This is a genomic window from Phytobacter sp. V91 (assembly GCF_965644225.1).
Lineage (GTDB): Bacteria > Pseudomonadota > Gammaproteobacteria > Enterobacterales > Enterobacteriaceae > CBFFRJ01.
The window spans coordinates 1-57,671 of sequence record NZ_CBFFRJ010000007.1; the positions used below are offsets into that span (position 1 = coordinate 1).

General features: G+C 53.0%; 54 protein-coding genes and 1 pseudogene (1 of these 55 running past the window's edge). 23 read left to right on the forward strand and 32 right to left on the reverse strand.

Annotated elements, in window-relative coordinates:
- Positions 1-145 (forward strand): annotated as a pseudogene (locus tag ACSZO4_RS02450) (IS4 family transposase); the annotation flags it as partial.
- Between the two features lie 53 nt (positions 146-198).
- On the opposite strand, the gene amtB reads toward ACSZO4_RS02450, so the two are convergent.
- The 5 genes from amtB to ACSZO4_RS02475 all read right to left on the reverse strand — a co-directional run bounded on the left by amtB (position 199) and on the right by ACSZO4_RS02475 (position 6,151).
- Positions 199-1,485, reverse strand: coding sequence for an ammonium transporter AmtB (gene amtB / locus ACSZO4_RS02455; protein WP_437887244.1), 1,287 nt, complete (start codon positions 1,483-1,485; stop codon positions 199-201).
- A 33-nt stretch (positions 1,486-1,518) separates the two neighbouring features.
- Positions 1,519-1,857, reverse strand: coding sequence for a P-II family nitrogen regulator (glnK, locus tag ACSZO4_RS02460; RefSeq protein WP_002891893.1), 339 nt, complete (start codon positions 1,855-1,857; stop codon positions 1,519-1,521).
- A gap of 255 nt (positions 1,858-2,112) precedes the next feature.
- Positions 2,113-3,891 carry a SmdB family multidrug efflux ABC transporter permease/ATP-binding protein gene (locus ACSZO4_RS02465; protein ID WP_437887245.1) on the reverse strand — a complete coding sequence of 593 codons (1,779 nt, stop codon included), beginning with the start codon at positions 3,889-3,891 and terminating at the stop codon, positions 2,113-2,115.
- On the reverse strand, positions 3,884-5,647 hold the full coding sequence (locus tag ACSZO4_RS02470; protein WP_437887246.1) for a SmdA family multidrug ABC transporter permease/ATP-binding protein: 1,764 nt from the start codon (positions 5,645-5,647) through the stop codon (positions 3,884-3,886). The genes ACSZO4_RS02465 and ACSZO4_RS02470 overlap by 8 nt, the downstream gene beginning before the upstream one ends.
- 45 nt (positions 5,648-5,692) lie before the next feature.
- On the reverse strand, positions 5,693-6,151 hold the full coding sequence (locus tag ACSZO4_RS02475) for an Lrp/AsnC family transcriptional regulator (RefSeq protein WP_437887247.1): 459 nt from the start codon (positions 6,149-6,151) through the stop codon (positions 5,693-5,695).
- A 115-nt stretch (positions 6,152-6,266) separates the two neighbouring features.
- Between ACSZO4_RS02475 and ACSZO4_RS02480 the strand changes: the two genes are divergently transcribed.
- Complete coding sequence (locus tag ACSZO4_RS02480) at positions 6,267-7,313, forward strand: PLP-dependent cysteine synthase family protein (protein ID WP_437887248.1); 1,047 nt, start codon at positions 6,267-6,269, stop codon at positions 7,311-7,313.
- 46 nt (positions 7,314-7,359) lie between these two features.
- Here ACSZO4_RS02480 and cof read toward each other — a convergent pair whose 3' ends face one another.
- Complete coding sequence (gene cof, locus ACSZO4_RS02485; RefSeq protein ID WP_437887249.1) at positions 7,360-8,178, reverse strand: HMP-PP phosphatase; 819 nt, start codon at positions 8,176-8,178, stop codon at positions 7,360-7,362.
- A 173-nt stretch (positions 8,179-8,351) separates the two neighbouring features.
- Here cof and ACSZO4_RS02490 point away from each other — a divergent pair, with 173 nt between their 5' ends.
- Complete coding sequence (locus tag ACSZO4_RS02490) at positions 8,352-10,052, forward strand: SgrR family transcriptional regulator (RefSeq protein ID WP_437887250.1); 1,701 nt, start codon at positions 8,352-8,354, stop codon at positions 10,050-10,052.
- Between the two features lie 65 nt (positions 10,053-10,117).
- Positions 10,118-10,813, forward strand: a complete 696-nt coding sequence (gene queC / locus ACSZO4_RS02495; protein WP_437887251.1) for a 7-cyano-7-deazaguanine synthase QueC — start codon at positions 10,118-10,120, stop codon at positions 10,811-10,813.
- Positions 10,814-10,876: 63 nt separating this feature from the next.
- Here the strand turns inward: queC and ACSZO4_RS02500 are convergent, their stop codons facing one another.
- From ACSZO4_RS02500 to bolA, 9 genes are all read right to left on the reverse strand, one after another.
- Positions 10,877-11,284, reverse strand: coding sequence for a YbgC/FadM family acyl-CoA thioesterase (locus ACSZO4_RS02500; protein ID WP_437887252.1), 408 nt, complete (start codon positions 11,282-11,284; stop codon positions 10,877-10,879).
- Between the two features lie 96 nt (positions 11,285-11,380).
- On the reverse strand, positions 11,381-11,761 hold the full coding sequence (locus ACSZO4_RS02505; RefSeq protein ID WP_437887307.1) for a helix-hairpin-helix domain-containing protein: 381 nt from the start codon (positions 11,759-11,761) through the stop codon (positions 11,381-11,383).
- Between the two features lie 143 nt (positions 11,762-11,904).
- The gene (gene ppiD / locus ACSZO4_RS02510; protein ID WP_437887253.1) at positions 11,905-13,779 is read right to left on the reverse strand and encodes a peptidylprolyl isomerase; all 1,875 of its coding nucleotides are present in this window, start codon (positions 13,777-13,779) and stop codon (positions 11,905-11,907) included.
- Between the two features lie 211 nt (positions 13,780-13,990).
- Positions 13,991-14,263, reverse strand: coding sequence for a nucleoid-associated protein HU-beta (gene hupB / locus ACSZO4_RS02515; RefSeq protein ID WP_002444653.1), 273 nt, complete (start codon positions 14,261-14,263; stop codon positions 13,991-13,993).
- A gap of 209 nt (positions 14,264-14,472) precedes the next feature.
- Complete coding sequence (gene lon, locus ACSZO4_RS02520; RefSeq protein WP_437887254.1) at positions 14,473-16,827, reverse strand: endopeptidase La; 2,355 nt, start codon at positions 16,825-16,827, stop codon at positions 14,473-14,475.
- Between the two features lie 183 nt (positions 16,828-17,010).
- A complete protein-coding gene (gene clpX, locus ACSZO4_RS02525) occupies positions 17,011-18,285 on the reverse strand; it encodes an ATP-dependent protease ATP-binding subunit ClpX (protein WP_437887255.1) in 1,275 nt (424 codons plus the stop codon).
- Positions 18,286-18,412: 127 nt separating this feature from the next.
- On the reverse strand, positions 18,413-19,036 hold the full coding sequence (gene clpP, locus ACSZO4_RS02530) for an ATP-dependent Clp endopeptidase proteolytic subunit ClpP (RefSeq protein ID WP_437887256.1): 624 nt from the start codon (positions 19,034-19,036) through the stop codon (positions 18,413-18,415).
- Between the two features lie 416 nt (positions 19,037-19,452).
- Positions 19,453-20,751, reverse strand: a complete 1,299-nt coding sequence (gene tig, locus ACSZO4_RS02535; RefSeq protein WP_437887257.1) for a trigger factor — start codon at positions 20,749-20,751, stop codon at positions 19,453-19,455.
- A 343-nt stretch (positions 20,752-21,094) separates the two neighbouring features.
- A complete protein-coding gene (gene bolA / locus ACSZO4_RS02540) occupies positions 21,095-21,412 on the reverse strand; it encodes a transcriptional regulator BolA (RefSeq protein WP_437887258.1) in 318 nt (105 codons plus the stop codon).
- A 302-nt stretch (positions 21,413-21,714) separates the two neighbouring features.
- Between bolA and ACSZO4_RS02545 the strand changes: the two genes are divergently transcribed.
- The 11 genes from ACSZO4_RS02545 to ACSZO4_RS02595 all read left to right on the forward strand — a co-directional run bounded on the left by ACSZO4_RS02545 (position 21,715) and on the right by ACSZO4_RS02595 (position 34,977).
- Positions 21,715-22,293 (forward strand): lipoprotein, encoded by a 579-nt coding sequence (locus ACSZO4_RS02545; RefSeq protein WP_437887259.1) that lies wholly within the window; start codon positions 21,715-21,717, stop codon positions 22,291-22,293.
- A 41-nt stretch (positions 22,294-22,334) separates the two neighbouring features.
- A complete protein-coding gene (gene ampG / locus ACSZO4_RS02550) occupies positions 22,335-23,810 on the forward strand; it encodes a muropeptide MFS transporter AmpG (protein ID WP_437887261.1) in 1,476 nt (491 codons plus the stop codon).
- 567 nt (positions 23,811-24,377) lie between these two features.
- Positions 24,378-25,325 carry a cytochrome o ubiquinol oxidase subunit II gene (cyoA, locus tag ACSZO4_RS02555; protein WP_437887262.1) on the forward strand — a complete coding sequence of 316 codons (948 nt, stop codon included), beginning with the start codon at positions 24,378-24,380 and terminating at the stop codon, positions 25,323-25,325.
- Between the two features lie 16 nt (positions 25,326-25,341).
- Complete coding sequence (gene cyoB, locus ACSZO4_RS02560; RefSeq protein WP_437887263.1) at positions 25,342-27,333, forward strand: cytochrome o ubiquinol oxidase subunit I; 1,992 nt, start codon at positions 25,342-25,344, stop codon at positions 27,331-27,333.
- Complete coding sequence (locus ACSZO4_RS02565; protein ID WP_437887264.1) at positions 27,323-27,940, forward strand: cytochrome o ubiquinol oxidase subunit III; 618 nt, start codon at positions 27,323-27,325, stop codon at positions 27,938-27,940. The genes cyoB and ACSZO4_RS02565 overlap by 11 nt, the downstream gene beginning before the upstream one ends.
- Positions 27,940-28,266: a cytochrome o ubiquinol oxidase subunit IV gene (locus tag ACSZO4_RS02570; RefSeq protein WP_437887265.1), complete on the forward strand. Its 327-nt coding sequence runs from the start codon at positions 27,940-27,942 to the stop codon at positions 28,264-28,266. Before ACSZO4_RS02565 ends, ACSZO4_RS02570 begins: the two co-directional genes overlap by 1 nt.
- 11 nt (positions 28,267-28,277) lie before the next feature.
- Positions 28,278-29,165 (forward strand): heme o synthase, encoded by an 888-nt coding sequence (gene cyoE, locus ACSZO4_RS02575; protein WP_437887266.1) that lies wholly within the window; start codon positions 28,278-28,280, stop codon positions 29,163-29,165.
- A gap of 466 nt (positions 29,166-29,631) precedes the next feature.
- Positions 29,632-31,053: a Na+/H+ antiporter NhaC gene (nhaC, locus tag ACSZO4_RS02580; RefSeq protein WP_437887267.1), complete on the forward strand. Its 1,422-nt coding sequence runs from the start codon at positions 29,632-29,634 to the stop codon at positions 31,051-31,053.
- Positions 31,046-32,410, forward strand: a complete 1,365-nt coding sequence (locus ACSZO4_RS02585) for an alpha-L-fucosidase (protein WP_437887268.1) — start codon at positions 31,046-31,048, stop codon at positions 32,408-32,410. The genes nhaC and ACSZO4_RS02585 overlap by 8 nt, the downstream gene beginning before the upstream one ends.
- A 55-nt stretch (positions 32,411-32,465) precedes the next feature.
- Positions 32,466-33,470: a LacI family DNA-binding transcriptional regulator gene (locus ACSZO4_RS02590; protein ID WP_437887269.1), complete on the forward strand. Its 1,005-nt coding sequence runs from the start codon at positions 32,466-32,468 to the stop codon at positions 33,468-33,470.
- Positions 33,471-33,612: 142 nt separating this feature from the next.
- Entirely contained in the window at positions 33,613-34,977 is a 1,365-nt protein-coding gene (locus ACSZO4_RS02595) for an MFS transporter (RefSeq protein ID WP_437887270.1), read from the forward strand.
- Between the two features lie 34 nt (positions 34,978-35,011).
- Here ACSZO4_RS02595 and ACSZO4_RS02600 read toward each other — a convergent pair whose 3' ends face one another.
- Positions 35,012-35,503 (reverse strand): YajQ family cyclic di-GMP-binding protein, encoded by a 492-nt coding sequence (locus tag ACSZO4_RS02600; protein WP_437887271.1) that lies wholly within the window; start codon positions 35,501-35,503, stop codon positions 35,012-35,014.
- A gap of 140 nt (positions 35,504-35,643) precedes the next feature.
- Between ACSZO4_RS02600 and panE the strand changes: the two genes are divergently transcribed.
- Positions 35,644-36,555 carry a 2-dehydropantoate 2-reductase gene (gene panE, locus ACSZO4_RS02605; protein ID WP_437887272.1) on the forward strand — a complete coding sequence of 304 codons (912 nt, stop codon included), beginning with the start codon at positions 35,644-35,646 and terminating at the stop codon, positions 36,553-36,555.
- Positions 36,518-37,111, forward strand: coding sequence for a protein deglycase YajL (yajL, locus tag ACSZO4_RS02610; RefSeq protein ID WP_437887274.1), 594 nt, complete (start codon positions 36,518-36,520; stop codon positions 37,109-37,111). The genes panE and yajL overlap by 38 nt, the downstream gene beginning before the upstream one ends.
- A 44-nt stretch (positions 37,112-37,155) precedes the next feature.
- Here the strand turns inward: yajL and thiI are convergent, their stop codons facing one another.
- Positions 37,156-38,604 carry a tRNA uracil 4-sulfurtransferase ThiI gene (gene thiI / locus ACSZO4_RS02615; protein WP_437887275.1) on the reverse strand — a complete coding sequence of 483 codons (1,449 nt, stop codon included), beginning with the start codon at positions 38,602-38,604 and terminating at the stop codon, positions 37,156-37,158.
- A gap of 205 nt (positions 38,605-38,809) precedes the next feature.
- Here thiI and xseB point away from each other — a divergent pair, with 205 nt between their 5' ends.
- From xseB to ACSZO4_RS02635, 4 genes are all read left to right on the forward strand, one after another.
- A complete protein-coding gene (gene xseB, locus ACSZO4_RS02620) occupies positions 38,810-39,052 on the forward strand; it encodes an exodeoxyribonuclease VII small subunit (RefSeq protein WP_437887276.1) in 243 nt (80 codons plus the stop codon).
- Positions 39,053-39,952, forward strand: a complete 900-nt coding sequence (ispA, locus tag ACSZO4_RS02625) for a (2E,6E)-farnesyl diphosphate synthase (RefSeq protein WP_437887277.1) — start codon at positions 39,053-39,055, stop codon at positions 39,950-39,952.
- Positions 39,953-40,039: 87 nt separating this feature from the next.
- Positions 40,040-41,902: a 1-deoxy-D-xylulose-5-phosphate synthase gene (gene dxs, locus ACSZO4_RS02630; RefSeq protein WP_437887278.1), complete on the forward strand. Its 1,863-nt coding sequence runs from the start codon at positions 40,040-40,042 to the stop codon at positions 41,900-41,902.
- A 64-nt stretch (positions 41,903-41,966) separates the two neighbouring features.
- Positions 41,967-42,941 (forward strand): aldo/keto reductase, encoded by a 975-nt coding sequence (locus tag ACSZO4_RS02635; RefSeq protein WP_437887279.1) that lies wholly within the window; start codon positions 41,967-41,969, stop codon positions 42,939-42,941.
- A gap of 50 nt (positions 42,942-42,991) precedes the next feature.
- Here the strand turns inward: ACSZO4_RS02635 and pgpA are convergent, their stop codons facing one another.
- The 6 genes from pgpA to nrdR form a co-directional block, all read right to left on the reverse strand.
- On the reverse strand, positions 42,992-43,510 hold the full coding sequence (pgpA, locus tag ACSZO4_RS02640) for a phosphatidylglycerophosphatase A (protein ID WP_437887280.1): 519 nt from the start codon (positions 43,508-43,510) through the stop codon (positions 42,992-42,994).
- Positions 43,488-44,465: a thiamine-phosphate kinase gene (thiL, locus tag ACSZO4_RS02645; RefSeq protein ID WP_437887281.1), complete on the reverse strand. Its 978-nt coding sequence runs from the start codon at positions 44,463-44,465 to the stop codon at positions 43,488-43,490. The genes pgpA and thiL overlap by 23 nt, the downstream gene beginning before the upstream one ends.
- A gap of 77 nt (positions 44,466-44,542) precedes the next feature.
- Positions 44,543-44,962, reverse strand: coding sequence for a transcription antitermination factor NusB (nusB, locus tag ACSZO4_RS02650; protein ID WP_437887282.1), 420 nt, complete (start codon positions 44,960-44,962; stop codon positions 44,543-44,545).
- A gap of 20 nt (positions 44,963-44,982) precedes the next feature.
- Positions 44,983-45,453, reverse strand: a complete 471-nt coding sequence (ribH, locus tag ACSZO4_RS02655; protein WP_220417623.1) for a 6,7-dimethyl-8-ribityllumazine synthase — start codon at positions 45,451-45,453, stop codon at positions 44,983-44,985.
- 88 nt (positions 45,454-45,541) lie between these two features.
- Positions 45,542-46,645 (reverse strand): bifunctional diaminohydroxyphosphoribosylaminopyrimidine deaminase/5-amino-6-(5-phosphoribosylamino)uracil reductase RibD, encoded by a 1,104-nt coding sequence (gene ribD / locus ACSZO4_RS02660; RefSeq protein WP_437887283.1) that lies wholly within the window; start codon positions 46,643-46,645, stop codon positions 45,542-45,544.
- 2 nt (positions 46,646-46,647) lie between these two features.
- Positions 46,648-47,097 (reverse strand): transcriptional regulator NrdR, encoded by a 450-nt coding sequence (nrdR, locus tag ACSZO4_RS02665; protein WP_437887284.1) that lies wholly within the window; start codon positions 47,095-47,097, stop codon positions 46,648-46,650.
- Positions 47,098-47,250: 153 nt separating this feature from the next.
- Between nrdR and ACSZO4_RS02670 the strand changes: the two genes are divergently transcribed.
- Both ACSZO4_RS02670 and ACSZO4_RS02675 read left to right on the forward strand, forming a co-directional pair.
- On the forward strand, positions 47,251-47,793 hold the full coding sequence (locus tag ACSZO4_RS02670) for a DUF3251 domain-containing protein (protein WP_437887285.1): 543 nt from the start codon (positions 47,251-47,253) through the stop codon (positions 47,791-47,793).
- Between the two features lie 294 nt (positions 47,794-48,087).
- Entirely contained in the window at positions 48,088-48,972 is an 885-nt protein-coding gene (locus tag ACSZO4_RS02675; RefSeq protein WP_437887286.1) for a nucleoside-specific channel-forming protein Tsx, read from the forward strand.
- A 111-nt stretch (positions 48,973-49,083) separates the two neighbouring features.
- Here the strand turns inward: ACSZO4_RS02675 and yajD are convergent, their stop codons facing one another.
- From yajD to ACSZO4_RS02720, 9 genes are all read right to left on the reverse strand, one after another.
- Positions 49,084-49,431 carry an HNH nuclease YajD gene (gene yajD, locus ACSZO4_RS02680; protein ID WP_437887287.1) on the reverse strand — a complete coding sequence of 116 codons (348 nt, stop codon included), beginning with the start codon at positions 49,429-49,431 and terminating at the stop codon, positions 49,084-49,086.
- 110 nt (positions 49,432-49,541) lie between these two features.
- Positions 49,542-50,243: a helix-turn-helix transcriptional regulator gene (locus tag ACSZO4_RS02685; RefSeq protein ID WP_437887288.1), complete on the reverse strand. Its 702-nt coding sequence runs from the start codon at positions 50,241-50,243 to the stop codon at positions 49,542-49,544.
- A 32-nt stretch (positions 50,244-50,275) separates the two neighbouring features.
- The gene (locus tag ACSZO4_RS02690; protein ID WP_437887289.1) at positions 50,276-50,641 is read right to left on the reverse strand and encodes a VOC family protein; all 366 of its coding nucleotides are present in this window, start codon (positions 50,639-50,641) and stop codon (positions 50,276-50,278) included.
- A 135-nt stretch (positions 50,642-50,776) separates the two neighbouring features.
- Entirely contained in the window at positions 50,777-51,748 is a 972-nt protein-coding gene (gene secF / locus ACSZO4_RS02695; protein ID WP_437887290.1) for a protein translocase subunit SecF, read from the reverse strand.
- Positions 51,749-51,758: 10 nt separating this feature from the next.
- On the reverse strand, positions 51,759-53,606 hold the full coding sequence (gene secD, locus ACSZO4_RS02700) for a protein translocase subunit SecD (RefSeq protein ID WP_437887291.1): 1,848 nt from the start codon (positions 53,604-53,606) through the stop codon (positions 51,759-51,761).
- 27 nt (positions 53,607-53,633) lie between these two features.
- Positions 53,634-53,966, reverse strand: a complete 333-nt coding sequence (gene yajC, locus ACSZO4_RS02705; RefSeq protein WP_437887293.1) for a preprotein translocase subunit YajC — start codon at positions 53,964-53,966, stop codon at positions 53,634-53,636.
- Between the two features lie 22 nt (positions 53,967-53,988).
- Positions 53,989-55,116 (reverse strand): tRNA guanosine(34) transglycosylase Tgt, encoded by a 1,128-nt coding sequence (tgt, locus tag ACSZO4_RS02710; protein ID WP_437887294.1) that lies wholly within the window; start codon positions 55,114-55,116, stop codon positions 53,989-53,991.
- A 193-nt stretch (positions 55,117-55,309) separates the two neighbouring features.
- Positions 55,310-56,584, reverse strand: coding sequence for an arginine deiminase (gene arcA / locus ACSZO4_RS02715; RefSeq protein ID WP_437887295.1), 1,275 nt, complete (start codon positions 56,582-56,584; stop codon positions 55,310-55,312).
- A 13-nt stretch (positions 56,585-56,597) separates the two neighbouring features.
- Positions 56,598-57,671: the 3' portion of a basic amino acid/polyamine antiporter gene (locus ACSZO4_RS02720; protein ID WP_437887296.1), read on the reverse strand. It continues 369 nt past the right edge of the window; the window shows 1,074 of its 1,443 coding nt (coding positions 370-1,443); the start codon falls outside the window, past its right edge; it ends in the stop codon at positions 56,598-56,600.

The window sequence follows — 57,671 nt, forward strand, 5'->3', positions numbered from 1 at the left end:
GACCATCCCGAAACGGCTGGAGCATCTGCGGGGGGCGCTGGAAGCTCTGTTCATAACAAAACGCCCCCGACCATCAAAGCCGAGGGCGGTTAAGATATCAAAAACCCGTTATCCGGTGAAACGCAGTGCCGCTCCGCTTAAGTGAACGGCATTATCCCGATGGGAGGCTTTTGTCGCTTTGGAGATAACTCAACTCAATCAGGCGTTGTAGGCATTTTCGCCATGGCTGTTGACGTCCAGCCCTTCGCGCTCTTGATCTTCTGGCACACGCAGACCCACGGTCATGTCAGCCAGTTTGTAACCGATAAAGGCAACGACACCCGACCACACGATGGTGAGAGCGATACTTTCGAGCTGCACCAACAGCTGGTGACCCATGGTTACGCCTTCTGCATAACCCACACCGCCCAGAGACGTTGCCGCGAAGATACCGGTCATGATGCAACCAACGATACCGCAAACACCGTGGACACCGAACACATCACATGGGTCATCCACACGCAGCCAGCGTTTCAGAGCAGTCACGCCCCACAGACCCGCCAGACCTGCAACGATACCGACGATCAGCGCACCGCCCACACCGACGTAACCACATGCCGGGGTGATACCAACCAGACCTGCAATCGCGCCAGAACATGCGCCCAGCAGAGAAGGTTTACCGCGCAGCGCCCACTCACCAAATACCCAGGAGAGGATAGCGCCCGCCGTTGCAACAACGGTGTTCACGAAAGCCAGCGCAGCGATTTCATTGGCAGCACTTGCAGAACCGGCGTTGAAACCGAACCAGCCAAAGTAGAGGATCGCAGTACCAATAAATACCATCGGCAGGTTGTGCGGTTTGAATGCTTCTTTACCGAAGCCCACACGTTTGCCAATCAGGTATGCACCCACCAGACCTGCAACAGCGGCGTTGATATGAACAACAGTACCGCCCGCAAAGTCCATAGCGCCGTGAGAAGCCAGCAGACCGCCGCCCCAGACCATGTGCGCAATCGGCACATAGGAGAGCGTCATCCACACCACGACAAAGATCAGTACCGCAGAGAAGCGGATACGTTCAGCCAGCGCACCGACGATAAGGCCAACGGTAATCGCCGCGAATGAGCCCTGGAACGCAACGTGGATATACTGGTAGAAGCTACCCATCACCGCCGTCAGTTCGATATTTTTCAGCATCGCCCAGTTAAAGCTACCGAAGAAGCTATTGCCTTCACTGAACGCCAGGGAGTAACCATAAACAACCCACAGGACACAAACCAGTGCGAAGGTAACCGCCACCTGCGTCAGCATGGAGAGTACGTTTTTGCCACGAATCAGACCGCCGTAGAACAGGGCGATACCTGGGATCGTCATGAACAGCACCAGCGCGGTGCAGATCATCATAAAGGCGTTGTCCGCTTTATCAGCGACAGCCGGAGCTGCCATCGCAAGTCCTGGCAGTAATGCCAGTGAGGCAAGACCTGCTTTCAATATTGCTTTCTTCATTTTATTCCCCATCCTTCTCACTGTGTGCAGGTATTACAGTGCCGCTTCGTCGGCTTCGCCGGTACGAATACGAATCACACGTTGCAGCTCAGCAACGAAAATTTTGCCGTCGCCAATTTTTCCGGTGTATGCCGCTTTGCTAATGACATCAATGACTTCATCGAGCTGGTCATCAGCAATGGCCACATCAATCTTCACTTTTGGCAGAAAGTTAACGCTGTACTCTGCACCACGGTACAGTTCAGCATGCCCCTTCTGACGGCCGAAACCTTTCACTTCAGTAACGGTCAACCCTTGAATACCAATTGAAGACAATGCTTCACGAACATCTTCCAGTTTGAATGGCTTAATGACCACGGTAACCAGCTTCATAGATCCCCCTCCAGTCGAAAATCGATAATGGCCGCAGCTAACACGCAGAAGATATTGCAAGGGCTGTGCCAAAAATGAAAATCGGGCAATTTTCAGTCTGTTAAGCCTTGAGATGGGGGTGGGGTTATCACGGGATGAAAACGGGAACTGTTCAGAATGTTCCTGGAAAAGAAAAACGCACCACATTAGTGCATGGTGCGTTAGTTTTTTGCACCAACAGAGATTCCTGTCAGTAGCCTGCCTGATTATGGTGCATCAGGCGATTAGCGATTCTTCTCGCTCGCTGGCCGCCAACTCTTCCCCGGCCAGTTGCAGTTGATACATCTGCCAGTAGCGCCCTTTGGCTTCAAGGAGTTGCTGATGAGTTCCGCGTTCAACGGCCTGACCACGATGCAGTACCAGGATCGTTTCGGCTTCCACAATGGTCGACAAACGGTGGGCAATCACCACAAGCGTGGTATGTTGCCGCACCGCAGCCAGTGCCTGAGAGATAGCCTGTTCGGTACCCGAATCAATGTTGGCGGTCGCTTCATCAAGGATCAGGATTTGCGGCGTCTCAACCAGCACCCGCGCCAGCGCCAGTAACTGCTTCTGACCGACGGAAAGGTTGTTACCCTGCTCGCCAAGGCGTGTATAGATGCCGTCACTCATTTCGCGCGCCAGGTCAGCAAGCTGTACGGCTTCCAGCGCCTGCCAGACCTGCGCTTCGCTAATGTCTCGCCCCAGCGTAACGTTGGCAAAGAAGCTGTCGGCCATGACTACCGGATCCTGCTGAACCATGGCGACGCCCTGGCGCAGCGTGGCATGACTGAGGCTGCTGAGCGGACGACCGTCCAGACGGATCTCCCCTTTCGTGAGTGGGTAATAGCCCATTAGCAGGTTCGCAAGCGTGCTTTTCCCGCTGCCGGTATGCCCAACCAACGCAACAAAACTGCGTGCAGGCACCTTCAGGTTGATATCCTGAAGCACCAGTCGCTCGTCCCGATAAGCAAACGAAAGGTTATCGATATCAATCGCACCGCTGCTCAGGGGCTTATCATCATCGCCGTAGGTCTGGCGCGGGCAATCCATCAATTCAAAGACACGCTCCCCGGCCACCACCGCTTGTTGCAGCATCGATTGCTGAGTGGTGAGCTCAATTAATGGCTCGTTAAGACGCCCCAGGTAACTAATGAAGGCATATAAAACCCCCACCTCCATGGAGCCGGTGGCACTGAAACTGAACAGCATCAGCAACCCGCAAAGGATCAATGTGCTGAACAGGCTCAACAGTGGGCGCAGTAAAAAACCATCGAGGCGCAACGTTTGCATACGCGCCAGATAATGAGAGCGACTCGCCTCCCCCATTCTCTCGCCAAAGCGCCCCTGCTGGCGAAACTGCTGGATAACGCTCATCCCGTTGATGACTTCATTAAAGCCATCGTTAATGTCCGCAAGCCAGGCGCGCATACGTCTGACGATCGGCGTGCTGTAGCGCTGATAAATCAGCATCACAATCAATACCGCCGGGAAAATGGCAACTGCCACCAGCGCCATACGCCAGTCGAGACTAAACATGGCGACCAGCATGGCCCCGATCAGCGCCGCACTGCGTAGCACGGTGGCGACCACCGTCACATACAGGTCACGAATCACCTCCGTGTCGTTAGTGACCCGGGAAATAATCTGCCCGACCGGCTGGGTATCGAAGGCCGCGAGCGGCTGACGCAATGCGGCATCCATCACATCGGTGCGCAATTGCTGTACGACGCCGACAGCCGCCTGATTAAACAGCAGCGACTGGGCGTAATGCAGCCCTGCAGCCAGCACCTGCAGGCCAACATAAGCCACCACCAGGCCGACAACCAGACCCAGCGGCAGATAGCTTTTCGCCACCATATTATCGATAAAGTAGCTGATCAGCGCCGGGCCAGAGACTTCCGCTGCCGCCGCACCCCATAACATCAATACCGCTTTAAGCAGAGGTTTACGCCACGGACTTCCGTAGACCAGCAGCCGCTTTAAGGTTGGCCATAGTTGCCCAAAATTACGCATGACCGGCCTCCTCTGGCGCATCATCCAGCGCCGCTTCCAGCTGTTGATAACGGTACATATCGCGATACCAGCCGGGCTGACGGGCCAGTAGCTCGTGCTGCCCGCGCTGGGCAAGATGCCCGTGCTGCAGCACCAGAATTTCGCTGGCCTCAGTCAGGGCTGACAGCCGATGCGCGCTGATAATCACCGTGCGACCTTCTCCCCACTGACGCAGGTTATGCAGAATTTGATGCTCAGTGCGTCCGTCAACGGCGGAAAGCGCATCATCGAGCAGCAGAATTTCGGCATTGAGCAGGAGGGCCCGGGCAATAGAAATTCGTTGCTTTTGCCCACCGGAAAGCATCACACCACGCTCGCCCACCGCGGTCTCGTAACCCTGCGGCAGGCGCAAAATATCGTCATGCACGCTGGCAAGTCTGGCCGCGTGCTCAATCTCCTGCTGAGTCGCACCGGGTTTACCCAGCGCAATATTGCTGGCGACAGTATCAGAGAACAGGAACGGAGTCTGATTAACCACCGCCAGGCGGCTGCGCCAGTCATCCAGCTTAAGCTGTCTCAGTGCCATATTGTGGAAGCGTATATCCCCCTCTTCCACATCGAAATGGCGCTGAATCAACGCCAGTAAGGTACTTTTTCCGGCCCCCGTCGGCCCGCAAATCCCCAGCATTTGACCCGGTTTGAGGATGACATTGATATTATTCAGCACCGGGTGTGTCGTTTGCGGCCAGCTAAACTGGCGAATGGCAATCTCCAGCGTGCCGCGCCCGGCGGGTACGGGTTCGGTGCCGTCACTCACCACCGGCGCTTCTGCCAGCAGGTCGCGAATACGGGAATAAGCCGCACTGCCACGCTCAACGATGTTGAACATCCAGGCCAGAGCTAACATCGGCCAAATCATCAATCCCAGATACATCATAAAGCTGGTCAGTTGCCCGAGCGTCAGCGAGCCCTGCACCACCATCCAGCTCCCGCCGCCGATTGCCAGCAGGTTGGCCATTCCGATGGCAATATAGATAGTGGGATCAAAACGGGCATCAACGCGCGCCACACGCATATTTTTCGCCCCCGTGTCCGCAGCTTCACCGGCAAATAGCCTTGACTGCCGATCTTCCAGGCCAAAGGCTTTGATCATCCGAATGCTGGTCATGCTCTCCTGGGTACGATCATTCAATGCGGAGAAAGCGGCCTGCGCCAGTTTGAAGCGCTGATGCAGCTGATCGCCATAACGCTTGATCACCAGCGCCATAATCGGCATCGGTAGCAGCGACAATAAGGTGAGCTGCCAGCTGATTTGCGTCGACATCACAACCAGCACCACACATCCCATCACCAGCGAGTCCACCAGGGTCAGCACCCCTTCACCGGCAGCAAAGACCACGCGATCCACATCGTTGGTGGCCCTGGCCATGAGATCGCCGGTACGATGCCGCAAATAGAACTCCGGATGCTGGCGGCTTAACTGACGATAAAAGTCTTCTCGCAGTTCAACGGCGAGTTGATAAGAGGCACCAAACAGCCAGACACGCCAGACATAGCGCAACAGATAGGTGACAATAGCGATCAACACCAGCAGACCGATCCACATCAGTAACTGTGAGGCGGTATAGTGCTGTCGGGTGACGCCATCAACAAGGATCCCCACCACTTTGGGCGGAACGAGTTGCAAAATGGCAATGATGATAAGCAAGCCAACGGCACCGAGATAGCGTCGCCATTCCCGGCGAAAATACCAGCTTAACTGAGCAAATAATCGCACGCGGTAACATCCTGAACGTGATTTTTCCGGCCACCGCCGGGAGGGTTATTCAATGGGTAAAGCCGTGGTGTATTTAATCTGCTCCATGGCGAAACTCGACGTCACATCTGAAAGCCCGGGCACACTGTTGACCAGCTTCTTATAGAAATCATCGTATCGTTTCATGTCGGCTACCTGAACGCGTAGCAGGTAGTCATACTCACCCGCCATACGCCAGAACCCAAGCACTTCCGGCATTTCCGTCACCACGGCGGTGAAGCGCGAGTACCAGTCACTGCTATGGTGCTGGGTCTTGATCAGCACAAATGCGGTCAGGCTTAGCCCGAGTTTTTCCGCATCCAGCATCGCCACGCGCGCCAGAAGAATACCGTCATCTTCCAGCCGTTTTAACCGTTTCCAGCATGGCGTGGTGGTCAGATTAACGGCATCCGCCAGCGCCTGCAAAGAGAGCGAGCAGTCCCGTTGCAGTAATGAAAGCAACTTTCGGTCAATTTTATCTATCATTACGACCTCATAGAGAAAATTTTTCTCCCTGCATTCTATTCCAAAGGCAAAATGGCAACAATTTTTTCTGCGCTTTGTTCTATTCTGGGCACAAAATGACAAATGGAAAAGATGCATGAACAGTGACTGGGTTAAACACGCAATTAGCGAAATCAATGCCGATTATCAGCGCTCGGCAGATACCCATCTGATTCGCCTCACGCTCCCGGCATTCAAGGGCATTGAGCTCTATTTAAAAGATGAAAGCACCCATCCTACCGGCAGCCTGAAGCACCGCCTGGCACGCTCGCTGTTTCTCTATGGTCTGTGCAATGGCTGGATTAAAGAAGGCACCACCATCATTGAGGCCTCCTCGGGTTCCACTGCGGTGTCGGAAGCGTATTTCGCCCGCTTACTGGGTTTGCCGTTTATCGCGGTGATGCCACGCTATACGGCAAAACGAAAAATCGAGCAGATTGAGTTTTACGGCGGACGTTGCCATTTTGTCGACAGCGCCTGCGAAATCTATGAAGTCTCAGAGAGGCTGGCCCGCGACCTGAATGGTCACTATATGGATCAGTTTACTTTTGCCGAACGCGCCACCGACTGGCGGGGAAATAACAATATTGCCGACAGTATTTTCCGCCAGATGAAAAATGAGCCGCATCCGGTACCTGAGTGCATTGTGATGAGCGCCGGCACCGGGGGCACTTCTGCCACCATTGGCCGCTACATTCGCTGCCAGGGCTACGACACCCGCTTAATGGTGGTTGATCCTGAAAATTCGGTATTTATGGATTTCTGGCAAACCCGCAACGCAGAACTGCGCTCCGCCACTGGCAGTAAAATAGAGGGTATCGGGCGGCCCCGCGTTGAGCCCTCTTTTATTCCAGATGTGGTCGATGAAATACTGCGCGTGCCGGATGCGGCGAGCGTGGCCACGGCCCTGTGGCTGGAAAGCCAGCTGGGCCGCAAAGTCGGCGCCTCGACCGGAACCAATATGTGGGGTGCGCTGAACATGGCTGCTCGCATGCGCGAACAGGGTCGTACCGGCTCGATTGTGACCCTGTTGTGCGACAGCGGGGAACGCTATCTCGAAACCTACTACGATGCGCAGTGGGTCGGGAACAATATTGGTGATATCCGCCCCTGGCAGGACAGGATTAGCCAACTGATGAAATAAAAAAAGCCAGACGTAGTGTTGTGTCTGGCTTGCTGGAAAAATCTCGTCATTCGGGGGAATAAGGAAGATGTGGTGTATCCAGCCAATGCGTTAAATAATGGGATACCGCCTGATTACGGCAGTGTCCGATAACCGGTAAATCGGGCAGTGCGGCGCGCAGTTGCGGCATCGCATTGCCCATAATCAGCCCACGCCCGACGCTCGCCAGCATCTCTGCGTCATTCATCGCATCACCAAACGCCATACAATCCTGCAACTGCACGTTCAGCAATCCACTGAGCAGGGTCAGCGCTGCGCCTTTATTGCATCCGACGGGCAGGACTTCCAGACAGAAAAATGCGGAGAAACAGAGGTGCGCCCGCTCACCCAGCACCTCATTGAGCTGGATACGCAAGCGGCAAAGGTCGTCATGTTCACCTACAAAGCAGACTTTGGTTACCTCATGGGCAGGTAAGCGTTTCAGATCGATAAGCTGATAGGTGAAGCCGCTGTACAGATGTTCATTCATCGCATCAGGAATGGGCTTGTTGGTCAGCCAGCCTGAGTCATTAAACGCGTGGATACTGGCCTGAGTGTCCCATTTGCTGTGCAGCACCAGCTCAGCCACTTCCGGTTCGAGATCCTGACGATGTAACAACTCGCCGTCGAGTGAGTGAACACGCGTGCCGTTACCGGTTATCAGAAACGCATCAAGTGAAATTGCGCTGACGATTTTACGCATTTCCAGCGCATGCCGGCCCGTCGCAAACGTCAGGGTAATATCGCGCTCCCGCAGGCGGCGCAGGGTCGTCAGGGTCTGCTCTCCTAAACGGTGATCGGGCATGAGCAATGTGCCATCCATATCAAAAGCAGCCAGCCGGGCCATATTCGTCTCCAGAGTTTATCGCGTCATATTGCGCAAAAGTATTGCCTGATATATACGGAAGTAATAGTGAGAAGATGGATAAAATTGTTCCGGGTTTATAGCCAAAATAATGCGGGTTGCATCGCGACGGAATGCGAAGCCAACAAAGAGGCAACCAGGAGTATGACGGATATATGCGACAACTTAACCGACTCAATCAGTATCAGCGCTTATGGCAGATTTCAGCAGGCGCCCCTCAGCAGGTCAGCGTGGCCTGTCTCGCCGCAGATTGTTATTGCAGCGAACGCCATATGCGCACCCTGCTGCGTCAGATGCAGGCGAGCGGCTGGCTTCGCTGGCACTCACAATCCGGCCGTGGAAAACGGGGGGATTTGCAGTTTTTACGCTCGCCGGAATCGTTACGTCAGCAGATGATGGAAGAGGCGCTGAACACCGGGCAGCAGCACAACGCGCTGGCCCTGGCGCAGCTTGCCCCGGAAGATTTACGCGTATTGTTAAATCCGTTTTTGGGAGGTTCATGGCAGAACGACACGCCGACATTGCGCATTCCTTATTATCGCTCGCTTGAACCACTGCATCCCGGCTTTCTGGCCGGTCGCGCTGAACAGCATCTGGCAGGGCAGATTTTCTCCGGCCTGACGCGCTTCGTCAGTGAAAGCTTTTTGCCTCAGGGGGATTTAGCCCACCACTGGGATATCAGCGACGACAAGCTGTGCTGGCGGTTCCATATTCGCCCAACCTTACACTGGCACAACGGCGATCCGGTTGATACCCGCCAGTTGCAACAACGATTTATGATGTTGTTTGAGCTGCCCGCGCTGCGCACCCTGTTTGCCAGCGTCAATTCAGTAGAGGCGACCCACTCCCATTGCCTGACCTTCAGGTTGCATCATCCGGATTTCTGGCTGGCGCACCGCCTTGCCAGTTACCCCTGCCTGCTGGCGCATCCGCTCTCCCCGATGTCAGGAACCGGGCCGTTTCAGCTGGTGTCGTTCAGCAAAGAGCTGGTGCGCCTCGAAAGTCACGAGCATTACCATCTGAATCACCCGTTTTTGAAAGCCGTTGAGTACTGGATAACGCCGCTGCTGTTTGAACAGGATCTGGGCACCAGTTGCCGCCATCCGGTACAAATCGCAATTGGTAAAGCGGATGAACTGGTTGACCTGAAGCCGGTGAGCAGCAGCACCAGCCTGGGCTTTTGTTATCTCACACAGCGCCCTGATGCGAAGCTGAGTCCGGCACAGTCACGACGGCTGGTGCAGATTATTCATCAGACCACGCTCTTACAAACCCTGCCTCTGGATGAGGATCTGATCACCCCCAGCAAGGCATTAATTCCCGGCTGGACTATCCCCCATTGGCCGCCGCAAGCGTCGATCCCTTTGCCTCCCGCCTTAACGCTGGTTTATCACCTGCCGGCAGAGTTACACGCCATGGCGCAGCAGTTGAAACGCTATCTGGCGACCCAGGGCTGTGAACTGACGGTTATTTTTCATGATGCCAAAACCTGGGAAGGCTGCGAAGCCTTGAGCAAGGCCGACTTAATGATGGGCGACAGGCTGATCGGAGAAGCACCGGAGTACGCCCTTGAGCAATGGTTGCGCAGCGATCCCCTGTGGCCGAATGCACTGAGCGCCCGGCAATTTACCCACCTGCAGGCGACGCTCGATGCGGTGCAAAGCCTGGAAAATGAACAGATCCGAATTCTCGCCCTGAAGGACGTGTTCAGTCGCCTGATGGATGAGGGCATCCTCACCCCTTTGTTTAATTATCAATATCGAATCAGCGCGCCGCCGGGCGTTGAGGGCATTGCGTTAAACACTCGCGGCTGGTTTGATTTCACCCGGGCCTGGCTGCCGCCGCCCACACCGTGAAGAAGCTGGTCGGGGCACTCCGCTCGCGTTACCATACTGGTTTATTACTGAATCCGGGAAGAATTATGAAACGTGCCGTTGTCGTGTTTAGTGGCGGGCAAGACTCCACGACCTGTCTGGTCCAGGCGTTGCAGCAATACGATGAGGTGCATTGCGTCACCTTCGATTACGGCCAGCGTCACCGTGCCGAAATTGATGTCGCTCGCGAACTGGCACTGGCGTTAGGTGCGCGTGCCCACAAAGTACTGGATGTCACCCTGTTAAACGAGCTTGCGGTCAGCAGCCTGACCCGTGACAGTATTCCGGTCCCGGATTACCAGCCTGATGCCAGCGGCATCCCCAATACTTTTGTTCCGGGTCGCAATATTCTGTTCTTAACCCTGAGCGCTATTTATGCGTATCAGGTTCAGGCGCAAGCGGTGATTACCGGGGTGTGTGAGACGGATTTCTCAGGCTACCCGGACTGCCGTGATGAGTTTGTCAAAGCGCTCAATCATGCTGTAAGCCTCGGCATGGCAAAAGATATTCGCTTCGAAACGCCGCTGATGTGGCTGAACAAAGCCGAAACCTGGGCGCTGGCGGATTACTGGGGCAAACTTGATCTGGTGCGCAGCGAAACCCTGACCTGCTATAACGGCGTCAAAGGTGACGGTTGTGGGCAGTGCGCCGCCTGTAATCTCCGTGCCAAGGGTCTGAATCTCTACCTGGCGGACAAACCGGCGGTGATGGCGGTCATGAAACAAAAAACCGGCCTGAAATAAGCCGAATTCCCCGGTGGCGTTTTGCCTGCCGGGGATTCTCCAGCCAACGAATCCAGAGGATCGTTACATCTCTTCGCGGATCATCTCTTCCAGTTTGATCCGCAGTTCCCCCTCAAGAGAGAGTGCCTTCTGGGTTTTAAGATCGATACATACGAAGGTCACCAGCGCATCCGCCACTACCTCACCCTGCGGATCTAAAGTCACCACCTGACTGAGCACGCCGCTTCTGCCATTAATCTGCTTAACATGACTGGTCACCGTCAGGCGATCGCCCAGTACCGCCGGACGACGGTAGTTAATATTGATATTAACGACGACAAACGCGATGTTATTCGCCGTCATCCATTGAAAGTTTTCGTTGTTTTCCAGCCCATCCCACCGCGCCTCTTCGAGAAATTCAAGATAGCGGGCATTGTTAACATGTTGGTAGACATCAAGGTGGAAACCACGAACTTTAATCTGAGTCTGCATAGCGCTTTTGCCTTTACTTTTGTTATAGGAACAGAGGTCATAACTGGTATGACCTCTTTAGCATGGCAAAAAATGGCGACTACGCAAGGAAGAAATTCAGAGCGTGAGATGGCTCATATTACGCTCTACCAGCGCGTTACCCATTCCAGGAACCTGTTTTAAATCCTCCACGCTTTTAAACGGGCCGTACTCTTCGCGGTAACTAATAATCGCCTGCGCTTTTTTCAGACCGACGCCGTTTAACACCCGGGCCAAATCTTCCGCACTCCCGGTATTAATACTGACCCGACTGCCGCCATCATCGTCAGTGCTCTTAACGGCATCCAGTTTTTTGCTTTGTACTGAAGCTGACGTCTCTGCTTTGGTCTGGCTGGCCTGGGCTTTGGCCCCTGTCTCTGCTGCTGCCTGCGCATTTTGCCCGATTGCGGCTCCCGCGAGCGTCAGGGTCATTAAGAGTACTTTGATTCCACGTTTGATACTGTTTCTCCTTGTTGTTCACAGTAAAGGCACGATAAACGGCGCAAGGAGCCTGAACAAACGGCAACAAACAGAAATGGAAAAGGCCGCGAAAGCGGCCTTTGAGTTTGCACTGAATTACAAATTTTGTGGGAAGCGGCTCGTTATTGCTGCTGATCAATCTGGTTGCCCAGCTTGATTTTGGCTTCTTTACGCAGGTTGCTCATCAGGGCTTCGAAGGCGATCTGCGCGTTGTTCTGGGTAATCCCCTGAACCATCGCTTTTTTCTGCTCTTCCGGCATGGTACCCGCTTTCACTTCATCCAGCGCCAGCACCACCACGTTACCCTGCATATCATTCGCCACACCATAACCCGGTTTGTCTTTCGCCGGTAATGGCAGGGAGAACGCCGCCTGACTCACCGGATCCTGTCCGGTACGCGTCAGCGTTTTCGCGTCGCCGAAGCTCAGGCCAGCGGCTTTCATGGCCTCATCACCTTTACCTTCTTTCAGCTCAGCAATCAGCTTGTCAGCATCCAGTTTGGCCTGCTGCTGGGCTTTATTGTGTTTAACAATATCGCTGACCTCGGTTTTCACTTCGGCAAGAGATTTGGTCGCTTCAGGTTTGTGCTCGCTGATACGCAACACAAATGCACGATCGCCATCGACGGTAATGATATCGGAGTTGCTGCCTGGCGCGCCGTTTGGCCCTACCAGTCCGCCTTCAAAAATAGCATCAGCAACGGGTTTGAAATTCAGCTCTTCCGGCAGGCTGTTACGCGCAAACCAGCCTGTCTCAACGGCTTTAGCACCTGCGGCCTGTTCAGCGCCCGCCAGGGTTTCGTTGTCATTGCTGGCAGCTTCACTGACTTTCTGCTGCAACGCATACCATGCATCCAGCGCTTTTTCCTGTTTCACTTTTGCAGCGATTTCATCATGCACATCAGCAAGCGGCTTCGCTTTTGCAGGCTGAATATCGTCAAGACGGGCAACCAGGAAACCGACCGAAGATTTGATGACGCCAGAAAGCTGACCTTTGTCTTTCAGGCCTGCATTTTTCAACTCATCCGGAGTGGTGGATGCTTCCAGCCAGCCCATATCACCGCCGTTGCGGGCAGAAATAATATCGGCAGATTTGGCTTTCGCCAGCGCCGCAAAATCACCGCCTTTGTTCAGCTCTTCCAGAATCGCTTTTGCTTCATCTTCAGTTTTGGTCTGAATCACACTGTAGCGGTTACGCTGCGGCTGAGTGAACTGATCCTGATGTTGATCGTAGTAAGCCTGAATATCTGCATCGCTGGCTTCAGACTGCATCGCCGCCGCATCAAGTTTGATGTAGCTGACACGGAACTGCTCAGGCGTCACGAAACGACCTTTGTTTTGCTCGTAGAAAGCGGCCGCTTCTTCATCGCTCACGGTCTGCGTGGCAGCCAGTTTATTAACGTCAATCACGGCCTGACGAACGACACGCTGCTGAGCAACCAGTTCAGCCAGCTCGTCAGTTTCGCCTTTCAGCATAAAATCCGTTCCGGCAACAGCATTAATCAGCTGTTGGGAAATAAGCTGGTTACGCAGCGCCTGCGCGTATTGATCCGCGCTCATCCCCATCTGGTTAACGATGCCGTTAAAGCGCGCATTATCGAATTTGCCGTTCGACTGGAAAGCCTGGGTGGCAAAAATCGCACTTTTAACCTGCTCGTCGCTGATACCAAGATGCAGTTGTCTGGCGTATTGATCGAGCAGCGCTTCATCGATAAGGCGATTGAGCACCTGCTGACGCATAGACTTGATGTAGTTTTCGTTGGCGGCAAGTTCAGAGAACTGCTCACCCAGCTGCTGCTGCATGCGGTTACGTTCGCTGGCAACGGCATTCTCAAATTGCCCACGACTGATTTCCTGGTCGTTTACCTTTGCGGCATAGGAATCGCTACCGCCAATGAGATAGCCGCTAACGCCAGTCAAAATAAACGACACGATAATGATGCCGAAGATGATCTTGAGCACGATGCTGTTTGCTGCCGTGCGTAAATTGTCCATCATGGTGTAACAACACTCCGCTGTAGGTGACTGTAGACCTCGCGCAGTCACTCAGTTTCCCGACGCTGCGTACAAAGATGTATTTTGACAAGAAAAGGGGTCAATTGTCAGCCCGGAACACGCAGAAACTCAGATAAAGATGGCTGAACAAACAAAAAAAGGCACATCTTTCGATGCGCCCTTGTTCTTTTTCACTTTCCGCAACGGAAAATGATCAGTTTACCGCGTCTTTCAGTGCCTTGCCTGCGCGGAAGCCAGGAACTTTAGCTGCGGCGATGGTGATCTCTTTGCCAGTCTGAGGGTTGCGACCTGTACGCGCAGCACGCTCTTTAACAGCGAAGGTACCAAAACCTACCAGCGCTACGTCGTCCCCGGCTTGCAGAGATTCAGTAACCGAAGCAATTAAAGCATCTAACGCACGTCCAGCTGCCGCTTTAGAGATATCGGCCCCTGCGGCAATCTTGTCTATCAGTTGAGATTTATTCACTCTTCTCTTCCTCTCTTTATAATTTATATCGCACATGCATCCTTCACAGTGCGACCGCGCAGCAGTTATATCAGGCCTGTCATGCCCTTACAACACCCGTTGTTGATGGATAACACACCAGCAATCTAAATTAGCTATACAAAAAAAGGCTGGCAAGTAAGAAATGCCTTATCAGCCTTGTTTTTATCAGCGCTCTTTGCGCGGGGTCACTATTTTGCCGTTACAACCTGCATCCCAAAGGGTTCATTCTGCAGTGCAAGTGCCAGAACTTCGTCGATGCGCTTCACCGGATGAATATCCAGGTCAGCGATAACGTTATCCGGAATTTCCTCAAGATCGCGTTTGTTCTCAAAAGGAATCAGCACAGTTTTGATACCACCGCGGTGCGCCGCCAGTAATTTCTCTTTCAGACCGCCAATCGGCAGCACCTGACCACGCAGGGTAATTTCACCCGTCATGGCAACATCGGCGCGAACCGGGTTACCGGTCAGACAAGAAACCAGCGCGGTGCACATGGCAATACCGGCACTTGGGCCATCTTTTGGTGTGGCGCCTTCCGGCACATGCACGTGAATATCGCGTTTCTCGTAGAAATCGCCGTTAATCCCCAGCTTCTCAGCGCGGGCACGCACGACGGTCAGCGCCGCCTGGATAGATTCCTGCATCACCTCACCCAGCGAGCCGGTGTAGGTCAGCTTGCCTTTACCCGGCACACAGGCGGTTTCGATGGTCAGCAGATCGCCGCCCACTTCAGTCCAGGCGAGGCCAGTAACCTGACCCACGCGGTTTTCATCATCCGCACGGCCATAGTCAAAGCGCTGAACACCTAAGTAGTCATGCAGGTTATCGCCGTTGATCTCAATGTGTTTGAGGGACGGATCCAACAGCAGCTGTTTTACCGCCTTACGGCACAGTTTGGAGATTTCGCGCTCAAGGCTACGTACCCCCGCTTCACGAGTGTAATAACGAATGATGCCAACGATAGCGCTGTCATCAACCGTAAGTTCACCTTTTTTCAGCGCGTTACGTTCAATCTGTTTCGACAGCAGGTGCTGTCTGGCGATATTCAGTTTTTCGTCTTCGGTGTAGCCGGACAGACGAATCACTTCCATACGATCCAGCAATGGCGCCGGAATATTCATGGAGTTCGAGGTGGCGACAAACATCACGTCACTCAGATCGTAATCCACTTCCAGGTAGTGATCGCTGAAGGCGACGTTCTGTTCCGGATCCAGTACTTCTAACAGTGCGGATGCCGGATCGCCACGCATATCCGAAGACATTTTGTCGATCTCATCGAGCAGGAACAGCGGGTTTTTAACGCCCACTTTGGCCATTTTCTGGATCAGTTTGCCCGGCATAGAGCCAATATAGGTACGACGGTGACCGCGAATTTCCGCTTCATCACGTACGCCGCCTAACGCCATACGAATATATTTACGTCCGGTGGCTTTGGCGATGGACTGACCCAGAGAGGTTTTACCTACCCCCGGCGGTCCTACCAGGCACAGGATTGGCCCTTTGAGCTTGTTCACACGGCTCTGCACCGCGAGATACTCAAGAATGCGGTCTTTCACGCGTTCCAGACCATAGTGGTCGGTATCGAGGATCTCCTGAGCCTGACGCAGGTCCTTTTTGACCTTACTACGGGCATTCCAGGGAACCTGAACCATCCACTCAATATAACCACGCACGACGGTTGCTTCCGCAGACATCGGCGACATCATTTTGAGTTTTTGCAGCTCGGCTTCGGCTTTCTCTTTTGCCTCTTTTGGCATTTTCGCCGCGTCGATTTTGCGTTTCAGCGCTTCGTTTTCGTCCGGCGCGTCATCCATCTCGCCAAGCTCTTTCTGAATAGCCTTCATCTGCTCATTCAGATAGTACTCACGCTGAGATTTTTCCATCTGCTTTTTGACGCGGTTACGAATACGTTTTTCAACCTGCAGCAGGTCGATTTCGGATTCCATCATCGCCATCAGATATTCCAGACGTTCGTTAACGTCGGACATCTCAAGAACGGACTGCTTGTCAGCAAGCTTCAGAGGCATGTGCGCAGCAATGGTATCCGCCAGACGGGCAGGATCATCAATGCTGTTCAGCGACGTCAGCACTTCCGGTGGGATTTTTTTGTTGAGCTTGATATAGCCTTCAAACTGGCTAATCGCGGTGCGTACCAGCACCTCCTGCTCACGCTCATCAATGGCCGGAGAATCAAGATACTCAGCTTTCGCCGAGAAATGTTCGCCATCATCTGATAAAGCGGTAATACGCGCGCGCTGCAAGCCCTCGACCAGCACTTTGACGGTGCCGTCCGGTAATTTCAGCATTTGCAGGATAGAGGCCACGGTCCCGACGGTGAAAAGATCATTTACACCCGGCTCATCTGTTGAGGCTTCTTTCTGGGCGACCAGCATGATTTTTTTATCATGGTCCATGGCCGCTTCCAGACAACGGATAGATTTTTCCCGCCCGACAAACAAGGGTATGACCATGTGCGGATAAACCACCACATCGCGCAACGGCAATACGGGGATTTCAATGCGTTCAGAACGCTCAGGATTCATAGAGCTCTCTCTTAGTTTAATGTCCGCCAGGTAATCCGGTGACGTGACTGTGCAACACGCACCGTTAACATGTAAACCAGTATATGGGGATGTTTCCCACACATTCAACGCCGTGTTTAAGGAAAAATAAAAGGGGAGATAAAATCCCCCCTTTATTTTTAACTGACTGTATGAATTGATGAATTATTCACCAGAAGCTTGTTGTGCTTCGGGCTTGCCGTAAATCAGAAGCGGTTTACTTTGACCACCGATGACAGATTCATCGATGACCACTTTTTCAACTTCGTCCATAGACGGTAAGTCATACATGGTATCGAGCAATGCTGCTTCAACAATGGAACGTAAACCACGGGCGCCGGTTTTACGCACCATCGCTTTTTTGGCAATCGCCGTCAGGGCTTCGTCACGGAATTCCAAATCCACACCTTCGAGATTAAACAGTGCCTGATACTGCTTGGTCAGGGCGTTTTTCGGCTCTTTCAGGATCTGAATTAATGCTTCTTCGCTCAGCTCATTCAGCGTTGCGACAACCGGCAGACGGCCAATGAATTCCGGGATCAGACCAAATTTGATCAGATCTTCCGGCTCCACCTGCGACAACAGCTGGCCTTCGTTCGGTTTTTCAGCAGTCGATTTCACCGTCGCGCCAAAACCGATACCCGATCCAGTCTCTACGCGGTGGGAAATCACTTTATCCAGCCCGGCGAAAGCGCCACCGCAGATGAACAGGATCTTCGACGTATCCACCTGCAAAAACTCCTGCTGCGGATGCTTACGACCACCCTGCGGCGGTACTGCCGCCACGGTACCTTCGATCAATTTCAGCAACGCCTGCTGTACGCCTTCACCAGAGACGTCACGGGTAATGGACGGATTGTCAGATTTACGGGAAATCTTGTCGATTTCATCGATATAGACAATACCGCGCTGCGCCTTTTGTACGTCGTAATCGCACTTCTGCAACAGCTTCTGAATGATGTTTTCAACATCTTCGCCCACATAACCCGCTTCGGTCAGGGTTGTCGCATCCGCCATGGTAAAAGGCACATCCAGCAGACGCGCCAGCGTTTCCGCAAGCAGCGTTTTACCTGAACCGGTTGGGCCAATCAGCAGGATGTTACTTTTGCCCAGTTCGATACCATTGCTGGTATCGCCATTGCGCAGACGTTTGTAGTGGTTGTATACCGCCACCGCCAGCACTTTTTTCGCCTGTTCCTGGCCGATAACATAATCGTCAAGGTGGTGGCGAATTTCGTGGGGCGTTGGCAATGCACTGCGCTCGCGATGCGGCGCAACTTCTTTAATCTCTTCGCGAATAATGTCGTTACACAAATCAACACATTCGTCGCAGATATACACGGACGGTCCGGCAATCAGTTTGCGCACTTCATGCTGGCTTTTGCCACAAAAAGAGCAGTACAACAGTTTGCCTGAACTGTCTTTGCGTTTATCTGTCATGAGTCAAAACCTCTTTTCTGTTCTTTTGTGCCGCACATGACGACGCAAATGCCATTCCAGGCGCAAAACGCTTTTGAAGCGTTTTGCCGCTCTCATTTAGTATAGCGATACACCTGCTGCCTGGGCATTAATTACGATGGGTCAAAATTGAATCGACCAGCCCGTATTCAACGGCTTCGTTTGCATTCAGGAAGCGGTCACGTTCGGTGTCGCGTTCAATCTGTTCTAATGATTGACCCGTATGGTGCGCCATGAGTTCATTCATGCGCCCTTTTACTTTCAGGATTTCGCGGGCGTGGATCTCAATATCTGTTGCCTGACCCTGATAGCCACCCAGCGGCTGGTGAATCATCACGCGTGAATTTGGCAGGCAGAAACGCTTGCCTTTCGCCCCGGCCGTCAGCAGGAATGCGCCCATAGACGCCGCCTGGCCCATACAAATGGTGCTAACGTCAGGCTTAATAAATTGCATGGTGTCATAAATCGACATCCCGGCAGTGATCACCCCACCAGGAGAGTTAATGTACAGGTAGATATCTTTTTCCGGGTTTTCTGCTTCCAGAAACAGCATCTGCGCGACAATCAGGTTAGCCATGTGATCTTCGACCTGACCAGTCATGAAAATGACACGTTCCTTGAGAAGACGGGAGTAGATATCGAAGGAGCGCTCACCGCGTGAAGTCTGCTCAATAACCATTGGCACCAGAGCCATATGGGGTGCAAAGGAATCTCGTTCGCCGCTGTATGACATTTCCGTCTCCTGGATATAAAAATAAATAACCTGCTGTACTGTACTGATTGTACTTGAGCGCGCCAGGTCTGACTACGACCCGCACGCGGACGGATTATCAGCCAGAGTGTTTGCCGTCACGTACCCTAGATGGGGATGACTACACCTTAATTCAAGCATAACAACCTTTTGCTGTTACGCTAACACTGAAACATCCTTTTAGCACACATCTGATAACGCTAATGCGATAAAAAAAGCCCGCCACCTTAAGGTGACGGGCTTTTTGTTTACTCTTTATACCCGTCATACTTCAACTCGCCTGCGCGTTGGCTTTCCTCACTCACCCCAGTCACTTACTTCAGTAAGCTCCTGGGGATTCGCTGCGTTGCCGCCTTCATGCAACTTGAAATATTTTGGGTATATGCAGGACGAGTAAATTAAGCCTGCTGGTTCATCAGTTCCTGGAAGCTGGTTGCTTTCTCAGTCACTTTCGCCTGGGCCAGTACGGCTTCAACCGCTTGTTCTTCCAGAGCAACATTACGCATGTTGTCGGTCAGCTCTTTGTTTTTGCTGTAGAACTCGATAACTTCAGTCGGATCTTCGTAGGCAGATGCCATCTCTTCGATCAGACCTTTAACGCGTTCTTCGTCAGCTTTCAGCTCGTTGGTGCGAATCACTTCGCCCAGCAGCAGGCCAACAACAACACGGCGTTTAGCTTGTTCTTCAAACAATTCACGCGGCAGTTCCAGCGCTTGTTTCTCGTTACCACCAAAGCGCTGAGCAGCCTGACGACGCAGAACGTCGATTTCGCTGTCGATCAGTGCAGCCGGGATCTCGATATCATTCGCTTTCACCAGACCGTCGATAGCCTGAGACTTGATACGGTTACGTACCGCGCCTTTCAGCTCGCGCTCCATGTTTTTACGCACTTCGCCACGCAGGCCAGCCAGAGAACCATCTTCAACGCCGAAACGTTTGATGAACTCTTCGGTGAATTCCGGCAGTTCGCGCTCTTCAACTTTTTTCAGGTTGATAACGAACTGGGCTGCTTTACCTTTCAGGTTTTCAGCGTGGTAGTCTTCCGGGAAGGTCACGTCGATGGTGAACTCTTCGCCAGCGCTGCGGCCTTTGATACCGTCTTCAAAGCCCGGGATCATACGACCCTGGCCCATCGCCAGTACGAAATCAGTCGCTTTGCCGCCTTCGAATTCTTCGCCGTCTACAGAGCCGGAGAAGTCAACGGTTACACGGTCTTCAGCGTCAACTGCGCCTTCTTTATCTTTCCAGGTCGCCTGCTGTTTACGCAGGGTGTCCAGCATAGTGTCGACGTCAGCGTCGTTCACTTCTACAACTGGTTTTTCGACTTCGATAGTGTCCAGGCCTTTCAGCTCAACTTCCGGATACACTTCGAACTCAACGGAATAGGTAAAGTCTTCACCCAGTTTGTATTCGCCCGGAACGTAGTTCGGTGCGCCAGCCGGGTTGATTTTTTCCTGAATGATCGCATCAATAAAGTTACGGCTCATCAGTTCGCCCAGCACGTCCTGGCGAACAGAAGCGCCATAACGCTGAGCAACAACGGTCATCGGTACTTTGCCTTTACGGAACCCGTCGATACGTACTTTTTTCGCTACGTTGACCAGTTCGCTCTTAACAGCGGTCTCGATGCTGTCAGCAGCGATAGTAATCGTTACACGGCGCCCAAGGCCCTGAGTGGTTTCAACTGAAACTTGCATCTTGTTACCTCAAAAAATCACGGTGCTCGGTCAACTCTTCACTGGAAGCTTTCGTTGGCTTCACATAACCGGGGTGCTTTCTCAAATTAGATAAACATTCCCTGTCGCCAGAATCATCCCGAAGACGTTCATATATAAGACGCAGCATTATAGCGGCATCACTTTAGTGAGTCGAGAACGGTAATGCCGCATTGTTGCGCCATTTTTCACAATTCCGAGGTAATTTTGACCTAAAAATTGCGCTTCTCGCTCAAATCTCAGACAAAACAAAACGGCCCGCAGGCCGTTTTCACATAATCTGTACGCAACATACTGGAAAAGTTCAGGCAGTTGCAAATGCGTTTTACGCGATGGTGCCCGCGCCACGACAGGGCGGCGAGGCAAAAACGGTATCCTGCAAACCCGCCCACTCCTTAATAGTGTAGGTATGCAGCGCTAAAGCATGGACGGTAGTAGACAATTCTGCCGACAATGTACCGTAAATCATGCGATGACGATTCAGAAAACGTTCGCCGCTAAAACGATCGCTTACCAGAACGACTTTAAAATGGCTTTCGGAACCGGCCGGTACATTGTGACGATAGCTTTCATCAACAACTTCGAGGAACACGGGTTCAAACGCTGCCCTTAATTTATCTTCTATCTGTTCACGTATCATCATGAAATGACTCCTCTGCAACGCTGAGATGCTACCCATCCCTTTAAATGTTAGCCGCTTTTATCCTGTCCATAACAAGAAAACAACAAAAATTTAGCTTTCGTCGTGGATTCTCAGCCAAAGGTATGAACTGCACGTAAAAGGTCTCATTCGAGACCGTCAATAGTTCAGATAAATCTCGTTAGTGAGCAAGAATTACACAAGACGATGAATTTACATGCGTTGAGGACTTCCTCTTGTTGACGGCAATGTTATGATGGCGCAAATTTCCCCTTTTACGTTTACGATCCACTGAGAGCCTGACCATGTTAAAAAAATTCCTCCTTCCTTTGGTCGCAATGTTTATGCTGGCCGGGTGCGCAACGCCGCCAACCACTCTTGATGTCGCGCCAAAAATCACCCTGCCGCAGCAGGATCCGAGCCTGATGGGCGTAACGGTCAGTATCAATGGCGCCGATCAGCGTCAGGACCAGGCCCTGGCGAAAGTGAACCGTGATAATCAGCTGGTTACCCTGACCGCATCCCGTGATCTGCGTTTCCTGTTGCAGGAAGTACTGGAGAAACAAATGGCAGCCCGCGGTTATATGATCGGACCGAACGGTGCAGCTAACCTGCAGATTATTGTTAACCAGCTCTTTGCTGACGTATCTGAAGGCAACCTGCGTTACAAAATTTCGACCAAAGCAGATATCGCCATCATTGCCACCGCAGCTAACGGCAACAAGATGACCAAAAACTACCGCGCCAGCTACAACGTTGAAGGTGCTTTACAGGCCTCTAATGAGAAAATCGCCAACGCGGTTAACAACGTGCTGACCGATACCATCGCCGACATGTCCCAGGACACTGCTATCCATCAGTTCATTAAACAGAACGCGCACTAAGTTCTGTTCTCTGGCCCGGCAATCCGGGCCAGTTATCACACATGCCTAACCATTACTTACGCATCTTTTCGCAACCTAAGTCAGCCATCTTACTGATTCTGGGCTTTGCCTCTGGCTTACCGCTTGCCCTCACGTCCGGCACGCTTCAGGCGTGGATGACGGTCGCGAATGTCGATTTAAAGACCATCGGTTTCTTTTCGCTGGTCGGTCAGGCATATGTCTTTAAATTCCTGTGGTCGCCGGTAATGGACCGCTACACGCCGCCGTTTCTCGGTCGTCGTCGTGGTTGGCTCCTTGTTACTCAGTTCAGCCTGCTTATTGCTATTGCGGCAATGGGGTTTCTGGAGCCGTTAAACCAGCTACGCTGGATGGCGGCCCTCGCTGTGGTTATCGCCTTCTGTTCCGCCTCCCAGGACATTGTCTTCGACGCCTGGAAAACGGATGTATTGCAGGCAGAAGAACGGGGGGCCGGGGCCGCAATTAGCGTGCTGGGTTACCGTTTAGGCATGCTGGTTTCCGGCGGGCTGGCACTGTGGCTCGCCGATCGCTGGCTGGGCTGGCAGGGGATGTACTGGTTAATGGCGGTACTGTTAATTCCCTGCATTATTGCCACCCTTGTTGCTCCTGAACCGAACGATGCCATTCCCTCGCCGCGCAGCCTTGAACAGGCTATCACCGCGCCGTTACGTGACTTTTTTGGCCGCAACAACGCCTGGCTTATCCTGCTGCTTATTGTTCTCTATAAACTTGGAGATGCCTTTGCGATGACCCTCACCACCACGTTTTTGATTCGTGGCGTCGGTTTCGATGCCGGCGAAGTTGGCGTGGTGAACAAAACCCTGGGACTAATCGCTACTATCATTGGCGCGCTATGGGGCGGCGTGCTGATGCAAAAATTGTCACTTTTCCGGGCGCTGCTCATTTTTGGCGTTTTGCAGGCGGCCTCTAATACTGGCTACTGGCTCCTCGCAGTGACGGACAAAAGCATGCTGAGCATGGCTTCCGCCGTGTTTTTTGAGAACCTTTGCGGTGGAATGGGAACCTCTGCCTTTGTGGCGTTGCTGATGACGCTGTGCAATAAGTCGTTCTCTGCAACTCAGTTCGCCCTGCTTTCCGCACTTTCGGCTGTCGGACGTGTTTACGTCGGCCCGCTGGCCGGCTGGTTTGTTGAAGCCCACGGCTGGCCAACCTTCTATCTGTTTTCTATCGCCGCAGCCGTGCCGGGTCTCTTGCTGTTACTGGTATGCAAAAAAACGCTGGAGTTCACCCAGTTGAATGAGCAATTTTTGCCACGCACCGAATATGCCCGCTCTTACCGTCTGGCGCTGCGGATCCTCGCAATCGGCTGTGTTCTTCTGGCGGCGGGGCTGGCTATTTTACTGCTCAATGCCAGTAACCTCACACAGCTAACCTTTGGCGATACTCTGCTGGAAACCGGTATTTTCTGCGCCCTGGGCGGTGTCCTTTACGGCGGTCTTCTCGATCTGCTCGCATTGCGCAAAACGCAACATGCCTGACGCCGGTTGCGATTAATAATCGGAGTACGCCCTGTTCTGTTCTCCTGATTCAATTCTTAAGGTAAAGATCTGTATATAAAATCAGTCGGTTAAGCAGTGAACCACACTAAATAATTACAGACCGGTAGCATATCGTTCAATATTTAATCATTAATTTAAAAAAGTCTTAGTGATAATTAATCCGTTCTGTAATAATTTTTCTTTAATTATTTTGTGCGGTATAAATTAGGAGCTACGCTTTAACAATTTACAGTAGTTATTAATTAACGCTTTCCAGTAATGTTCAATAAATGATGAGTTGTTGTTAATTAAATGTTTATTAAACTGATTGGTTATACCAATTTACCCCCACCCCTTATTGTAAGGTAAAGTTTTCGTTATAACCTTGATGAGAGGTTGTGCGAACGCCCGATTTTACAGATTGTTGCATTCTGTGTGACATAATCGGCAGAAGACAGTAACACCTTACTGACACTACGCCATTCATGTTTACAGTAATGTAACCTTCCCGTAAGATGCCCGCACACTTTAAACGCCACCAGCCCCCCGTGGAATTGAGGTCGTTAAATGAGACTCAGGAAATACAATAAAAGTTTGGGATGGATGTCATTAATCGCCGCTACTGCATTACTCAGTGGTTGTGATTCTGCGCTCCTTGACCCAAAAGGACAGATTGGACTGGAGCAACGTTCGTTGATACTGACGGCATTTGGCCTGATGTTGATTGTCGTGATTCCCGCCATCTTGATGGCAGTTGGTTTTGCATGGAAATACCGTGCGAGCAATAAAGATGCGAAGTACAGCCCTAACTGGTCACACTCCAACAAAGTTGAAGCAGTGGTCTGGACAGTGCCTATTCTTATCATCGTGTTCCTTGCCGTACTGACCTGGAAAACCACTCACTCGCTTGAGCCAAGCAAACCGCTGGTTCACGATGAGAAACCGATTACGATCGAAGTCGTCTCCATGGACTGGAAATGGTTCTTCATTTATCCGGAACAGGGCATTGCCACCGTGAACGAAATCGCCTTCCCGGCGAACACACCGGTGCAGTTCAAAGTGACCTCGAACTCCGTGATGAACTCCTTCTTTATCCCGCGTCTGGGTAGCCAAATCTACGCGATGGCCGGTATGCAGACTAATCTGCATCTGATCGCCAATGAAGCAGGCACCTATGATGGTATCTCCGCCAGCTACAGCGGCCCGGGCTTCTCTGGTATGAAGTTCAAAGCCATTGCTACACCTGACCGTGCCGCTTTCGACCAGTGGGTCGCTAAAGCCAAACAGTCAACGAACACCATGTCTGACATGGCCGCGTTCGAGAAAGTGGCAGCGCCTAGCGAATACAACAAGGTGGAGTACTTCTCTGACGTGAAACCTGATTTGTTCAAAGATGTGACCAACAAATTTATGGACCACGGCAAGAGCATGAACATGGCCCAACCGGAAGGTGAGCACGCCTCACACGAAGGTATGGAAGGCATGGACATGAATCACGCGGAAACCTCTCACTAAGGGGCCGAGGAAGAAAATGTTCGGAAAATTGACACTGGATGCGGTGCCGTATCACGAACCTATTATCGTGGTTACGATTGCTGCAATTATCATCGGTGGTGCGGCCTTAGTGGCCCTTATCACTTACTTCGGTAAGTGGAGCTACCTGTGGAATGAATGGCTGACTTCGGTCGACCACAAAAAACTCGGCATCATGTACTGCATCGTCGGTATCGTCATGTTAATTCGTGGCTTTGCGGATGCGATCATGATGCGTAGCCAGCAGGCGCTTGCTTCGGCAGGTGAAGCTGGCTTCCTGCCACCACATCACTACGACCAGATCTTTACCGCCCATGGCGTTATCATGATCTTCTTCGTGGCGATGCCGCTGGTTATTGGTCTGATGAACGTTGTCGTTCCGCTGCAAATCGGCGCGCGCGACGTAGCGTTCCCGTTCCTGAACAACCTGAGCTTCTGGTTTACGGTTGTCGGCGTTATCCTGGTGAACCTGTCCCTGGGCGTGGGTGAATTCGCGCAGACCGGTTGGCTGGCCTATCCGCCGCTTTCGGGAATTGAGTACAGTCCGGGCGTGGGCGTCGATTACTGGATTTGGGCGATTCAGCTCTCCGGTATCGGTACAACCCTGACCGGTATTAACTTCTTTGTGACTATTATCAAGATGCGTGCCCCTGGCATGACGATGTTCAAGATGCCGGTATTTACCTGGGCATCTCTGTGCGCCAACATCCTGATTATCGCTTCGTTCCCAATTCTGACCGTCACCGTCGCGCTGCTGACCCTGGATCGCTATCTGGGCACCCATTTCTTTACCAACGATATGGGCGGCAACATGATGATGTACATCAACCTGATTTGGGCCTGGGGTCACCCGGAAGTGTACATTCTGGTTCTGCCGGTCTTCGGGGTGTTCTCCGAAATCGCCGCCACCTTCTCGCGTAAGCGCCTGTTTGGTTACACCTCGCTGGTGTGGGCAACCGTGTGTATTACCGTCCTGTCGTTTATCGTTTGGCTGCACCACTTCTTCACCATGGGTGCGGGCGCGAACGTAAACGCCTTCTTCGGTATCACCACCATGATTATCGCCATCCCGACCGGGGTGAAGATCTTCAACTGGTTGTTCACCATGTACCAGGGCCGTATCGTGTTCCACTCTGCGATGCTGTGGACCATCGGCTTTATCGTCACCTTCTCCGTCGGCGGTATGACCGGCGTGCTGTTGGCGGTGCCGGGTGCGGACTTCGTGCTGCATAACAGCCTGTTCCTGATTGCCCACTTCCATAACGTTATTATCGGCGGTGTGGTCTTCGGTATCTTCGCGGGCATTACCTACTGGTGGCCAAAAGCCTTCGGCTTCACGCTGAATGAGACCTGGGGCAAACGCGCGTTCTGGCTGTGGATAGTCGGCTTCTTCGTGGCATTTATGCCGCTGTACGTGCTGGGCTTTATGGGTATGACCCGTCGCCTGAGCCAGCAGATTGACCCGCAGTTCCACACCATGCTGGTTATTGCAGCAGGCGGTGCGGTGCTGATTGCCTGCGGTATCGCCTGTCAGCTGATTCAGTTCTACGTTTCGATTCGCGACCGCGAGCAGAACCGTGACCTGACCGGTGACCCATGGGGTGGCCGTACGCTGGAGTGGGCAACCTCTTCTCCTCCGCCGTTCTATAACTTTGCCATTGTACCGCAGATCCATGAGCGTGACGCATTCTGGGAAATGAAAGAGAAAGGTGAAGCGTACAAGCAGCCTGAGCACTATGAAGAGATTCATATGCCGAAAAACAGCGGTGCCGGTATCGTAATTTGTGCCTTCGCAACGGTGTTTGGCTTCGCCATGATCTGGCATATCTGGTGGCTGGCTATCGCAGGCTTTGCGGGCATGATCATCAGCTGGATTGTGAAGAGCTTTGACGAGGACGTGGATTACTACGTACCGGTTGCAGACGTTGAAAAAGTGGAAAATCAGCATTTCGATGAGATTTCTAAAGCGGGGCTGAAAAATGGCAACTGATACTTTGGCGCACTCTAACGCCCATGCGCACGACGCGCATGCGCATCACGATACAGGACCGATGAAAGTCTTCGGTTTCTGGATCTACCTGATGAGCGACTGCATTCTGTTCTGTTGCTTGTTCGCCACCTATGCCGTTCTGGTGAACGGCACCGCGGGCGGCCCGACCGGTAAAGACATTTTCGAACTGCCGTTCGTCATGGTCGAAACCGCACTGCTGTTGTTCAGCTCCATCACCTATGGCATGGCGGCTATCGCCATGTACAAAAACAACAAAAGCCAGGTGGTTTCCTGGCTGGCGTTGACCTGGTTGTTTGGTGCGGGCTTTATCGGGATGGAAATCTATGAATTCCACCACCTGATTGTTAACGGTATGGGTCCGGATCGTAGCGGCTTCCTGTCAGCGTTCTTCGCGCTGGTTGGCACCCACGGTCTGCACGTCACCTCCGGTCTTATCTGGATGGCGGTACTGATGTTCCAGGTCTACCGTCGCGGTCTGACCAACACCAACCGTACCCGTATCATGTGCCTGAGCCTGTTCTGGCACTTCCTTGACGTGGTGTGGATCTGCGTGTTCTCGGTTGTCTATCTTATGGGGGCGATGTAATGAGTCATTCTAACGATCATGGCGCTTCCCACGGCAGCGTAAAAACCTATATGACAGGTTTCATCCTGTCGATCATCCTGACGGTTATTCCGTTCTGGATGGTGATGAACGGGACAGCGTCTCACGGTGTCATTCTGGGTACTATCCTGGTGACGGCGGTTATTCAGATTCTGGTGCATCTGTCTTGCTTCCTGCACATGAATACCAAGTCTGACGAAGGGTGGAACATGACGGCCTTTGTCTTTACCGTGATTATCATCGCTATCCTGGTAGTGGGCTCCATCTGGATTATGTGGAACCTGAACTACAACATGATGGTTCACTAAGAGCGGCGAGTATGTTTAAGCAATACCTGCAAGTAACGAAGCCTGGCATTATTTTTGGCAACCTGATCTCGGTGATCGGTGGATTCCTGCTGGCCTCCAAAGGCCATATTGATTACCCACTGTTCGCCTGTACGCTGCTTGGCGTATCGCTGGTTGTCGCCTCTGGTTGTGTATTTAACAACTATATTGACCGGGACATCGATAAAAAGATGGAACGGACGAAAAACCGCGTGCTGGTTCGGGGGTTGATCTCGCCAAAAGTCTCGCTGGTATACGCGGCCTTGTTGGGTATTGCTGGCTTTATGCTGTTGTGGTTTGGTGCCAATCCGCTGGCCTGCTGGTTAGGGGTGATGGGCTTCGTGGTCTATGTGGGCGTCTATAGCCTGTATATGAAACGCCACTCGGTCTACGGTACGCTGATTGGTTCGCTCTCTGGCGCAGCGCCTCCGGTGATCGGCTATTGTGCCGTCACCGGTAACTTCGACAGCGGCGCAGCCATTCTGCTGGCTATCTTTAGCCTGTGGCAGATGCCGCACTCCTATGCCATCGCTATTTTCCGCTTTAAAGATTATCAGGCGGCAAATATTCCGGTTCTGCCGGTGGTCAAGGGCATTTCGGTTGCCAAAAACCATATCACGCTGTACATCATCGCCTTTGCCGTAGCGACGCTGATGCTCTCTTTAGGCGGCTACGCCGGGTACAAGTATCTGGTGGTGGCCGCGGCAGTGAGCGTATGGTGGCTGGGTATGGCTCTGCGCGGTTACAAAGTAGAAGATGACAAAGTCTGGGCACGTAAACTGTTCGGCTTTTCCATCATCGCTATTACCGCGCTGAGCGTAATGATGTCAGTGGATTTTATGGTTCCTGACTCGCATAGCCTGTTGACCTACGTCTGGTAATGCACCTGCCGTGATAAACCGGGTTCCTGAACCCGGTTTTTTTATGCCCTTTTTCTGCCCTCTTCTTTCCTGCCATTCACTGCCTGTTATCACTTTTTCTTATTGATGTTTTTCCTCCGCCATCCGTCAAGTTTGCGCTACATCACACTTTGCAGCAAAACCCGCTGACCAGCACGCACCGCTAAAATAGCTTTTAGATATAAAAGCTAATTCGAGTTAGCTTTTGTTGTAAAAAAAAGGTTACCTTAGATTATGACACCGGAGATGTGTTTCAGAAGCGATGAGCAGACCAGCCAGGCTAAGGCAGGCTGTCCGTCGTCAAAAGGGAATTTTAAGTTAAAACAAAGAAATAAAAATAAGCAGCCCCTTATGGCGCGCTGCAAAACACAACAACATCGTAAAGACAACCAGGCATTACGCGAGGATCCTTATGTCTGTAGCATCAGAACCAATACAGAAACCCGTTATGAAGCAGTTAGGCCTGCCCACCTCCTTCCTGTTACTCGGCATATCATTAGTCTTTATTATATTGGGCTACACCCTGTTAGAGATAAAACTGGAAGCGCTGCTGTGCATTACCGCAGTGGCTATCTCTTTTGTCGCTATCTGGCTGGGCCACAGTTTTCAGGACATTATTGATGAGATCGTGCAGAAATTTGCTCAGGCGCTGCCTTCACTGATGATCGTCATGTGCGTTGGCGGGGTGATCGGCGTCTGGATGAGCTCTGGCACCATTCCGTATCTGATTACCATCGGACTGAAAATCATCAATCCGCAATACATCGTGGTTATCGCCTTTATTGTCACCAGTATTGTCGCGACCTGCACCGGTACGTCGTGGGGCTCTGCGGGCACCATTGGGGTGGCGCTGATGGGTGTCGCCCATGGCCTGGATGCCAATCTTGCCGCGGTGGCCGGCGCAATCGTTGGCGGAGCCTATTTTGGCGACAAAATCTCGCCGCTTAGCGGATCGTCAAACTTTGCCGCCATCGTCAATAATCTCGATCTCTACGAGCACATCAAGCATCTGTCGAAGACCACGATCCCGGCTTATCTTATCTCGGTGGTTATCTACTTTATTATCGGCATGAATAACAGCACGACGGCAGGCAATATCGATTCTGCTCAGCAAACCGTCGACCAGATCCACCAGCTTTATCACACTCACTGGATCCTCGCTGTACCGATCTTTATTGTGCTTGCGGGCGCACTGATGAAAAAACCGGTCATTCCGGTGCTGCTGTTCGCCACCGCCATCTCGATTGCGATTTCGTACTTCACTCAGGGAATTGGCATTATTGAAAACCTCAACGTGTGGGTCTCCGGATTTAGCGTGAGTGTGCTGCCGGGCCAGCCGCAGGACGTACCGGAAACCATTCGTAGCCTGCTGGAGCGCGGCGGCGTGGCATCAATGATGCCGCTTATCCTGGTTATCCTGTGCGCCTTTTCCTTTGCCGGCCCGCTCTCTCTGACCCAGGCGCTGGATACCATCATCAACTACTTTACGCGGATCGTGAAAAGCGCCGCCGGGCTTATCTTCTCAACCATTGCCGCCTGTGTGGCGCTGATCGCCGCCACCGGTAATAACAATATTGCCTGCCTGCTGCCGTCGGAGCTATTCCGTAAGGCATTTGAAAACAATGGTCTGCACCGTAAGAATATCTCCCGTACCGTGGAAGACTCCGCAACGGTTATCGAGCCATTGATTCCATGGACCGCGGCCGGGGTATTTATGGCGGCGACCCTTGGCGTACCGACGCTGGATTATGCCCTGTGGGCGGTACAATGCTATGCAGGCCTTATTATTGCCGGATTCTATGCCGTCACCGGATTGTGTATTGCTAAAACGGACGATCATCAAAACAAGGGGGAATTGATCAATGACTAATAAGACCTATACGCCTGACTGGGCCAGCCTCGACAGCCGCGAAACACCTGAGTGGTACAACGATGCGAAATTCGGCATCTTCATCCACTGGGGCGTATTCTCAGTACCGGCATGGCGCAAAATTGATAACTCCCTGTTTGGCTCCTACGCCGAGTGGTATTACGCCAGCGTCTACGGTAACTACCGCAATAATGACGATGATTTCCATGAAAAACATTACGGGAAGGATTTCCTCTACCGTGATTTTGCCCCGCAGTTTAAGGCTGAGCTTTTTCAGCCTGAAGCCTGGGCTGAGTTGTTCAAAGCCTCTGGCGCAAAGTATGTGGTGCTCACCACCAAGCATCACGATGGCTTCTGCCTGTGGCCGACCCAAAACCCGCATAAGCAGGGCTGGAACAGCGGCGATGTAGGTCCAAAGCGCGATCTGCTGGGGGATATTACCGGTGCGGTACGCGACAGCGGGCTGAAAATGGGCATCTATTATTCGATCATTGAATGGGAGACCAACTGGAGCCATCGCCCGGAAGGGGGTTACTTTGTTCCCCAGCGCGACCGGGAAAAATTCGGCATTCCGGAGCAAAACTACGCGGACGAAATTCTTATCCCGCAACTGAAAGAGCTGGTACAAAACTATCAGCCCTGCCTGATCTTCTCTGACGGCGGTGAATGGGATCTTAGCGAAGAGTACAGCCAGACCAAACCCTTCCTTTCCTGGCTGTATAACGAAGCGCCTAACAAAGACGAAGTGGTGGTCAATGACCGCTTCTTTAAAGGTATGCCTGGTGAACACGGTGATTACTACAGCACCGAGTACAACGATAAAGAGGGCTTCGGCGTCCATCATCCGTGGGAAGAGAGCCGTGGCATTGGCAAATCCTACGGCTTTAACCGTGCGGAACAACTGGAAGATTACTGCACGTCGCAGGAATTGATTAATCAGTTGATCGGTATCGTCTCCAAAGGCGGCAACTTCCTGTTAAATGTCGGGCCAACCGCTGACGGACGAATCCCCACTCTGCAACAGGAAAGGCTGCGCGATATTGGGCGCTGGATGGCGGTCAATGGCGATGCCATTTACGGCAGTGATGTCTGTAGTCGTATCAAAAGCGACGACGCGCATTGCGCATTAACCAGTAAAGGCGACAGCGATTATCTGTTGACGACCCGGTGGCCAACAGAAGCACTGCGCTTGCAACTGGTGGCAGGTGAAACGCCGCGTACCTGTACCCTGCTCTGTCAGGGCGAAGATATTGAGGTGCCTTTTGATATTGTCGAGGGCGCTCTCATTTTACATCCGCTGCCCTGGCAGTTCGATCGTGGCCTGGAGTACGCTTATACCTTCAGGCTAAGTCGATAAAGCAGAGGGTTTTCGTCGACAATGTTCTTTTTGGGTTGCAGATGAGGTGCCGGAGATGGCAAAAACCGTTGAACAGATAGCCAGAGATCTGAACTTATCCGTCACCACGGTGCGCCTGGTGCTCGGGGGTAAGGCAGAGCAGTATCGCATCAGCGTGAAAACGCAGACGCGCATCAACGAGCATGTTGAGCGTTATGGCTATACGTTAAACCACTCGGCACGCAGTCTGAAACTCAACAAAACGGATACGCTGGGGCTGATTGTGCCCAACATCTCGAACGTCTTCTTCGCCACCCTCGCTGAAAAGCTGGAGCTGCGCTGCCGTCGCTCCGGCTATCAGCTGGCGATCAGCTGTTCTTACGACGATGTGGACTACGAAAATCAGTTGGTCCACGCGTTGATGGCAAGAAATGTCGACGGCATTTTTGTTGCCCCCTCCACCCTGGAAAATCAGCAGCACCATCTGCGGCAGGTTAAAAAGCCGCTGGTGCTGCTCGATCGCGATTTTCGTTTTACCGATAACGCCCTGGTGGAAAGTAATAACACCAAAGGGGGGGAAATCCTCACCCGCCATATGCTGGAAGCCGGGAAAACGCCGCTATGGTTTCTGGTCGGGGATACGGCCCTTCCCAGTATTAACGACCGCCTGCAGGGTTACCTCTCTGCCTTGCAGCAGCAGGGCATTTCCCACAAGGAGTGGGTCTGCGAAGGCCCGGACAATACCCCTGAAGAAGGCCACCATTTGATGGCAAAGCTTATTGAAACCCACGGCCTGCCGCAGGCATTTATTGCCTCGTCGTTACCGGTGCTTGAAGGGGCGATCCGCGCGATCAGGGACAAGCAGGGAACCGTACCGGTGGATATCAATATTGGCACCTTTGACGAACACCCGATGCTGGGCTTTCTCTCCAACAACGTCTGGTCAATGCAGCAGGATGAAGATACCTGGGCCGAAAATGCGTTCAGGGTGATGCAATCTGCGATTGAAGGCAAACCGGTAAAAGAGACCATCCGTGTCAGAATGCGGCTGGTGAAACGCACCCGTCAGTCAGCACAATAGGGCAGTATATCGGGGAGTCATCGCACTCCTCGTTTTCCCTGGTCATATTGTTTACAGCCTCGTAATAACTGTTAAACAAACATCTGTTTACCCCGCTTACCGCCCCGCCTACACTATGGCCTGCTTTCGAATTGAGGTGGTAATGAACGATAACAAAATGACGCCAGGCGAGTTGCGCGCGACCTGGGGTTTAGGGACTGTTTTCTCATTGCGCATGCTTGGCATGTTTATGGTCCTGCCCGTTCTGACCACATACGGCATGGCGTTGCAGGGCGCCAGTGAAGCGTTGATTGGTCTGGCAATTGGCATCTATGGCCTGGCTCAGGCCGTGTTTCAAATCCCTTTTGGTTTGCTTTCCGATCGCATCGGGCGTAAACCGCTGATTATCGGCGGGCTGGCTATCTTTGTGGCGGGCAGTGTGATTGCCGCGCTGTCGGACTCTATCTGGGGGATTATTATTGGGCGCGCGCTGCAAGGCTCGGGGGCCATTGCCGCTGCCGTTATGGCCCTGCTTTCTGATTTAACCCGCGAACAGAACCGCACCAAAGCGATGGCCTTTATTGGCGTCAGTTTTGGCGTCACCTTCGCCATCGCCATGGTTCTCGGCCCGATAATCACCCACCAGCTTGGTTTGCATGCTCTGTTCTGGATGATTGCCGCGCTGGCGAGCGCAGGTATTCTGCTCACCCTCTGGGTGGTTCCTGACAGTCAACGCCATGTGCTTAACCGTGAATCCGGTATGGTAAAAGGCTGCTTCAGTCAGGTGCTTGCCAGCCCCAAATTGCTGAAGCTGAATTTCGGCATTATGTGTCTGCATATCCTGTTGATGTCGACCTTTGTCGCCCTGCCCGGCCAGCTTGAAGCCGCCGGCTTTGCCGCGCCGGATCACTGGAAAATCTATCTGGTCACCATGCTGGTGTCTTTTGTATCGGTCGTGCCCTTTATCATTTATGCCGAAGTAAAACGACGTATGAAGCGGGTTTTCCTGTTCTGTGTCGCGCTGCTGCTGATCGCAGAGATTGTGCTTTGGGGTGCAGGGCCGCACTTCTGGGAGCAGGTGATCGGGGTACAAATTTTCTTTGTCGCCTTCAACCTGATGGAAGCGTTGTTACCTTCGCTCATCAGTAAAGAAGCGCCCGCGGGTTACAAAGGCACGGCAATGGGCATTTATTCCACCAGCCAGTTTCTTGGCGTCGCCATTGGCGGCGCACTGGGGGGTTGGGTCGATGGCTGGTTTGACTCGCAAACGGTTTTCCTCGCCGGGGCGCTGCTGGCAATGGTGTGGTTGCTGGTCGCCAGCACCATGCAGGAACCGCAGTATGTCAGCAGCCTGCGCATCGAAATTCCACAGGACGTCGAACTGGATGAGGCCCTGCAACAGCGATTGCGTGAAAAAGCGGGGGTAAGCGACGTGCTGGTAATCGCCGAAGAACGCAGTGCCTACGTGAAAATAGACAGCAAAGTGACCAATCGTTTTGAGGTTGAGCAGGCCATTAAAGGGCTGTAAAAAAAGCGGGTATACCCGCTTTTTCCTGCTTCCGTTAATCGCGGAAGTTTTTAAACTGGAACGGCTGCCCCAGATTGCCACCGCGCACCAGCGCCATGGTTGCCTGCAAGTCATCGCGCGCTTTACCCGTCACACGCAGCTCTTCGCCCTGAATCTGGGTCTGCACCTTCAGTTTGCTCTCTTTAATCAGCTTGACGATTTTCTTCGCCACATCGCTCTCAATACCCTGCTTGAGTTTTGCGTCCACAAACCAGGTTTTGCCGCTGTGCACAAACTCTTCAGGCACTTCCAGAGAGGTGCCTTCAATACCACGTTTCAGCAGTTTGGCACGCAGAATGTCCAGTAACTGATTGACCTGGAAATCAGACTCACTGAGTACTTTGATGGTTTTATTCTTCTCGTTCAGTTCAAATGTGGCTTCAACGCCACGAAAATCGAAACGGCTTTCAAGTTCGCGACTCGCATTCTCAATCGCATTGCGGACTTCCTGAAGATCAACCTCAGAAACAATATCGAAAGATGGCATCTTTTCTTCTCCCTCAGTGTTTGTTGCGATGCATAATACCCGCAACAAAGCATAACTCAACTTGTAATGGCCGGAAGCTTCATCGATGGCGCTATACTGAATGCAGTAACACCTGGCGCAGTTGCAGGTGAGGAGGAAAAATGAAAATTACCGTACTTGGATGCGGTGCGTTAGGACAATTGTGGCTGACCGCACTGCACAAGCATGGACACGACGTTCAGGGCTGGTTACGCGTACCTCAGCCCTTTTGCAGTGTGAATGTGGTCGACGAAGATGGTTCTATTTTTAATGAGTCTCTGACTGCGAATGACCCGGAGTTCCTGGCACAGAGTGATTTGTTACTGGTGACCCTCAAAGCCTGGCAGGTTTTCGATGCCGTAAAAGGTCTTGCGGCAACGCTACCGAGGACGACGCCCATTTTGCTGATCCATAACGGCATGGGTACCGTCGATGAACTGAAAAACCTGCAACAGCCACTGCTGATTGGCACCACCACCCACGCGGCCCGTCGTGATGGCAATGTCATCGTCCACGTGGCCAGCGGGACAACCCATATTGGTCCAGGGCGGCAACAGGATGGCGATTTCAGCTATCTGGCCGAAATACTTCAGGAAGTGCTTCCGGACGTCGCCTGGCATAACAATATCCGCCCGGCGTTGTGGCGCAAACTGGCCGTCAATTGCGTGATCAACCCGCTGACCGCACTCCAGGAGTGTAAAAATGGCGAGTTACGTGATTTTCCTGAAGAGATCAAAAAGGTGACGCATGAAGTCGCCGCCGTTATTGAGCGGGAAGGCCACCATATCTCGGCGGATGAACTACTGGATTACGTTTACCAGATTATTGATAACACGGCAGATAATGTCTCGTCGATGTTGCAGGATATCCGGGCTATGCGCCATACCGAATGCGACTATATTACCGGTTTTCTGCTGCGTCGCGCCCGTGCCCATGGCATTGCGGTGCCGGAAAATGCCCGTCTGTATGATTTAGTCAAACGCAAGGAGAGTGAGTATGAGCGCGTCAGCTCTGGTATGTCTCGCCCCTGGTAGCGAAGAGACCGAAGCGGTCACCACCATCGATTTACTGGTTCGCGGTGGCATCAGTGTGACCACCGCCAGCGTCGCCAGCGATGGCAATCTTGCTATTACCTGCTCGCGCGGGGTAAAACTGCTTGCCGATGCGCCGCTGGTCAGCGTCGCGGACGGCGATTTTGACGTTATTGTGCTACCCGGCGGGATAAAGGGCGCGGAGTATTTTCGCGACAGTCCAATACTGGTTGAAACCGTCCGCCAGTTTCATCAGTCTGGCCGTATTGTGGCGGCCATTTGTGCCGTAGCGGCAACGGTACTGGTTCCCCACGATCTGTTCCCGATTGGCAATATGACCGGTTTCCCGGCGCTTAAAGAGCAGATCCCTGAAGGACAGTGGCAGGACAAGCGCGTGGTCTGGGATCCCAGGGTGAATCTGCTCACCAGCCAGGGTCCGGGCACCTCAATCGATTTCGCGCTGAAGATTATTGATCTGCTGGCCGGGCAGGAAAAAGCCCACGAAGTGGCAAACCAACTGGTGATCCCGGCGGGAATTTACAATCACTACGTTGGCTGAAAGTAGAAGCCGGATGGCGCACTGAGCGCCGCCCGGCATCACGGCTACGGACGATAAACCTTCACGTTTTTAAAGCCCTGCTCCAGCAGATAAAGCGCCTGCAAACGGCTCATCACGCCACGCTCACACCACAGCAGCCAGTTTTTGCTCTGGTCGAGGTCGCCAAATTTGGTGCTGAGTTTATAGAACGGCAGCGACACCACTTCCACACCATCAACCACCAGCGGTTTAGCATCCTGTTCATCAATCGAACGGATATCCAGCAGCATATCGTTCGCACCAAAACCGCTGACCGTTTCAACTTCAACGACCTCTTGTGTCGTCTGTTCAGCAATAACACGAATGTCGATGTTAGAGGCTTCAGCAACAACTTTATCGAGGATCGAGAAATCGAAATGCTCTTCTTCAGCTTCGATTTTGGCCTTCACCGCTTTGACCGTCGGGCTTTTTGAGATCACGCCGCAATATTCCGGCATGGTGCGGGCGAAATCTTCGGTCCCAATCTCACGCGCCAGATCGATAATGTGTTCTTTATCGTAAGAGATAAGCGGACGCAGGATCAGCGTGTCAGAGACATTATCAATCAAACGCAGGTTGGTCAGCGTCTGGCTGGAGACCTGGCCCAGCGCTTCGCCGGTTACCAATGCCTGCACGCCATAACGTTCGGCGACCTGAGAGGCGGCACGAACCATCATACGCTTCAGCACGACACCCATCTGGCCGTCATCCACTTTTTCGAGGATTTCGCCGACCACTGGCTCAAAGTTGATTGCCACAAAACGCACGCGATGGGAACTGCCAAAGCGATTCCAAAGATAATGCGCCACCTGACGTACGCCAATCTCGTGCGCCGCGCCGCCCAGGTTAAAGAAGCAGTAGTGTACGCGGCAGCCGCGACGCATCAGCATATAGCTGGAGACGCCAGAGTCAAAACCACCGGAAATCAGTGACAGCACATCTTCCTGGGTGCCAATCGGGAAACCACCGATGCCTTCATAGCGGCCTTTCACCAGCAGCAGGCGATCGTCTTCAATTTCCAGATTAACGGTGATATCCGGATGCGTAAGCTTCACGCGGGCGGATTCAATATGCTGATTCAGCCCGCCGCCGACATAGCGTTCGACTTCAATGGAGCTGAATTCGTGTTTACCGCGACGTTTGGCACGCACGCAGAAGGTTTTCCCTTCCAGCTTTTCACGCCAGGCTTCCAGCGTTTTTTCAAAGATGTCGTGCAGCGAAGTGAACGGGACATCTTCCACTTCCAGAATATGGTGAATACCCGGGATGCGGGTCAGCGCATCGCGAATAACCAGACGCTGGTTTTCATCTTTGGCGCGAACTTCAATGTTATCCCAGTGGCGAACGACCGCGAGGGTCTCGTCGTAGTGTTTTAGAACGTTACGAATATTCCCGGTCAGGATCTTAATAAAGCGCAAACGCACAGATTGGCTTTTGATGGTGATTTCCGGGAACAATTTAATGATAAACTTCATGGCGGCAAGGGTTCACTGGCAAGCCCGGCTGGGCTTCTCTGAAAAAAATACAGCAGCCCAAACCTGCGGCTGCATCCAGGCGCGCAAGTATATCACCATCGCGGCGCTCCTGTGTATTTTGCATTACTCTTGCGCGTTATTTGCTTAGCCTTGCGACTCCGCTACCATAGTGGGGTCGGAAAACAATGAGAGTCAGACATTCATTATGCCAAAGAAAAAAGACGCACCCGCCAGCTTTGAAACGGCGCTCGGCGAACTGGAACAGATTGTCACCCGTCTTGAAAGCGGCGATCTTCCCCTGGAAGATGCCCTCAACGAATTTGAACGCGGCGTTCAGTTGGCCCGCCAGGGTCAGGTCAAACTCCAGCAGGCGGAACAGCGAGTCCAGATCCTGCTGTCCGATAACGAGGATGCGCCCTTAACGTCGTTTACCCCGGAAAACGAGTAAATGGATTTTAATCAGCAACTACAGACGTGCGTTGAGCACGCCAATGATGCCCTGCGGCGCTTTATCGCCCCTCTTCCCTTTCAGAACACTCCTCTGGTTGCGGCCATGGAGTATGGCGCATTATTAGGCGGCAAACGTCTGCGCCCCTTTCTGGTTTACGCAACGGGCACGATGTTCGGCGTCAGCCGGGAAACCCTGGATGCACCAGCGGCGGCGGTGGAGTGTATCCACGCTTACTCACTGATCCATGACGACTTACCGGCGATGGACGATGACGATTTACGCCGGGGTCTGCCAACCTGCCATATCAAGTTTGGCGAGGCGAATGCGATTCTGGCAGGCGATGCTCTGCAAACGCTGGCCTTCTCGATCCTCAGTGATGCCCCTATGCCGGAAGTGGCGGCGCTGGATCGACTGGCAATGGTGCGCGAACTGGCCTCTGCCAGCGGAGCCGCCGGCATGTGCGCCGGACAGGCTTTGGATCTGGCCGCAGAAGGCAAATCGGTAGATTTACAGGCACTGGAGCAAATTCATCGCCATAAAACGGGTGCGTTGATCCGTGCGGCGGTAAAAATGGGCGCGCTCAGTGCCGGAGAAGCAGGCCGCCAGTGGCTGCCCGTACTGGATAAATATGCCCAAAGCATTGGCCTGGCGTTCCAGGTTCAGGATGACATACTGGATGTTGTCGGCGATACTGCGACCCTTGGCAAACGCCAGGGCGCGGATCAGCAACTCGGTAAAAGTACTTATCCTGCGTTACTGGGCCTTGAGCAAGCCCGACGAAAAGCCAGTGACCTGATTGCAGAAGCCCGCCAGGCATTAACATTGCTGGCTACGCACTCACTGGATACCACGGCACTGGAAGCACTGGCTGATTACATAATCCAGCGTGATAAATAAACTAACAATGATGCTCTGACTAATCCCGGTTGCAGGAAAGATTATCCCACCTGCCACCTGACGAATAATGAGCAAGATGAGTCTCTGATGAGTTTTGATATAGCCAAATACCCGACGCTGGCGCTGGTCGATTCCACTGCGGAATTGCGTTCGCTGCCAAAAGAGAGCCTGCCGAAACTATGCGATGAGTTGCGTCGCTACCTGCTCGACAGCGTGAGCCGTTCCAGCGGACACTTTGCCTCCGGACTTGGCACGGTGGAGTTAACCGTGGCGCTGCACTACGTCTACAACACGCCCTTTGACCAGCTCGTCTGGGACGTGGGCCATCAGGCTTATCCGCATAAAATTCTGACGGGTCGCCGCGACCGCATCGGGACTATTCGCCAGAAAAACGGCTTGCATCCGTTCCCCTGGCGGGGCGAAAGCGAGTATGACGTCTTAAGCGTCGGCCACTCTTCGACCTCCATCAGCGCAGGTATTGGTATTGCCGTTGCCGCAGCGAAAGAAGGTAAGCAGCGGCGAACCGTCTGCGTCATTGGCGACGGCGCCATAACCGCAGGCATGGCCTTTGAAGCAATGAACCATGCAGGCGATATCCGCCCGGATATGCTGGTCGTCCTCAACGATAACGAAATGTCGATTTCAGAGAACGTCGGCGCACTCAACAACCATCTGGCGCAGTTGCTCTCCGGCAAACTTTATTCGACGCTGCGTGAAGGCGGCAAGAAAGTGCTCTCCGGCGTTCCGCCGATTAAAGAACTGATTAAGCGTACCGAAGAGCACATCAAAGGCATGGTAGTGCCGGGAACCTTGTTTGAAGAGCTGGGCTTTAACTATATTGGCCCGGTTGATGGGCATGACGTGCTGGGGCTGGTACAAACCCTGAAGAATATGCGTGAGCTGAAAGGTCCCCAGTTCCTGCACATTATGACCAAGAAAGGCCGCGGCTATGAGCCGGCGGAAAAAGACCCTATTACCTTCCATGCGGTGCCGAAATTCGACCCCACCAGCGGAACGCTGCCAAAAAGCAGCGGCGGTATGCCCAGCTACTCGAAGATCTTTGGCGACTGGCTGTGCGAGATGGCGGCCAAAGACAGTAAACTGATGGCCATTACCCCCGCCATGCGCGAAGGCTCAGGAATGGTGGAGTTCTCACGCAACTTCCCGGATCAATATTTCGACGTTGCCATCGCCGAGCAGCATTCAGTGACCTTCGCCGCAGGCCTCGCCATTGGCGGTTATAAACCCGTCGTGGCTATCTATTCCACCTTCCTGCAACGGGCCTACGATCAGGTGATCCATGACGTCGCCATTCAGAAACTGCCGGTGCTGTTTGCCATTGACCGTGCAGGAATTGTGGGGGCGGACGGGCAGACCCATCAGGGGGCGTTTGATATCTCTTACCTGCGCTGTATTCCGGATATCGTCATCATGACCCCGAGTGATGAAAACGAGTGCCGCCAGATGCTGTTCACCGGTTATCACCATAACGCGGGGCCAAGTGCGGTGCGCTACCCACGTGGTAATGCGCTGGGCGTCACCCTCGAACCCCTGCAAAAACTGCCATTAGGCAAAGGCGTGGTGAAACGCAAAGGCGAGAAGATTGCCATCCTCAACTTCGGCACACTGCTGCCGGAAGCGGAAAAAGCAGCCCAGGCGCTGGACGCCACCCTGGTCGATATGCGTTTTGTGAAACCGCTTGATGAGTCATTGATTCTGGAGATGGCTGCACGCCATGAGGCATTGATTACACTGGAAGAAAACGCGATTATCGGTGGGGCAGGCAGTGGTGTAAACGAGCTCCTGATGTCCCGACGTAAACCGGTTCCGGTGCTAAATCTCGGATTGCCTGACTTCTTTATCCCTCAGGGTACTCAGGATGAAGCACGCAGCGAACTGGGCCTTGATGCCGCAGGTATTGAAGCCCACATCCGGCGCTGGCTCGCATAACCTCCTCTACCGCTCCTGCTATGCTTAACGGTAATGTTTTTTAAACATCAGCAGGAGTGGAACCATGCAATACAACACACTAGGAAAAACAGATCTTAAGGTTTCCCGCCTTTGCCTTGGCTGCATGACATTTGGCGAGCCTGACCGGGGTAATCACGCCTGGACGCTGCCGGAAGAGAGCAGCCGTCTTCTTATCCAGCACGCCCTGAACGGCGGTATTAACTTCTTCGATACGGCAAACAGCTACTCTGACGGCAGCAGCGAAGAGATTGTAGGCCGCGCCCTGCGTGATTTTGCCCGTCGTGACGAGGTGGTGGTAGCGACCAAGGTCTACTATCCATCCGGCACCCTGACGGAAGGCCTCTCCCGGGCGCAAATTTTACGTTCCATCGATGACAGCCTGACACGCCTGGGCATGGAATATGTCGATATACTGCAAATTCACCGCTGGGACTACAACACCCCCATTGAAGAGACGCTGGAAGCCCTGAATGACGTGGTGAAAGCGGGGAAAGCACGTTATATCGGCGCATCATCCATGCACGCGCACCAGTTTGCGCAGACCCTGAAACTGCAACAGCAGCACGGCTGGGCGCAGTTTGTCACCATGCAGGACCATTACAATCTGATTTACCGTGAAGAAGAACGCGAAATGCTGCCGCTGTGCGATCAGGAAGGTGTGGCCGTCATTCCCTGGAGCCCGCTGGCCCGCGGCCGCCTGACGCGTCCCTGGGGTGAAACGACAGCGCGTCTGGTCTCCGATCAGGTAGGGCGAAAACTCTATAACGAGGATGATGAAAACGATGCGCAGATTGCCGAACGCCTTGGGGCTATAGCCGATGAAACCGGTGCCACCCGCGCTCAGGTAGCGCTGGCCTGGCTGCTGAGTAAACCCGGCATTGCCGCACCGATCATTGGCGCCTCTCGCGAAGAGCAAATGGATGAGTTGTTACAGGCCGTGGATTTGACGCTTAAACCGGAACAGATTGCCGAAATGGAAACACCGTACAAACAGCACCCGGTGGTGGGATTTAAATAAGCCATCTGCCGTCGCCCTCTTCCGGCGGGAGAGGGCGACGAAGCTGAGTGCTACAAGAGACCAATTGGCCAGTGATGGCCCACAACGTAGAGAATGCCTGCGGAGATGATCCCGGCGACAATATCGTCCACCATAATGCCCATCCCGCCGTGGACATTGCGGTCAAACCAGCGAATCGGCCAGGGCTTCCACATATCAAGAATACGGAAGATAACAAACCCGGCGGCGACCCATTGCCAGTCATGAGTCGGCAGCGCCATCAGGGTTATCCACATCCCGATAAACTCATCCCAGACAATACTGCCGTGGTCATGGACGCCCATATCTTTTGCCGTCCGGTGACACAGATAGACACCAAGACAGATCCCCAGCATCACCAACAGCGAGTAAAGCTGCCAGGGCAGCAGCACCATCAGATACCAGAAAGGAATAGCGGCCAGTGAACCCATGGTTCCAGGCACTATCGGGCTTAATCCACTGCCAAACCCGGTGGCCAACAGATGCCATGGGTTACTCATTCTGAGACGGCTTTTGGCGATGTCTTTCTTAAAGAGAGGCAAAGTGATCATATCCTTTCAGGTTGAGCGTCACCGCCTTGTCGTCGCGGGTAAAGTGTAATCCGTCAACGTCTGCACTCATCTGCCCGATGCAGGTCACTGGTACGCCCAGCCTGGCAACCGCCACATCCAGTGCTCCGCGATTAAGTTCGGGGACGGTAAAGCAAAGTTCGTAATCTTCGCCGCCAGACAGCGCCCAGTGCAGCGCTTGTTGCGCATCAGCATGGCGTTTAAGCGCCTCTGAATACGGCAACGCCGCAAGATCCACGCGTGCGCCGCAGCCGCTGGCCTGCAGAATATGTCCAAGATCGGAAATCAGACCATCGGAGAGATCGATAGCGGAACTTGCCAGATTGCGCAGCGCCTGGCCGTGCAGCACCCGGGGAGTCGGACGTAAATGGCGCGCAAGCAGATATTCTGCATCGTCAGCATCATCTACCTGGAGACGATCCTGTAAAATCGCCAGCCCGGCCGCACTGTCGCCCGGCGTGCCTGTCACATAAATCCAGTCGCCAGGTCTGGCGCCGGAGCGCTTAATGGCCCGCCCGACAGGAACGTAACCATGGATACCCAGCGTCATAGAGAGCGGGCCACGCGTGGTGTCACCACCAATAAGCTGCATATCGTAGTAGCTAAGCTGCTCAAACAGGCTGTCACTAAAGGTTTTTAACCAGGCTTCATCGATATCCGGAAGGGTGAGCGCCAGAGTGAGCCATGCCGGATCCGCCCCCATTGCCGCCAGATCGCTGAGATTGACCGCCAGCGCTTTGTAAGCCAAATCGGCAGGATCGATATCAGGAAGAAAGTGGATCCCTGAGACCAGAGTATCAGTACTGATTGCCAGGGTTTGCTTTTCGGGAATATTGAGTAGCGCGCAGTCATCGCCAATGCCGGTTTCAACATCACGACGGGCGCTTTTAACACGATCAAAATAACGGGCGATCAGGGAAAATTCGCCACATGCCATACGTTATGCCTCAGCATAGAAAAGAAAAAAACCGGACCGGGTACGGTGAGTGCACGTACCCGGTTCCGGCTTGAGGATTACTTCCTGTTGGGACGAATCACGGGCGCGGCTTTGTCGAGCACGCCATTAACAAACTTGTGGCTATCTTCAGCACCGAAGGTTTTTGCCAGCTCAATCGCTTCGTTAATCGCGACTTTGTATGGCACATCTGAACGTTTGGACAGCTCAAACAGTGCAATACGCAGTACCGCTTTCTCAACCTGACCCAGCTCTTCGAGCAGACGGGACAGGTACGGCTTCATCAGGCCATCGAGATACGCGCTGTTAGTCGCCACCCCGCTTAACAGTTCACGGAAGTACGCGACATCAACATCTTTCACGTCCTGTTCCGCCAGGAACTGGTATTCGACATCAGCGACGTCGTTCTGGGACAACTGCCAGGAATAGAGTGCCTGGACAGCACACTCACGGGCGCGGCGACGAGCAGCAGGTTTCACGGATTTCCCCTTACAAAAAATCAGGCCTTGATGGCTTTCAATACATTAATCATTTCAAGCGCGGTCAATGCAGCTTCCGCGCCTTTGTTGCCAGCTTTAGTGCCGGCACGTTCGATAGCTTGTTCAATGCTTTCGGTGGTCAATACACCAAAAGCGACCGGAATTTCGCTGTCCTGAGCGACGTGCGCCAGGCCATTGCTTGCTCCACCAGCCACATATTCAAAGTGAGCAGTACCGCCACGAATAACCGTACCCAGCGCAATCACCGCGTCATATTTACCGGTTTTCGCCAGTGCGCCTGCCGCCAGCGGCAGCTCATAAGCACCTGGAACCCATACCACGGTAATATTGTCATCTTTAACCTGGCCGATACGTTTCAGGGCGTCAATCGCACCTTCCAGCAGGCTGTCATTGATAAAGTTGTTGAAACGCGCAATGGTGATGGCGACGCGAGCGTCCGGAGTAGCAACGTTAGCTTCAATAATGTTCATACTTTTCCTTCACAGGTTCTGTAAGACCCCGCAGGGGGGCGGATTTTATCATAATATTTGACGCACTGCTTCCCTTTTACAGGAGTCGCTACGCGTGGGTGAGATGCAGGCAGAGGTCGGGGCCAACCTGTCGTATCTCATTGAATTTAAACTGAGGAGCATCTGCCAGTGCGCTAAGACCTGGCAATACGCATAGTCCCCGGGCATCGCTCCCCAGCAATTTCGGGGCAACATAAACCATCAGCTCATCCACCAGGCCTGCCTGGAGTAGCGCCCCGGCCAGACTGGCGCCAGCCTCAACCCAGATACTGTTGATCTGCTGTTTTCCCAACAGCATCATCATTGAGACCAGATCGGTACGCCCATTATATTCCGGCACTGGCAGTTCATGAACCGAATCAGGCCAGCGACGCGTATCAGGCGTCGTGCGGGCAAACCAGGTTTCACCCGGTTCATGCACCAGCGCATGCTCCGGCGTCACCCGATTTTGGCTGTCGACGACAATGCGCAGCGGCTGGCGTAGGTTTTCACGCGGGTACAGCGCCTGAATATCAGCACTCAGCTCGTCCCAACGCACCGTCAGCTTAGGATTGTCTGCCAGTACGGTGGCGCTGCTGGTCAGAATGGCATGACTCTGGGCACGCAGGCGCTGCACATCCCGACGCGCCTGCGGCGAGGTTATCCACTGGCTTTCACCGCTCGCCATCGCAGTGCGACCGTCAAGGGATGCCCCGAGTTTGAGCTGCACCCAGGGAAAGCCGGTGCGCATCCGCTTGAGGAAGCCCTTATTCAGCGCTTCGGCTTCAGGCACCATCAGGCTGTGGCTGACCTCAATCCCCTCTTGCTTTAAGCGGTAGAGTCCACGCCCCTGTACCTGCGGGTTGGGATCCTGCATCGCGGCGACCACGCGGGAAACACCGGCATGAATTAATGCTTCACAGCACGGCGGTGTCCGTCCGTGATGGCTGCAAGGCTCAAGGGTGACATAGGCCGTTGCCCCTTTCGCTTTTTCACCCGCCATACGCAGCGCGTGTACTTCAGCATGCGGCTCGCCGGCACGATAGTGGAACCCCTCGCCCACAATCTCGCCATCTTTGACGATAACGCAGCCGACATTGGGATTCGGATGGGTGGTAAAACGCCCGCGTTGCGCCAGTTTTAGCGCCCGCGCCATGTACATTTCGTCCTGCATGATCAGTCCTGTAAGCGGGCGATCTCTTCGCCAAATTCACGGATATCTTCGAAACTACGGTACACCGAGGCAAAGCGAATATAGGCCACTTTATCGAGTTTCTTAAGCTGTTCCATTACCAGATTGCCAATCATTTTACTGGCAATTTCGCGCTCACCGGTTGCCCGTAATTGCGACTTAATGTGATTTAAGGCCATTTCAACGTCATCGGCGCTAACCGGGCGCTTTTCAAGCGCTTTCTGGATACCGCGGCGCAACTTATCTTCATTGAATGGCTCGCGAACGTCATTACTCTTGACGACTCTGGGCATCACCAGCTCCGCGACTTCAAACGTTGTAAAACGTTCATTGCAGACCAGACACTGACGACGACGGCGAACAGATGACCCTTCCCCCACAAGGCGAGAATCGATTACTTTGGTATCCACGGCGAAACAGAATGGGCAATGCATACGACGTCCTGACGTGTGAGTGAATTAAAATCTATTTTACCCTGAACTGGCGTGACAACAAAGACGGGCCGATTTTGAGACAATGGATAGATGGCAACCCGGCCGTTACTCACTACCATTATGAATATCTTCAATTTCAAGGAAACAGACACAATGACAAGACGTTACCTAAGATCCCTGTTGCTGGGAAGCGTTTTCGCCCTTAGCGCCTGCGCCCAGCAAGGGGAAGTCGGCCAGTTAAACCAAAGCGTCAGTACGCTGAATAATGAAATGAGCAAGCTGAACAAAGAGACGGTAAAAATCACCCAGCAAAACGCGCTGAACGCAAAATCCACCAATGGCGTTTATCTGCTGCCAGGCTCTAATACCCCGGCGCGACTGAACAGCCAGGTGGGCATGTTACGTATGTCTTTGAAAAATATCGTACCGAATGCCGGAGGAACCCGCGTCACGCTGCGTATTCAGGGGGAATCCAGCGAGCCGCTGCCCGCTTTTAACGGCACCGTAGAGTGGGGGCAGATTCAGGGGACAACCGATAACTATCAGGAAGTTAACGTCCAGAACCAGCTGATGGGCGCGCCGGCCAGCACCCTGGCGCCCAGCGATGTTGACGTTGCATTGCAGTTAGATGGCATTACCCCAGAACAACTGGGTTTTGTGCGTATCCACGATATTCAGCCTGTCACACCTGAGTAATCCGCCGCAGTCTGTCGTTTTTTCTCACACTTTGTCACCTGTTCTTCACCGCCTGATCGTCATCAGGCGGCTTTCATTTATTGGCAACCATGATGATTGCCAGTACAATCCCCGCTAATTATTACACGCAAACGTGAACGCAATCGATTACGTGCGTGTCAGTAATGTGAAACAACACATATTTTTGTGAGCAAGGATACTTATAATAACCTCGCAAAAACATGAAACATTTAGCAACGCAATGCGTGCATTCTTTCATTCCCGTAAGGGAACTCTCTTATCAGTGGCATAATTATGAAAAAAACATTACTTGCAGCTGGCGCTGCGCTGGCGATCACAACGTCCTTCTCTGTGAGCGCAGCGGAAACCAACAAACCGGAATATGTATCTGACTGGTGGCATCAGAGCGTTAACGTGGTAGGCAGCTATCACACCCGCTTCGGACCGCAGGTTCGCAACGACACCTACCTGGAATACGAAGCTTTTGCTAAAAAAGACTGGTTCGACTTCTACGGCTACCTTGACGCCCCGGTATTCTTCGGCGGTAACACCGACGCGAAAGGTATCTGGAACCACGGCTCTCCGCTGTTTATGGAAATTGAACCGCGCTTCTCTATTGATAAGCTGACCGGTACCGATCTGAGCTTCGGTCCGTTTAAAGAGTGGTACTTCGCCAATAACTACATCTACGACATGGGCCGCAACACTGCTGGTCGTCAGAGCACCTGGTATATGGGTCTGGGTACCGACATCGATACCGGTCTGCCGATGAGCCTGTCCCTGAACGTCTACGCGAAATACCAGTGGCAGAACTACGGCGCCGCAAACGAAAACGAGTGGGACGGCTACCGTTTCAAAGTGAAATACTTCGTACCGATCACCTCTCTGTGGGGCGGCCAGCTGAGCTATATCGGCTTCACCAACTTCGACTGGGGTTCAGAGCTGGGTGACAAAGATTTCCACGACCTGAACAACAAACGTGCGCGCACCAACGATTCCATCGCCTCCAGCCACATTCTGTCTCTGGGCTACGATCACTGGCACTACTCTGTTGTTGCCCGTTACTGGCACAACGGCGGCCAGTGGAACGACGACGCCAGCCTGAATTTTGGCAACGGCGAATTCAACGTCCGTTCAACCGGTTGGGGTGGTTATCTGGTCGTGGGTTACAACTTCTAAGCGAAGTTTTCCTTCAGTCTCAAAGAATGACCTGAAAAAAAGCACCGAACGAGACTCTCGTCGGTGCTTTTTTACCTTCGTAACGCCCGTGGTGATAGGGCTAACGCAGGTTCACTTTTTCTTATTTAACAACGCCTTCAGATCGGCAAACGGATTGTACGTCGCCTCGCCAATATCTTTTTGCGCATCCTCACCCGCAACAACCGTAGATCCATACTGATCCGCCTCGGTATATTTCGAATGTTCATGATCGTGGCAAAACAGGCAAAGCAGCTCCCAGTTGCTGCCATCCTCAGGGTTATTGGTATGATCGTGATCCATATGGTGAACGGTAAGCTCACGCAGATTCGAATAAACAAACTCACGCGAACAGCGGCCACATACCCATGGAAACAGTTTTAATGCTTTTTCACGATAACCGCTTTCCAGCCGCGTATAGTTTTTTGGGATAATAGCCATAAGTGTGTCAGTGCCTGAATAAATGTCGGATTGGGTCCAGTTTCGCGCGCTCCCGCGTTTTTAGCAATGATCCAGATTCAGAGCACCTGCCTAAGCGCCCCACGGTAAGTTCAGTCGCCGGCGTTTTTCTTCATCGCCTGCTGCTGGCGAATAAAATCCTCAAATGAGCGGTCAGGTAGTTCAGCAAACTGCTTGCCGGTTAAGGTCACCGCCTGGCAGCGATCCAGCCGGAAGCAGCGGTAACCCTGGCGCAGTTCACACCATGCCACCAGCACCCAGACTGCGCCCCAGAACGACAATCCCAGCGGATGAATTGCCCGCTCAGAGCCTTCACCTTTTTCATTTTCGTAGCGGATCCACACTTCATCATGCTGACGCATAGCCTGATGCAGCACATCAAACCAGAGGCGGGTCTGCGGATACTGGCCAAAATCCGGGGTCACGATCCGGTTACGCTCAGCGAGAATACGTTTATCCGTCGGCAATACCGCCAGCAGTTTTTCCTGTGCCGAGCCTGCCGCCAGCGCCAGTTTATCGCCGCCCCAGGTCTGCAACATATCAATCGCGGCAATCAGAGCCTCGACTTCCATGCCGGTGAACATCAGCGGCGGGATATCAAAGCCGGGCATTAATCGGTAACCGCTCCCGGCTTCTCCCTGAATCGGCACGCCGGAGAGCGATAAGTCGCGAATGTCCCGGTAAACGGTACGTTCAGAAACCTCAAGCCGCTCGGCCAGTATCGCCGCCGTTACCCGACGGCGAGTGCGAAGAATTTGCACTATCTGAAACAGACGATCGGCGCGGCGGCTCATATAATCTTCCTGTCGAGATTCGATTTAGCTCATCAGGCTGGCTGGTGCAGCCCGACCTTATTCCCTTCACTGTCGATAATAAGCGCAATGGTGCCAATATCCTCGGGTAATTTTTCCGGCCCGAAACAGCAGGAACCGCCCTTTTCTGCCACTTTAGCCAGGGAATCAACAATATCCGCCGTGTAGAGATAGATCACCGTCCCGCTTGTCGACGGCTGAAACATCTCCGATTTTACCAGCGCCCCACCGGTTGACGATTCTTCATAGTGAAAGACCGCCATCGACATGCCTGCGACATCCTCCTGACGAAATTGTGCCCCGGTGCAATATTGATAAAACGCCATCGCCCGTTGCAGATCCTGAGTCGGGATTTCAAACCAGTTGATAATGTTGCTCATTTTTACGTCCTCTTTGTGTTTTCGACAAAGAGATACTGCCATCCCCCTCCTGACAGCATACTGTCAGGAGAGAATGCGCAGACGAAAAAAAACCGCAGCCATTGTGCGCTGCGGTTTTTCAAAGCAGAGGCCTGATTACGGCAGAATTGACGGTTGATCCGCCCCTTCTTTCTCCACTTTTTGCTGGATCAGATGCTCACGTTTCATACCCAGCTTCAGCGCCAGTGCGGAAGCCACGTAAATCGACGATGCCGTACCGATGGAAACACCGATAAGCATAGTCAGCGAGAAGCCTTCCAGTACCGGACCGCCGAAGAGGTACAGCATCAGGATCACCACCAGGGTGGTGCCGGAGGTAATCAACGTACGGTGCAGCGTCTGAGTCAGTGAGACGTTAAAGATTTCGTAAGGCGTCCCGCGGCGGATCTTGCGGAAGTTCTCACGAATACGGTCAGAGACCACGATACTGTCGTTCAGCGAGTAACCGATGACGGACATCAGAGAGGCGACAATCGTCAGGTCAATCTCGATATGGAACAACGACAGCACGCCCATGGTGATCACCACGTCGTGCGCCAGCGCGATAACGACCCCGGCCGCCAGTCGCCACTCGAAGCGGAAACCGACGTACACCAGAATCGAAATCAGCGCCACCATCAGCGCCATAGCACCGTTCTGTGCCAGATCGGCGCCAACGCTTGGCCCGACAAACTCAATACGTTTTACCGCCGCGTTCTGGCTGGTCGCCTCGTTGATCACGCTCAGGACTTTGCTGCCCAGCTCCTGACCACCGGTTGCGCCATCAGCAGGCGGCATACGCACCATGATGTCACGACTGCTGCCAAAGTTTTGCAGCAATGGCTCGACAAAACCTGCTTTTTCCAGGGCATCGCGCATCATGTCGATTTCCGCTGGCTTTTCCAGGGTAATTTCAATGACGGTACCGCCGGTAAAATCCAGACCCCAGTTAAAACCGCGCACACCCATAATAACGATGGAGACGATTAACAGCAGGCCGGAGATCCCGAACGCCCAGTAATCCCAGCGCATAAAGTCGTAGACTTTACGGCCATAGTTTAATTGTTCAACAGTGTATTCCTGTGCCACAACGCACTCCTCAGATAGACAGCTTTTTAACGCGCTTGCCGCCGTACAGCAGGTTCACGATGGCACGGGTGCCGACGATAGCGGTAAACATAGAGGTCGCCACACCGATACCGGTGGTAATCGCAAACCCTTTAATCGCACCAGTACCGACCGCATACAGGATAAGCACTTTAATCAGCGTCGTGATGTTGGCATCAAAAATGGAGCTGAACGCCCCGCGATAACCTTCATCGATCGCCTGCTGCACCGTACGTCCGTTGCTCAATTCTTCTTTGATACGTTCGTTTATCAGTACGTTGGCGTCGACCGCCACCGCAAGGGTTAGCACGATACCTGCAATCCCCGGCATACTCAGCGTCGCCCCTGGCAGCAGGGACATAATCCCAACAATCAGGATCAGGTTCGCCACCAGCGCCGTGGTCGCAATCAGACCAAACTTCTTGTAGAAGAAAATCATAAACAGAATGGAGACGCCCAGACCCGCCAGGCAGGCTTCCAGACCCTGTTGGATGTTCTGCATACCCAGAGTTGGACCGATAGTACGTTCTTCAACAATCTGAATCGGCGCAATCAGTGCGCCCGCACGCAGCAGCAGGGAGAGCTGACGCGCTTCGTTCGGGTTGTTGATACCGGTGATACGGAAGCTGTTACCCAGACGAGACTGGATATTGGCGATGTTAATCACCTCTTCCTGTTTCACCAGCACCGCACGACCGTTAGCGTCTTTCTTACCGCTGTCTTTGTACTCCACAAACAGGGTCGCCATCGGCTTACCGATGTTGTCCTTGGTGAAGTTAGACATGATGTTACCGCCAGCGCTGTCCAGAGAGATGTTAACCTGCGGCTGGTTGTACTCATCCTGGCTGGAGGTGGAGTCGGTAATATGGTCGCCGGTCAGGATCACACGTTTGTACAGCACAACGGGCTGTCCTTCACGCATTTGCTTGACCTCAGAATCGCCCGGAACACGACCCGTCGCCGCGGCTGACTGGTCAACATTGCTGTTTACCAGACGGAATTCCAGAGTGGCTGTTGCACCGAGGATCTCTTTCGCCCGCGCCGTATCCTGAATACCCGGCAGTTCGACCACAATGCGGTCCGCGCCCTGACGTTGTACCAGAGGCTCAGCAACACCCAGCTGGTTCACACGGTTACGCAGAATATTGATGTTCTGCTGAACTGCATATTCACGTGCTTCGCTCAGACGCGCATCGGTCATGACCGCACGCAGAACGTTGTCGCCCTGGTTAGTCAGCACCAGATCACGATGACGGCCAGCAAGGTAAGTATTTGCCTGGTCGCGCGCCGCAGAGTCACGGAATTGAATGCTCAGGCCGAAGTTATCTTCCTTACGCACGGTGGTGTAAGGAATGCCTTTTTCGCGTAGATCGCTACGCAGGCCGTCGATATTTTGTTCCTGAAGTTTGCCCAGCGCCGTATCCATATCCACTTCCATCAGGAAGTGTACGCCGCCACGCAGGTCAAGACCCAGTTTCATGGGTTCAGCATGGATAGCTGTCAGCCAGTATGGCGTCGCCGGAGCAAGGTTAAGCGCCACGACAAACTGATCGCCAAGTTCCGCTACCAGCGCTTCGCGAGCCCGGAGCTGTGTATCAGTGCTGTCAAAGCGAGCGAGAATAGCGCCGTTTTCCAGTGCCACAGACTTCGCGTTGATATTTTCTTGTTGTAGAGTTTTCTGGACCTGGATCAGCGTTTGTTCACTGGCGGCGACACCGCGCGCGCCAGTGACCTGAACAGCCGGATCCTCACCATACAGGTTGGGAAGCGCGTACAGCAGGCCGACGGTAATCACGACGACCAGCATGACGTACTTCCACAAAGGATAACGATTTAACACGGCAGTTCCCTTTGGGAAAACAAGAAATTACAGCGCCTTCATTGTGCCTTTCGGCAAAACGGCAGCTACGAAGTCGCGTTTGATAACCACTTCAGTGGTATCGTTCAGGGCGATAGCCAGGTAGCCAGTATCCGCTACTTTGGTCACACGACCGACCAGACCGCCAGTGGTCAATACTTCATCGCCCTTGGCGATAGAGCTCATCAGATTCTTGTGCTCTTTAGTACGTTTCTGTTGAGGGCGCAGGATCATGAAATAGAAAATCAGACCAAACACCGCCAACATCAGGATCAAAGACATCGGGCTGCCCTGCGCCGGTGCGCCGCCTGCTGCTACCGCATCAGAAATAAAAAAGCTCATTCAAATTTCCTCATTATTTATATTAATCAACGTTTAAAGGCGGAACATCCCGTCCCTGACGTTGGTAAAAATCGGTCACGAAGCTCTCTAATTTACCCTCTTCGATAGCCTTACGTAAACCAGCCATTAAACGCTGATAGTAACGCAGGTTATGAATGGTATTGAGTCGCGCGCCCAATATTTCATTACAACGATCGAGATGATGCAGGTAAGCGAGAGAATAATGACGACAGGTATAGCAATCACACTCAGCGTCGAGTGGGCCAGTATCGCTCTTATATTTCGCATTACGGATTTTCACCACGCCGTTGGTCACAAACAGATGACCGTTACGGGCATTACGCGTTGGCATAACGCAGTCGAACATATCAATGCCGCGACGAACGCCTTCCACCAGATCTTCTGGCTTACCAACCCCCATCAGGTAACGCGGTTTATCTGCCGGGATCTGCGGGCAAACGTGTTCCAGAATGCGGTGCATATCGGCTTTCGGTTCGCCCACAGCCAGACCGCCGACAGCGTAGCCATCAAAGCCAATCTCTACCAGACCTTTGACGGAGATATCACGTAAATCTTCGTAAACGCTGCCCTGAATGATGCCAAAAAGCGCATTCGGGTTATTAAGTGAGTCAAAACGGTCGCGACTGCGTTTTGCCCAGTGCAGTGACATTTCCATCGAGCGCTTAGCATAATCCCAGTCCGCAGGATAAGGCGTGCATTCGTCAAAGATCATCACGATATCGGAACCCAGATCGTACTGGATCTCCATCGACTTTTCCGGATCGAGGAAAATCGGATCGCCGTTGATCGGGTTACGGAAATGTACGCCTGCTTCGGTGATCTTGCGGATATCGCCCAGGCTGAAAACCTGGAAGCCGCCGGAATCGGTAAGGATCGGCCCTTTCCACTGCATAAAATCATGCAGATCGCCGTGCAACTTCATGATTTCCTGACCAGGACGTAGCCATAAATGGAAGGTATTGCCAAGAATGATTTGCGCGCCCGTCTCTTCGACTTCTTCAGGCGTCATTCCTTTCACGGTACCGTAGGTGCCAACAGGCATAAAAGCTGGCGTTTCCACTACGCCACAATCAAACACCAGGCGGCCGCGACGGGCGCGACCATCGGTGGTATCGAGTTCAAATTTCACACATCCTCCAGCATCAGAGAAACAGTCTGATGACGAACAAAAGAGGTGCATTCTAGCAACCATCAAAGCCGCACCACAAGCAAGCCCGGCACACTTCAATCGATCCCTTGATATTTATGTAAAGCACAACGGGCACTGCGTGTTCAATCTCACAGTGCCCGTGCATATTTTGCCGCCGTATTTCGTTTAAAACTTAGTCATCAACCGCATCGCGAATAATCGGACAGGTCATACAGTGCGCACCGCCGCGACCACGACCAAGTTCGCTCCCCACAATTTCAATCACCTCAACGCCTGCTTTACGTAGCTGAGTATTGGTCTGGGTATTGCGGTCATAGGCCATTACCACGCCCGGCGATAGCGCCACCATATTATTGCCGCTGTCCCACTGCTGACGTTCCATATCGTAGTGATTGCCTTCGGTTTCCACTACGCGCAGTTTCTTCAGATTCAGCGCACCCGCAACCGCCTCGACAAAACTACCGTTGTCACGACTGAGTCTCATGCCCGTCGGGCCATCGTCAGGGCGCAGAGAAAAGGTCTTAATCTGATTCACAATATGGGGATAAAGCGTAACCACATCGCGATCGCAAAAGGTAAAGACGGTATCCAGATGCATCGCCGCCCGCAGCTTCGGCATTGCCGCAATCATCACTCGCTCAACGCCGGAGGCTTTATTGGCAAACAGCGCCGCCGCCAGCTGGGTGAGCGCCTGGTGCGAGGTGCGTTCACTCATGCCAATCAGCACCGTTTTGTTGCCAATCGGCATCACGTCACCGCCTTCCAGCGTCGCGCTACCGTGATGAATGGTCGGGTCCCCCCACCAGACGTTAACGTTTTGCGCAGCAAAATCCGGATGGAACTTATAAATCGCCGTGGTCAGAATGGTCTCTTCATGACGGGCCGGCCAGTACAGCGGATTGAGCGTCACGCCGCCGTAAATCCAGCAGGTGGTATCGCGGGTATAGAGCGTATTCGGCAGCGGCGGCAGCAGGTATTCCGTAATACCGACCGCTTCGCGGATCAGCTTCAGCTCTTCGTTATCCGTATAGCCTTGCTGGGCCAGTTCGAAGGTCGACAGCCCGCCGATCAGCACTTCTGCCAGCATTCGTGGCGGGAGGCTTTCAAGAAAACTCCGTGTCTCATTGAGGATCCCCAGCGAAACTTCATTCGGGACGATTTGCTGGTCGAGCACCCATTTTCTGGCCTCCGGCAGCGCCATGGTTTCAGCCAGCAGGTTATGCATCTCAACAACGTCCACACCGCGTTCGCGCATTTTGGTCATAAAGTCGAAATGATCGCGTCTGGCGCGTTCAACCCACAGCACATCGTCAAACAGCAATTCGTCACAGTTGCCAGGGGTGAGTCGGTTATGTGCGCGTCCTGGTGCACAGACCATCACTTTACGTAATGTTCCCACTTCCGAATGCACGCCAAACGGGTGCTGAACAGTTTCTTTTGTAAACATAATAAATCCTTAATTAAATGGTAATCGCGCCGGTAGCAATGCTGATGATTGCGAAAGCCGCTGCAATCATCAGGATGGCGAACAGAGCTGTTTCAGTTTTATTTCTGAACAAACAAGCACGCTGCTCGCGTCGGGCATAGAGATAAAGAAGCGTGCCAGGGCCATAAATGATGGCGGAGAGGAGCAGGTACTTCATGCCGCCCGCATAAATCATCAGCAGCGCATAGCCAGTTGCGAGCAACGAAAAAATCAGATCTTTTTTGCGCGCCGCATCAGCGGTCTCGTAGGTTTCACGGTTTACCGCCAGTTTCAGTCCGTAAGCCCCGACCAGCAGATAGGGAATCAGGGTCAGAGAGCTGGTCAATTCAAGTGCAAGCTGGAAAGCGTATTCGCTAAACAGCGTCAGAATCAGGAACACCTGGATGGTACAGTTGGTTAGCCAAACGGCCGCGGAAGGTACGCCATTGCGATTTTCAGTGCTAAATACTCGCGGTATCAGGCGATTTTCAGCAGCGGAAAAGAGCACTTCAGCCGCCAGCAACGACCACGAAAGATAAGCGCCCAGCACTGAGATAAGCAGCCCGATGCTGATAAAAACTGCCCCCCAGCGGCCAACAATCGCTTCCAGTACACCGGCCATTGAAGGCTGACGCAGGGCCGCAAGTTCAGGTCGCAACAACACGCCGTAGGAGAGCATGGTAATCAGCACCAGCAGACACAGGACGCCGATAAAACCTAATACGGTGGCGGTCCCTACATGCTTACGATCGCTTGCATAACGTGAATAGACGCTGGCGCCTTCGATACCGAGGAAAACAAATACCGTGACAAGCATAGTGCTACGTACCTGACTAAACAGGGATTCCGTTGCCAGCCCGGAGGTATCAGTAAACCCGCGGAAGTTAAGTGTGAAAATGTCGGCTTTAAATGCGAAGATTAAAACGATAACAAAAATAAATATTGGCAAAATCTTCGCAATCGTCGCGATAGTATTAAGCGATGCAGCCGTCTTTACGCCACGTAGCAGCAAAATATGGAATGACCATAAAATGGCAGATGCCACTGCAACAGCAAATAACGTATTACC

What these genes read in the sequence shown, in the direction of transcription:
- amtB (WP_437887244.1), bottom strand. Translation starts at nt 1,485, where the DNA reads ATGAAGAAAGCAATATTGAAAGCAGGTCTTGCCTCACTGGCATTACTG.
- glnK (WP_002891893.1), bottom strand. Translation starts at nt 1,857, where the DNA reads ATGAAGCTGGTTACCGTGGTCATTAAGCCATTCAAACTGGAAGATGTT.
- ACSZO4_RS02465 (WP_437887245.1), bottom strand. Translation starts at nt 3,891, where the DNA reads ATGCGTAATTTTGGGCAACTATGGCCAACCTTAAAGCGGCTGCTGGTC.
- ACSZO4_RS02475 (WP_437887247.1), bottom strand. Translation starts at nt 6,151, where the DNA reads ATGATAGATAAAATTGACCGAAAGTTGCTTTCATTACTGCAACGGGAC.
- ACSZO4_RS02480 (WP_437887248.1), top strand. Translation starts at nt 6,267, where the DNA reads ATGAACAGTGACTGGGTTAAACACGCAATTAGCGAAATCAATGCCGAT.
- cof (WP_437887249.1), bottom strand. Translation starts at nt 8,178, where the DNA reads ATGGCCCGGCTGGCTGCTTTTGATATGGATGGCACATTGCTCATGCCC.
- ACSZO4_RS02490 (WP_437887250.1), top strand. Translation starts at nt 8,352, where the DNA reads ATGCGACAACTTAACCGACTCAATCAGTATCAGCGCTTATGGCAGATT.
- queC (WP_437887251.1), top strand. Translation starts at nt 10,118, where the DNA reads ATGAAACGTGCCGTTGTCGTGTTTAGTGGCGGGCAAGACTCCACGACC.
- ACSZO4_RS02500 (WP_437887252.1), bottom strand. Translation starts at nt 11,284, where the DNA reads ATGCAGACTCAGATTAAAGTTCGTGGTTTCCACCTTGATGTCTACCAA.
- ppiD (WP_437887253.1), bottom strand. Translation starts at nt 13,779, where the DNA reads ATGATGGACAATTTACGCACGGCAGCAAACAGCATCGTGCTCAAGATC.
- lon (WP_437887254.1), bottom strand. Translation starts at nt 16,827, where the DNA reads ATGAATCCTGAGCGTTCTGAACGCATTGAAATCCCCGTATTGCCGTTG.
- clpX (WP_437887255.1), bottom strand. Translation starts at nt 18,285, where the DNA reads ATGACAGATAAACGCAAAGACAGTTCAGGCAAACTGTTGTACTGCTCT.
- clpP (WP_437887256.1), bottom strand. Translation starts at nt 19,036, where the DNA reads ATGTCATACAGCGGCGAACGAGATTCCTTTGCACCCCATATGGCTCTG.
- tig (WP_437887257.1), bottom strand. Translation starts at nt 20,751, where the DNA reads ATGCAAGTTTCAGTTGAAACCACTCAGGGCCTTGGGCGCCGTGTAACG.
- bolA (WP_437887258.1), bottom strand. Translation starts at nt 21,412, where the DNA reads ATGATGATACGTGAACAGATAGAAGATAAATTAAGGGCAGCGTTTGAA.
- ACSZO4_RS02545 (WP_437887259.1), top strand. Translation starts at nt 21,715, where the DNA reads ATGTTAAAAAAATTCCTCCTTCCTTTGGTCGCAATGTTTATGCTGGCC.
- ampG (WP_437887261.1), top strand. Translation starts at nt 22,335, where the DNA reads ATGCCTAACCATTACTTACGCATCTTTTCGCAACCTAAGTCAGCCATC.
- cyoA (WP_437887262.1), top strand. Translation starts at nt 24,378, where the DNA reads ATGAGACTCAGGAAATACAATAAAAGTTTGGGATGGATGTCATTAATC.
- cyoB (WP_437887263.1), top strand. Translation starts at nt 25,342, where the DNA reads ATGTTCGGAAAATTGACACTGGATGCGGTGCCGTATCACGAACCTATT.
- ACSZO4_RS02565 (WP_437887264.1), top strand. Translation starts at nt 27,323, where the DNA reads ATGGCAACTGATACTTTGGCGCACTCTAACGCCCATGCGCACGACGCG.
- ACSZO4_RS02570 (WP_437887265.1), top strand. Translation starts at nt 27,940, where the DNA reads ATGAGTCATTCTAACGATCATGGCGCTTCCCACGGCAGCGTAAAAACC.
- cyoE (WP_437887266.1), top strand. Translation starts at nt 28,278, where the DNA reads ATGTTTAAGCAATACCTGCAAGTAACGAAGCCTGGCATTATTTTTGGC.
- nhaC (WP_437887267.1), top strand. Translation starts at nt 29,632, where the DNA reads ATGAAGCAGTTAGGCCTGCCCACCTCCTTCCTGTTACTCGGCATATCA.
- ACSZO4_RS02585 (WP_437887268.1), top strand. Translation starts at nt 31,046, where the DNA reads ATGACTAATAAGACCTATACGCCTGACTGGGCCAGCCTCGACAGCCGC.
- ACSZO4_RS02590 (WP_437887269.1), top strand. Translation starts at nt 32,466, where the DNA reads ATGGCAAAAACCGTTGAACAGATAGCCAGAGATCTGAACTTATCCGTC.
- ACSZO4_RS02595 (WP_437887270.1), top strand. Translation starts at nt 33,613, where the DNA reads ATGAACGATAACAAAATGACGCCAGGCGAGTTGCGCGCGACCTGGGGT.
- ACSZO4_RS02600 (WP_437887271.1), bottom strand. Translation starts at nt 35,503, where the DNA reads ATGCCATCTTTCGATATTGTTTCTGAGGTTGATCTTCAGGAAGTCCGC.
- panE (WP_437887272.1), top strand. Translation starts at nt 35,644, where the DNA reads ATGAAAATTACCGTACTTGGATGCGGTGCGTTAGGACAATTGTGGCTG.
- yajL (WP_437887274.1), top strand. Translation starts at nt 36,518, where the DNA reads ATGAGCGCGTCAGCTCTGGTATGTCTCGCCCCTGGTAGCGAAGAGACC.
- thiI (WP_437887275.1), bottom strand. Translation starts at nt 38,604, where the DNA reads ATGAAGTTTATCATTAAATTGTTCCCGGAAATCACCATCAAAAGCCAA.
- xseB (WP_437887276.1), top strand. Translation starts at nt 38,810, where the DNA reads ATGCCAAAGAAAAAAGACGCACCCGCCAGCTTTGAAACGGCGCTCGGC.
- ispA (WP_437887277.1), top strand. Translation starts at nt 39,053, where the DNA reads ATGGATTTTAATCAGCAACTACAGACGTGCGTTGAGCACGCCAATGAT.
- dxs (WP_437887278.1), top strand. Translation starts at nt 40,040, where the DNA reads ATGAGTTTTGATATAGCCAAATACCCGACGCTGGCGCTGGTCGATTCC.
- ACSZO4_RS02635 (WP_437887279.1), top strand. Translation starts at nt 41,967, where the DNA reads ATGCAATACAACACACTAGGAAAAACAGATCTTAAGGTTTCCCGCCTT.
- pgpA (WP_437887280.1), bottom strand. Translation starts at nt 43,510, where the DNA reads ATGATCACTTTGCCTCTCTTTAAGAAAGACATCGCCAAAAGCCGTCTC.
- thiL (WP_437887281.1), bottom strand. Translation starts at nt 44,465, where the DNA reads ATGGCATGTGGCGAATTTTCCCTGATCGCCCGTTATTTTGATCGTGTT.
- ribH (WP_220417623.1), bottom strand. Translation starts at nt 45,453, where the DNA reads ATGAACATTATTGAAGCTAACGTTGCTACTCCGGACGCTCGCGTCGCC.
- ribD (WP_437887283.1), bottom strand. Translation starts at nt 46,645, where the DNA reads ATGCAGGACGAAATGTACATGGCGCGGGCGCTAAAACTGGCGCAACGC.
- nrdR (WP_437887284.1), bottom strand. Translation starts at nt 47,097, where the DNA reads ATGCATTGCCCATTCTGTTTCGCCGTGGATACCAAAGTAATCGATTCT.
- ACSZO4_RS02670 (WP_437887285.1), top strand. Translation starts at nt 47,251, where the DNA reads ATGACAAGACGTTACCTAAGATCCCTGTTGCTGGGAAGCGTTTTCGCC.
- ACSZO4_RS02675 (WP_437887286.1), top strand. Translation starts at nt 48,088, where the DNA reads ATGAAAAAAACATTACTTGCAGCTGGCGCTGCGCTGGCGATCACAACG.
- yajD (WP_437887287.1), bottom strand. Translation starts at nt 49,431, where the DNA reads ATGGCTATTATCCCAAAAAACTATACGCGGCTGGAAAGCGGTTATCGT.
- ACSZO4_RS02685 (WP_437887288.1), bottom strand. Translation starts at nt 50,243, where the DNA reads ATGAGCCGCCGCGCCGATCGTCTGTTTCAGATAGTGCAAATTCTTCGC.
- ACSZO4_RS02690 (WP_437887289.1), bottom strand. Translation starts at nt 50,641, where the DNA reads ATGAGCAACATTATCAACTGGTTTGAAATCCCGACTCAGGATCTGCAA.
- yajC (WP_437887293.1), bottom strand. Translation starts at nt 53,966, where the DNA reads ATGAGCTTTTTTATTTCTGATGCGGTAGCAGCAGGCGGCGCACCGGCG.
- arcA (WP_437887295.1), bottom strand. Translation starts at nt 56,584, where the DNA reads ATGTTTACAAAAGAAACTGTTCAGCACCCGTTTGGCGTGCATTCGGAA.